Origin of the sequence: Photobacterium pectinilyticum, assembly GCF_024357955.1 — a bacterium.
Classification (GTDB): Bacteria; Pseudomonadota; Gammaproteobacteria; order Enterobacterales; family Vibrionaceae; genus Photobacterium; species Photobacterium pectinilyticum.
Genome location: NZ_JANEYT010000010.1, coordinates 57,672 through 115,342, shown reverse-complemented (window position 1 = coordinate 115,342; position 57,671 = coordinate 57,672). Strand labels below are relative to the sequence as shown.

Annotated in this window: 47 protein-coding genes (1 of these 47 only partly in view); 23 read left to right on the top strand and 24 right to left on the bottom strand. The window is 48.6% G+C overall.

What is annotated here, in order from left to right; all coding sequences use genetic code 11:
* The 10 genes from mltG to yceD all read right to left on the bottom strand — a co-directional run.
* A protein-coding gene (gene mltG / locus NHN17_RS06815) for an endolytic transglycosylase MltG (protein WP_255041434.1) crosses the window boundary here: on the bottom strand, positions 1 to 729 show its 5' portion. It extends 285 nt beyond the left edge of the window; only the first 729 of its 1,014 coding nucleotides appear in the window; it begins with the start codon at positions 727 to 729; its stop codon lies off the left edge, out of view.
* Positions 723 to 1,532, bottom strand: coding sequence for an aminodeoxychorismate lyase (gene pabC / locus NHN17_RS06810; protein ID WP_255041433.1), 810 nt, complete (start codon positions 1,530 to 1,532; stop codon positions 723 to 725). Before pabC ends, mltG begins: the two co-directional genes overlap by 7 nt.
* Positions 1,533 to 1,619: 87 nt before the next feature.
* Entirely contained in the window at positions 1,620 to 2,858 is a 1,239-nt protein-coding gene (gene fabF / locus NHN17_RS06805; protein ID WP_255041432.1) for a beta-ketoacyl-ACP synthase II, read from the bottom strand.
* Between the two features lie 88 nt (positions 2,859 to 2,946).
* A complete protein-coding gene (gene acpP, locus NHN17_RS06800; RefSeq protein WP_016961388.1) occupies positions 2,947 to 3,183 on the bottom strand; it encodes an acyl carrier protein in 237 nt (78 codons plus the stop codon).
* A 157-nt stretch (positions 3,184 to 3,340) separates the two neighbouring features.
* Complete coding sequence (gene fabG, locus NHN17_RS06795; protein ID WP_255041431.1) at positions 3,341 to 4,075, bottom strand: 3-oxoacyl-ACP reductase FabG; 735 nt, start codon at positions 4,073 to 4,075, stop codon at positions 3,341 to 3,343.
* A gap of 25 nt (positions 4,076 to 4,100) precedes the next feature.
* The gene (gene fabD, locus NHN17_RS06790) at positions 4,101 to 5,024 is read right to left on the bottom strand and encodes an ACP S-malonyltransferase (RefSeq protein ID WP_255041430.1); all 924 of its coding nucleotides are present in this window, start codon (positions 5,022 to 5,024) and stop codon (positions 4,101 to 4,103) included.
* 96 nt (positions 5,025 to 5,120) lie between these two features.
* The gene (locus NHN17_RS06785) at positions 5,121 to 6,077 is read right to left on the bottom strand and encodes a beta-ketoacyl-ACP synthase III (protein ID WP_255041429.1); all 957 of its coding nucleotides are present in this window, start codon (positions 6,075 to 6,077) and stop codon (positions 5,121 to 5,123) included.
* Between the two features lie 5 nt (positions 6,078 to 6,082).
* Positions 6,083 to 7,108 (bottom strand): phosphate acyltransferase PlsX, encoded by a 1,026-nt coding sequence (gene plsX / locus NHN17_RS06780; protein WP_255041428.1) that lies wholly within the window; start codon positions 7,106 to 7,108, stop codon positions 6,083 to 6,085.
* A 9-nt stretch (positions 7,109 to 7,117) separates the two neighbouring features.
* Positions 7,118 to 7,288: a 50S ribosomal protein L32 gene (gene rpmF / locus NHN17_RS06775; protein ID WP_006231206.1), complete on the bottom strand. Its 171-nt coding sequence runs from the start codon at positions 7,286 to 7,288 to the stop codon at positions 7,118 to 7,120.
* Between the two features lie 19 nt (positions 7,289 to 7,307).
* The gene (yceD, locus tag NHN17_RS06770) at positions 7,308 to 7,823 is read right to left on the bottom strand and encodes a 23S rRNA accumulation protein YceD (protein ID WP_255041421.1); all 516 of its coding nucleotides are present in this window, start codon (positions 7,821 to 7,823) and stop codon (positions 7,308 to 7,310) included.
* Positions 7,824 to 8,125: 302 nt separating this feature from the next.
* On the opposite strand from yceD, the gene NHN17_RS06765 reads away from it, so the two are divergent.
* On the top strand, positions 8,126 to 8,707 hold the full coding sequence (locus tag NHN17_RS06765) for a Maf family protein (protein ID WP_255041420.1): 582 nt from the start codon (positions 8,126 to 8,128) through the stop codon (positions 8,705 to 8,707).
* Between the two features lie 114 nt (positions 8,708 to 8,821).
* On the opposite strand, the gene rluC is transcribed toward NHN17_RS06765, so the two are convergent.
* Entirely contained in the window at positions 8,822 to 9,775 is a 954-nt protein-coding gene (gene rluC / locus NHN17_RS06760; RefSeq protein ID WP_255041419.1) for a 23S rRNA pseudouridine(955/2504/2580) synthase RluC, read from the bottom strand.
* 438 nt (positions 9,776 to 10,213) lie between these two features.
* Here rluC and rne point away from each other — a divergent pair, with 438 nt between their 5' ends.
* Together rne and NHN17_RS06750 are read left to right on the top strand one after the other, a co-directional pair.
* Positions 10,214 to 13,621 (top strand): ribonuclease E, encoded by a 3,408-nt coding sequence (gene rne, locus NHN17_RS06755; RefSeq protein ID WP_255041418.1) that lies wholly within the window; start codon positions 10,214 to 10,216, stop codon positions 13,619 to 13,621.
* Positions 13,622 to 13,883: 262 nt separating this feature from the next.
* A complete protein-coding gene (locus tag NHN17_RS06750; protein WP_255041417.1) occupies positions 13,884 to 15,440 on the top strand; it encodes a SulP family inorganic anion transporter in 1,557 nt (518 codons plus the stop codon).
* Positions 15,441 to 15,601: 161 nt separating this feature from the next.
* Here NHN17_RS06750 and NHN17_RS06745 read toward each other — a convergent pair whose 3' ends face one another.
* Complete coding sequence (locus NHN17_RS06745; RefSeq protein WP_255041416.1) at positions 15,602 to 16,066, bottom strand: low molecular weight protein-tyrosine-phosphatase; 465 nt, start codon at positions 16,064 to 16,066, stop codon at positions 15,602 to 15,604.
* Positions 16,067 to 16,273: 207 nt separating this feature from the next.
* Here NHN17_RS06745 and NHN17_RS06740 point away from each other — a divergent pair, with 207 nt between their 5' ends.
* The 3 genes from NHN17_RS06740 (at position 16,274) to NHN17_RS06730 (ending at position 18,290) form a co-directional block, all read left to right on the top strand.
* Complete coding sequence (locus NHN17_RS06740; RefSeq protein WP_255041415.1) at positions 16,274 to 17,059, top strand: adenosylcobinamide-GDP ribazoletransferase; 786 nt, start codon at positions 16,274 to 16,276, stop codon at positions 17,057 to 17,059.
* Between the two features lie 17 nt (positions 17,060 to 17,076).
* Positions 17,077 to 17,682: a cob(I)yrinic acid a,c-diamide adenosyltransferase gene (gene cobO / locus NHN17_RS06735; protein WP_255041414.1), complete on the top strand. Its 606-nt coding sequence runs from the start codon at positions 17,077 to 17,079 to the stop codon at positions 17,680 to 17,682.
* A gap of 173 nt (positions 17,683 to 17,855) precedes the next feature.
* The gene (locus NHN17_RS06730) at positions 17,856 to 18,290 is read left to right on the top strand and encodes a phosphate-starvation-inducible protein PsiE (RefSeq protein ID WP_255041413.1); all 435 of its coding nucleotides are present in this window, start codon (positions 17,856 to 17,858) and stop codon (positions 18,288 to 18,290) included.
* Positions 18,291 to 18,861: 571 nt separating this feature from the next.
* Here the strand turns inward: NHN17_RS06730 and NHN17_RS06725 are convergent.
* Positions 18,862 to 19,932: a metal-dependent hydrolase gene (locus NHN17_RS06725; protein ID WP_255041412.1), complete on the bottom strand. Its 1,071-nt coding sequence runs from the start codon at positions 19,930 to 19,932 to the stop codon at positions 18,862 to 18,864.
* A gap of 191 nt (positions 19,933 to 20,123) precedes the next feature.
* Here NHN17_RS06725 and NHN17_RS06720 point away from each other — a divergent pair, with 191 nt between their 5' ends.
* Positions 20,124 to 20,576 (top strand): CBS domain-containing protein, encoded by a 453-nt coding sequence (locus NHN17_RS06720; RefSeq protein WP_255041410.1) that lies wholly within the window; start codon positions 20,124 to 20,126, stop codon positions 20,574 to 20,576.
* 122 nt (positions 20,577 to 20,698) lie between these two features.
* Complete coding sequence (locus NHN17_RS06715; protein ID WP_255041406.1) at positions 20,699 to 21,106, top strand: ester cyclase; 408 nt, start codon at positions 20,699 to 20,701, stop codon at positions 21,104 to 21,106.
* Positions 21,107 to 21,182: 76 nt separating this feature from the next.
* Here the strand turns inward: NHN17_RS06715 and NHN17_RS06710 are convergent, their stop codons facing one another.
* The 3 genes from NHN17_RS06710 to apbC all read right to left on the bottom strand — a co-directional run bounded on the left by NHN17_RS06710 (position 21,183) and on the right by apbC (position 25,478).
* Positions 21,183 to 23,336 (bottom strand): AsmA family protein, encoded by a 2,154-nt coding sequence (locus tag NHN17_RS06710; RefSeq protein WP_255041405.1) that lies wholly within the window; start codon positions 23,334 to 23,336, stop codon positions 21,183 to 21,185.
* A gap of 193 nt (positions 23,337 to 23,529) precedes the next feature.
* Entirely contained in the window at positions 23,530 to 24,174 is a 645-nt protein-coding gene (gene udk, locus NHN17_RS06705) for a uridine kinase (protein ID WP_255041403.1), read from the bottom strand.
* 206 nt (positions 24,175 to 24,380) lie between these two features.
* Positions 24,381 to 25,478 (bottom strand): iron-sulfur cluster carrier protein ApbC, encoded by a 1,098-nt coding sequence (gene apbC / locus NHN17_RS06700; RefSeq protein ID WP_255041401.1) that lies wholly within the window; start codon positions 25,476 to 25,478, stop codon positions 24,381 to 24,383.
* A 169-nt stretch (positions 25,479 to 25,647) separates the two neighbouring features.
* On the opposite strand from apbC, the gene metG reads away from it, so the two are divergent.
* The 10 genes from metG to NHN17_RS06650 all read left to right on the top strand — a co-directional run bounded on the left by metG (position 25,648) and on the right by NHN17_RS06650 (position 39,009).
* On the top strand, positions 25,648 to 27,723 hold the full coding sequence (gene metG, locus NHN17_RS06695) for a methionine--tRNA ligase (RefSeq protein ID WP_255041400.1): 2,076 nt from the start codon (positions 25,648 to 25,650) through the stop codon (positions 27,721 to 27,723).
* Positions 27,724 to 28,507: 784 nt separating this feature from the next.
* Positions 28,508 to 29,881, top strand: coding sequence for a V-type ATP synthase subunit B (locus NHN17_RS06690; protein WP_255041396.1), 1,374 nt, complete (start codon positions 28,508 to 28,510; stop codon positions 29,879 to 29,881).
* A gap of 3 nt (positions 29,882 to 29,884) precedes the next feature.
* Positions 29,885 to 30,508: a V-type ATP synthase subunit D gene (locus tag NHN17_RS06685; protein ID WP_255041395.1), complete on the top strand. Its 624-nt coding sequence runs from the start codon at positions 29,885 to 29,887 to the stop codon at positions 30,506 to 30,508.
* Entirely contained in the window at positions 30,505 to 32,310 is a 1,806-nt protein-coding gene (locus NHN17_RS06680; protein ID WP_255041394.1) for a V-type ATP synthase subunit I, read from the top strand. Before NHN17_RS06685 ends, NHN17_RS06680 begins: the two co-directional genes overlap by 4 nt.
* Before the next feature lie 3 nt (positions 32,311 to 32,313).
* The gene (locus NHN17_RS06675; RefSeq protein ID WP_255041393.1) at positions 32,314 to 32,763 is read left to right on the top strand and encodes an ATP synthase subunit C; all 450 of its coding nucleotides are present in this window, start codon (positions 32,314 to 32,316) and stop codon (positions 32,761 to 32,763) included.
* Positions 32,764 to 32,773: 10 nt separating this feature from the next.
* The gene (locus NHN17_RS06670) at positions 32,774 to 33,457 is read left to right on the top strand and encodes a hypothetical protein (RefSeq protein WP_255041392.1); all 684 of its coding nucleotides are present in this window, start codon (positions 32,774 to 32,776) and stop codon (positions 33,455 to 33,457) included.
* A 47-nt stretch (positions 33,458 to 33,504) separates the two neighbouring features.
* Positions 33,505 to 34,185 carry a DUF2764 family protein gene (locus tag NHN17_RS06665; protein ID WP_255041391.1) on the top strand — a complete coding sequence of 227 codons (681 nt, stop codon included), beginning with the start codon at positions 33,505 to 33,507 and terminating at the stop codon, positions 34,183 to 34,185.
* A 20-nt stretch (positions 34,186 to 34,205) separates the two neighbouring features.
* Positions 34,206 to 36,044: a V-type ATP synthase subunit A gene (locus NHN17_RS06660; RefSeq protein WP_255041390.1), complete on the top strand. Its 1,839-nt coding sequence runs from the start codon at positions 34,206 to 34,208 to the stop codon at positions 36,042 to 36,044.
* Between the two features lie 563 nt (positions 36,045 to 36,607).
* The gene (locus tag NHN17_RS06655; protein ID WP_255041389.1) at positions 36,608 to 37,918 is read left to right on the top strand and encodes a dicarboxylate/amino acid:cation symporter; all 1,311 of its coding nucleotides are present in this window, start codon (positions 36,608 to 36,610) and stop codon (positions 37,916 to 37,918) included.
* A 239-nt stretch (positions 37,919 to 38,157) separates the two neighbouring features.
* Positions 38,158 to 39,009, top strand: a complete 852-nt coding sequence (locus NHN17_RS06650; protein WP_255041388.1) for a hypothetical protein — start codon at positions 38,158 to 38,160, stop codon at positions 39,007 to 39,009.
* 50 nt (positions 39,010 to 39,059) lie between these two features.
* Here NHN17_RS06650 and NHN17_RS06645 read toward each other — a convergent pair whose 3' ends face one another.
* From NHN17_RS06645 to lrp, 6 genes are all read right to left on the bottom strand, one after another.
* The gene (locus NHN17_RS06645; protein WP_255041387.1) at positions 39,060 to 40,433 is read right to left on the bottom strand and encodes a YjiH family protein; all 1,374 of its coding nucleotides are present in this window, start codon (positions 40,431 to 40,433) and stop codon (positions 39,060 to 39,062) included.
* Positions 40,434 to 40,668: 235 nt separating this feature from the next.
* Positions 40,669 to 41,976: a serine--tRNA ligase gene (gene serS / locus NHN17_RS06640; protein ID WP_255041386.1), complete on the bottom strand. Its 1,308-nt coding sequence runs from the start codon at positions 41,974 to 41,976 to the stop codon at positions 40,669 to 40,671.
* Between the two features lie 127 nt (positions 41,977 to 42,103).
* On the bottom strand, positions 42,104 to 43,444 hold the full coding sequence (locus NHN17_RS06635; RefSeq protein ID WP_255041384.1) for a replication-associated recombination protein A: 1,341 nt from the start codon (positions 43,442 to 43,444) through the stop codon (positions 42,104 to 42,106).
* Between the two features lie 109 nt (positions 43,445 to 43,553).
* Positions 43,554 to 44,168 (bottom strand): outer membrane lipoprotein periplasmic chaperone LolA, encoded by a 615-nt coding sequence (gene lolA, locus NHN17_RS06630; protein ID WP_373689545.1) that lies wholly within the window; start codon positions 44,166 to 44,168, stop codon positions 43,554 to 43,556.
* A gap of 83 nt (positions 44,169 to 44,251) precedes the next feature.
* Entirely contained in the window at positions 44,252 to 47,608 is a 3,357-nt protein-coding gene (locus NHN17_RS06625; protein WP_255041381.1) for a DNA translocase FtsK 4TM domain-containing protein, read from the bottom strand.
* A gap of 413 nt (positions 47,609 to 48,021) precedes the next feature.
* Positions 48,022 to 48,516 (bottom strand): leucine-responsive transcriptional regulator Lrp, encoded by a 495-nt coding sequence (gene lrp, locus NHN17_RS06620; protein WP_255041380.1) that lies wholly within the window; start codon positions 48,514 to 48,516, stop codon positions 48,022 to 48,024.
* A 156-nt stretch (positions 48,517 to 48,672) separates the two neighbouring features.
* On the opposite strand from lrp, the gene ald reads away from it, so the two are divergent.
* From ald to cydC, 4 genes are all read left to right on the top strand, one after another.
* A complete protein-coding gene (gene ald, locus NHN17_RS06615) occupies positions 48,673 to 49,794 on the top strand; it encodes an alanine dehydrogenase (protein ID WP_255041379.1) in 1,122 nt (373 codons plus the stop codon).
* 198 nt (positions 49,795 to 49,992) lie between these two features.
* Positions 49,993 to 50,955: a thioredoxin-disulfide reductase gene (trxB, locus tag NHN17_RS06610; RefSeq protein WP_255041378.1), complete on the top strand. Its 963-nt coding sequence runs from the start codon at positions 49,993 to 49,995 to the stop codon at positions 50,953 to 50,955.
* A 79-nt stretch (positions 50,956 to 51,034) separates the two neighbouring features.
* Positions 51,035 to 52,807, top strand: coding sequence for a heme ABC transporter permease/ATP-binding protein CydD (cydD, locus tag NHN17_RS06605; RefSeq protein ID WP_255041377.1), 1,773 nt, complete (start codon positions 51,035 to 51,037; stop codon positions 52,805 to 52,807).
* Positions 52,800 to 54,521: a heme ABC transporter ATP-binding protein/permease CydC gene (gene cydC, locus NHN17_RS06600; RefSeq protein ID WP_255041376.1), complete on the top strand. Its 1,722-nt coding sequence runs from the start codon at positions 52,800 to 52,802 to the stop codon at positions 54,519 to 54,521. Before cydD ends, cydC begins: the two co-directional genes overlap by 8 nt.
* Before the next feature lie 121 nt (positions 54,522 to 54,642).
* On the opposite strand, the gene rimJ is transcribed toward cydC, so the two are convergent.
* Positions 54,643 to 55,224 carry a ribosomal protein S5-alanine N-acetyltransferase gene (gene rimJ / locus NHN17_RS06595; protein WP_255041375.1) on the bottom strand — a complete coding sequence of 194 codons (582 nt, stop codon included), beginning with the start codon at positions 55,222 to 55,224 and terminating at the stop codon, positions 54,643 to 54,645.
* A gap of 168 nt (positions 55,225 to 55,392) precedes the next feature.
* Here rimJ and NHN17_RS06590 point away from each other — a divergent pair, with 168 nt between their 5' ends.
* Positions 55,393 to 55,872 carry a methylated-DNA--[protein]-cysteine S-methyltransferase gene (locus NHN17_RS06590; RefSeq protein WP_255041374.1) on the top strand — a complete coding sequence of 160 codons (480 nt, stop codon included), beginning with the start codon at positions 55,393 to 55,395 and terminating at the stop codon, positions 55,870 to 55,872.
* 104 nt (positions 55,873 to 55,976) lie between these two features.
* On the opposite strand, the gene tyrR is transcribed toward NHN17_RS06590, so the two are convergent.
* Positions 55,977 to 57,512, bottom strand: a complete 1,536-nt coding sequence (gene tyrR, locus NHN17_RS06585; RefSeq protein ID WP_255041373.1) for a transcriptional regulator TyrR — start codon at positions 57,510 to 57,512, stop codon at positions 55,977 to 55,979.
* Positions 57,513 to 57,671 lie beyond the last annotated feature (159 nt).

Below are 57,671 nucleotides of genomic sequence, written 5' to 3'. Positions count from 1 at the left end.
CTGTAAGCGCATACCTTTATGCAGACGGTTCATAAATACCGATGACACCAAGCCGCGTTCGTTATCCACCGCCGTTTCTTTCTCGATGATTGATGCCATAATCAGGGCTTCGTACGGGGTTTTCAGTGGAATTTCAGCATCACGCTCATCCCATGCCGTGCCCAACAGGTTCTGCATGTCACTGTAAGCGCGGCGAAGCAGTTCCAAATCTGACGTACCAGCTGTGTAATGGTAGGTTTCAGGCAGCAGGTAGCCTTCCAGCTTTTCGACATCGGCACCCAGAGCTTGAGCAATTTCCGCTTCGCTCATCCCGTCTGTTGCATGGGTCACGTGCGGGGCTTGTTGGAGCAGTGCCAACCAGTCAACAAAGCGCTCACCTTCAACCAACGTGATGGCAAACTGGTGTTCACGGCCAGAGGCAACCAGCGCCAATACGTCCTTTAGCGTCATCGCCGGGGTCACTTGGTACGTACCCGACTTCAGGTTTGCCAGTTGCGGTTCTAGCCTTGGGATCCATCGCGTCCATGGCGACTCTACTATGATGTCTTGGCTAGCCAACTGATTGAGCAATCCGCGGTATGATGTCCCGGCCCTTACCGTCAATAAGACTTCTTGTTGGTTTTCCACTTGTACATCAAGTGATGACTTCACTTGCTGATACGACCAACCCAGTCCACCGGCAGCCGCCAGGCCCAGCAGGATTACAGCAATCGCCAATTTCTTTAGCACGAATACAACCTCTTGTTCAGCTCATTCAGCAAGGTCTGCTGAGTGAATGTTATTCCATTTATTTCATTTACTGGCACTAACGCCATAAGGGCATTAGTAATAAAGACTTCATCAGCACAAAGCAAGCAATCGAGAGTCGAATTGACAATTTCTAAACAATAATCCAGTTCGGTTACCAACTGAAATATATGCCGCCGCATTACCCCCCTCACACCGGACAATTGTAGGCTTGGAGTGTATAACGTATTCCCCCGGCGCCAAAAGATGTTCGAAGCGATGGACTCCACCACGTTACCGACAACATCCAGTACCACGGCATCCAACCACTGGTGCTGCTCGGCTTCCCGCTTCAGCAGCACTTGCTCAAGGCGATTGAGGTGCTTGTATCCGGCCAGCATCGGTGAATGTGACAAACGTTGCTGGCACACCCCTAAGGTAATACCGTCTTGTTGCCACTGCAGGTAATGTTCGGGCCAAGCAAACTCCGACACTACCACCTGCGTATCGCTGCAACCGGAAGCACTGTACCCCCGGCCACCGCTCCCACGGCTGATCAGTACCTTGAGCCCACCTTTGTCAGGGTAACGAGTAGCAAGCTTACTGACAGTTGTCGCTAATTCATCCCAGTTCGGCTCGGCTATATCCAGTAGCGAGAGCGTTTCTTTTAAACGCTCAAGGTGAAAAGGCCAAAGCCGGATCTCACCACTTTCTACCAGCATAGTCGTAAAACACCCATCGCCGTACTGCATGGCTCTGTCGGTCACTGTTATCTGGTTGTCAGGTTTTCCGTTGATCAGGATCATCTTGCTTCCTGCTCGATATTTTCAAAAGATAGATAAAAAAACGGCCCGGTGCATAACACCGGGCCGCTCAATGATAACAGGTTATCGTTAGATTTTCTTGAACAGCAACGAGCCGTTTGTACCACCGAAACCAAACGAGTTACACAGTGCGTACTCAAGATTTACCTGACGCGCTTCGCCTGGTACGTAGTCCAGATCACAGCCTTCATCAGGGTTTTCTAGGTTAATTGTTGGCGGCACCACTTGATCAATCAGAGTCATCGCCGTGATGATGGCTTCAACAGAACCAGCAGCACCTAATAGGTGGCCAGTCATAGACTTAGTCGAAGATACCATGACGTTATCAGCAGCAGCACCCATCGCACGCTTAATGCCAAGGGTTTCAGCAACGTCACCAGCAGGGGTTGATGTACCGTGTGCATTGATGTAGCCGATTTTATCAGCATTGATACCCGCATCACGGATACATGCTTCCATTGCCAATGCGCCACCAGAGCCGTCAGCGCTTGGTGATGTCATGTGGTAAGCATCGCCACTCATGCCAAAGCCAACAAGCTCAGCATAGATTTTTGCACCACGTGCTTTTGCGTGCTCGTACTCTTCTAGCATCATCATACCGGCACCGTCGCCAAGTACGAAACCGTCACGGTCTTTGTCCCATGGGCGAGATGCGCCCTGAGGATCATCGTTACGGGTAGATAGTGCTTTCGCAGCGGAAAAACCGCCCATGCCTAGAGGTGTTGATGCTTTCTCAGCACCACCTGCTAGCATCGCATCGGCATCACCGTATGCGATCATGCGTGCAGCATGACCAATGTTGTGAAGGCCAGTTGTACACGCTGTAGAGATTGCGATGTTTGGACCACGTAGACCATGCATGATCGACAGGTGGCCAGCAATCATATTGACAATTGTCGATGGAACAAAGAATGGGCTGATTTTGCGCGGACCCTTTTCCATCAAAGATTGATGGTTAGCTTCAATTAAGCCAAGACCACCAATACCAGAACCGATAGCTACGCCCACGCGGGCTGCATTTTCTTCAGTAACTTCAATACCAGAGTCTTTTAACGCTTGTACGCCTGCTGCAATGCCGTATTGGATAAACAAATCCATTTTACGGGCATCTTTCTTCGTCATGTATTCTTCACAGTTGAAGTCTTTGACCATACCAGCAAAACGAGTAGCGAATGCACTAGCATCAAAATGTTCAATAGTGCTGATACCGCTAGTACCGGCTAGAAGTGCTTTCCAAGATGATTCAACAGAATTACCTACCGGTGATAGCATACCCATGCCAGTAACAACTACGCGACGCTTAGACACGATTTATTTCTCCGGGAATTGAGGATAAAACAGATTTCAAAAGAAAAATTCAGGCGGTCATGGTGACCGCCTGGGGGGAGTTCTTTAATTACTCAGAAGCGCCAACAACGTAGTCGATTGCAGCTTGTACTGTAGTAATTTTTTCAGCTTCTTCGTCTGGAATCTCAGTGTCGAATTCTTCTTCAAGAGCCATTACTAGTTCAACTGTATCTAGAGAGTCAGCGCCTAGATCGTCAACGAAAGATGCTTCGTTCTTAACTTCAGCTTCGTCTACACCTAGTTGCTCGATGATGATTTTTTTTACGCGTTCTTCGATGTTGCTCATTAATCTATTTCCTTAAAACAAGAATTCGCTAATGCGATTTGCTGTAGTTTATTCAATACTGCAAAAGTTGCAATACTCAAGATGCTGGTCAAACCACGATTTTCAGTGAAAACAAGTTGAGTTTGACTTGCATCATCAAGTTATGCAACTTTTTTGATTAAATCATGTACATGCCGCCATTGACGTGCAATGTTTCACCGGTCACATAACCAGCATCTTCAGAGGCTAGGAAAGCCACAGCGGCTGCAATTTCACGCGGATCGCCAAGACGGCCAGCCGGAACACCAGACAGTGTCGCGGCGCGCTGATCGTCTGTCAGAGCCTTGGTCATGTCCGTTTCAATGAAGCCCGGAGCCACAGCATTTACTGTAATGCCACGAGAAGCCACTTCACGTGCCATCGACTTGGTAAAGCCAATCAAGCCCGCTTTAGCGGCTGCATAGTTAGTCTGGCCTGCGTTACCCATAGTGCCCACAACCGAGCCAATGCTGATAATACGGCCATGACGTTTTTTCATCATCGCGCGCAATACCGCTTTCGACAAACGGAAGATAGAGGTCAGGTTAGTGTCCATGATGTCCTGCCATTCGTCATCTTTCATACGCATTAGCAAGTTATCACGGGTAATACCTGCGTTGTTAACTAGGATGTCAACATCACCAAATTCTTCTTTGATCTGCTTAAGCACTGCTTCAATAGATTCAGGAGAAGTGACATTCAGCGCAAGGCCCTTACCATTGTCACCCAGATAAGCGCTGATAGCTTCTGCGCCGTTCTCAGAGGTTGCAGTACCGATAACGGTTGCACCACGTTCAACCAGAATCTCGGCAATCGCACGACCGATACCACGGCTCGCACCTGTTACCAGCGCAATTTTTCCTTCCAGGCTCATTGTTAATCCTCTTTGATGAAATTGGTTACTTAGCAGCGTCAAGGCTGGCGGTGTCGTTAACCGCTGCGCTGCTCAGTGAACGATTTATTCGTTTTGTTAGGCCAGTCAATACTTTACCCGGGCCGAACTCAAGCAGAGACTCGATACCTTCAGCAGCCATGCGCTCCACAGACTCGGTCCAGCGTACTGGGCTGTGCAGCTGCTTAACTAGCGCAGCCTTAATTGCCGCAGGATCCGTCTCGGTCGCCACGTCAGCGTTATTGATAACGGATACTACTGGCGCTGAGAAAGTAATGCTCTCGAGCGCTTCTGCCAGCTTATCAGCAGCAGGCTGCATCAGTGCACAGTGTGAAGGCACAGACACAGGCAGCGGCAAAGCACGCTTAGCACCGGCTTCTTTACAAAGTACATTCGCACGTTCGACAGCGTCTTTGTTACCTGCGATAACAACTTGGCCTGGAGAGTTAAAGTTTACCGGTGAGCACACCTGATCTTGCGCGGCTTCTGCACACGCCTTGGCAATAGCGTCGTTGTCCAAACCGATAATGGCAGACATTGCGCCAACACCTGCCGGCACGGCTGCTTGCATTAGCTGACCACGTAGCTCAACCAGCTTAACCGCATCTTTGAAATCAATAACACCCGCACAAACTAGTGCTGAATATTCGCCTAGGCTGTGGCCTGCAACTACTTCAGGCTTTGCACCACCAACTTCTTGCCATACACGCCAAATCGCAACTGAAGACGTCAGAAGTGCAGGCTGAGTGCGGTGAGTTTGGTTCAGGTCTTCAGCTGGGCCGTTTTGTACCAGTGCCCACAGGTCATAACCTAATACGTCAGATGCCTCAGCAAAAGTTTGCTTAACCACATCATACTGCTCAGCCAATTCGGCCAGCATACCTACGGCTTGAGAGCCTTGACCCGGAAATACAATCGCGAACTTAGACATTCGAGAATCCTTATTCTATGTAACTGAAAACTCAGTTTTGCTAAATCGGGCGAGATGGCAACGCCAACCCACCCAAACTAAATATAAAGAAGATGTTTAGAACTTCACCAGCGCCGAACCCCAGGTGAAACCACCACCAAAGGCTTCAAGCAGCAATCTCTGGCCACGCTGAATACGGCCATCACGTACCGCTTCGTCCAGCGCCGTTGGCACGGTTGCCGCCGAGGTATTACCGTGGCGATCAAGGGTAACAACTACCTGATCCATAGACATAGAAAGCTTCTTCGCTGTTGCTTTGATAATGCGCAGGTTTGCTTGATGCGGTACCAGCCAATCAAGCTCTGACTTGTCCATGTTATTGGCGGCTAACGTGTTTTTAACTAAGTTAGACAGTTGGGTTACTGCTACCTTAAACACTTCGTTACCGGCCATGTATAGCCACTTGTCATCGCTGAAGTCCTGACCATGCTCAGGCACACCAAGGCTTAATAGCCCACCAAAGTGGCCATCTGCGTGCAGGTGGGTCGAGATGATACCCGGCTCTTCGCTCACTCCGACAACAACAGCACCAGCAGCATCACCAAACAGGATGATCGTCGAACGATCATTTGGGTCACAACGGTGCGAGAGCGCATCGGCACCAATCACTAGGACGTTTTTCGCCATACCTGTTTTGATATGCTGATCGGCAATACTCAACGCATAGACGAAACCAGAACAAGCTGCAGCAATATCAAACGCCGGACAGCCTTTGATATCCAGCATACCCTGAACCTGACAAGCCGCCGATGGGAACGCGTGGCTCGCACTGGTCGTCGCGACGATGATCAGGTCAATGTCATCTTTCTCAATGCCTGCCATCTCAATAGCATTCAATGAAGCCTGATAACCCATTACCGCGACAGTTTCGTCTTCGGCAGCAATGCGACGCTCTCGAATACCGGTACGAGCGACAATCCACTCGTCATTGGTTTCAACCATATGTTCTAAGTCGGCATTAGAACGAACTTGCTCTGGCAGATAGCTGCCAGTACCTAAAATTTTGCTATACATGAAGACTAATAATGCCTCTCGAGTAAGACTTCTTCCAAACGATCACTGATTTTTGTCGGTATTTGTCGTTTGACCTCGTGTACCGCTTCACCAATCGCATTAGTAAAGGCGGTTGTATCAGCACTTCCGTGGCTTTTCACCACAATACCGCGCAATCCTAACAGACTCGCGCCGTTATACTGGTCGGGGTTCAACTGTTTCAAGCTGTTAAATAGGTCACTAAATAGCCACCTCGCTATCAGCCGTTTCAGTGGATTACCGTAAATAGCACGTTTAATCGCACCAATAAACAGATTTGCCACCCCTTCACTGGTTTTAAGGCTGACATTGCCTACAAAACCATCACAGACAATAACATCGGCTTTACCACTGTAGAGCTGATCCCCTTCGATATAACCGATGTAATTGATATCCGGTGACTCGGTCAGCATCTCAGCGCAGCGCTTGACGAGATCGTTACCTTTGATCTCCTCTTCACCGATATTGAGCAACGCAACCCGAGGTGGCGTCACATGTCCTTGCTCAGCCAGCACCGCCCCCATTACTGCGAACTGGAACAAGGTATCGGCATCACATGACACATTGGCCCCTAAGTCTAGCAGCCAGGTCTTGGTCTCGTTTTGAGTTGGAATAGCAGACACCAGCGCGGGACGATCCACCCCGGGTAATTGCTTGAGGATATAACGAGACAAAGCCATTAAAGCTCCGGTATTACCAGCACTGACACAGGCATTAGCAGTACCTTCGGAAACGGCTTCCAGAGCGGCGCGCATAGATGACCCTTGACTCCGGCGCAAAGCCTGAGAAGGACGGGTATCGTTTGCAATGACGTGATCGCAATGGACAATGCGAAGACGAGGGTGATTCGTTTGATTCAGGAGGGATAGTTCGGTAGTGATCGCACTTTGATCACCAAATAATATGACTTTGAGCTCAGGGAATTGCAACAGTGCCTGCACGGAGGCAGGCACTGTTACTTGAGGACCGAAATCCCCACCCATTGCATCAAGTGCAACGGTTAGACCACTCAAGGCTCAACCTTACTTGTTGATAACCTTGCGGCCACGGTAGAAACCGTCAGCTGTCACGTGGTGACGTAGGTGAGTTTCACCACTTGCAGAATCTACAGACACAGCTGCAGTTGTTAGTGCATCGTGTGAACGACGCATGCCACGTGCTGCACGTGATTTTTTGCTCTTTTGTACGGCCATTAACCCTACTCCTGTTAAATTACTTACTTAGATTTTTCAATACTGCAAACGGATTCGGACGCTCATCAGCAACGGGGATCTCACCAAAAGTCATGTTTCCGCTGGCTTTGCAGTCAGCTTCCTCATGCATAGCGACTTGAGGTAATTCCAGAATCAATTCGTCTTCGACGATTTGAACCAGATTGATCTCACCATTTTCGTCGACATCAGCCGGCTCATAAGCTTCCGGTAAATCGTCTGCTGCCTCTGGTTTGAGGAGCGGACTGTAACAGAACTCAACACGATATTCGTGTTTGAACCCTTCCTGACATCTCTGACAGGTCAGCATCACTTCAACATCTGCGCTACCGCGCATAAATGCGATTCGACGCTGGTCCAAGTCAAATGACAAGGTGACGTTTGCATCACGTGTTACGCTCTGCGTTGATTCGGTCAGACGCTCAAGTAGTTCGGCTTTGATGATGCCATCATAGTCGAGTTTTTTTTGAGCAGCGCGAACCGGGTCAACCGTAAGCGGCAATTTTACCTTTTGCATAGGGCGCGAATATTAGCCTTGTAATCAGTTTGAGTCAAAGGAAATGTGCGTGAATTAACACCATTTAGTCAATTCGTATACTCAGTGTTAGATACAAGCACTGCAGCACTGCCACTTCCACCATTTTGTCTGTTATCTGCCTATCCACCAATAACTTGTATGGCAGTCAATATCAGCTCAAATAACACACAAAAACTGGCGAAAACCCAACCGATAGACCAACTTTACCTATCATTATAACGTAGCCATCGCAAAGTAAGGTGCGTAGACTACCACAACCTAGCATTAACCCGGTAATAGTCATGTGCCAACCTTTACTCTTGGCTTCAACCTCCCCTTTTCGCCAATCACTATTGCAAAAACTCGGCCTTCCTTTTACGACAGCCAAGCCTGAAACCGATGAAACACCACTACCCGGCGAACAAGCGCAACAACTTGTCACTCGCTTAGCCCAGAGCAAAGCCATGGCATGTGCCAGCGAGTACAGCGAGCATCTCATTATTGGCTCCGATCAGGTCTGCGTGATTGATGGCGCGATCATCGGCAAGCCCCATACGGTTGAGAATGCCTGTCGCCAACTAAAAGCAGCCAGCGGTAAAACCACCACCTTTTATACTGGCCTGTGTCTACACAACGCCAAAACAGGCGAGAGCGAGGTGATCTGCGAACCCTTCCATGTCCACTTCCGCCAGCTCACTGATACCGAAATCCGCCATTATGTTGAACGTGAGCAGCCACTCAACTGTGCGGGGAGCTTCATGTGTGAAGGACTGGGTATAGCGCTGTTTGACCGCCTCGAAGGCCGCGATCCTAATACCCTTGTCGGCTTGCCACTGATTGCGCTGCGAGAAATGCTCGCCAAACAAGGTATCAGCGTATTGTAAGCACAGTTTGATAAAGGCAATGTTGTAGCCCCACCATCACCCGAACAAAAAACGGCAGGAAACCCTGCCGTTTTACTGAATTGAACGCGCGTTATAGAAAAGGTTACACCTTTATTATTGCACCTTACTACTGCGTAACTTCTCCACTGCCAGCTGAAGCTTTCGCTCCATCGGCGCACTGATGTCCATCAGCTCTTCGCTTTGCGGGTGGGTGAACTTGATGTTCGCCGCGTGCAGGAACAAACGATTCAAACCTACCTTTTTAGTAAAGGCATCAAAGCGTGGGTCGCCATAGCGATCATCCCATGCAATTGGGTGGCCGGTATATTGGCAGTGCACGCGAATTTGGTGGGTGCGGCCCGTTACCGGGCTGGCCTGCACCAACGTCGCTTGGTCAAGTCGCTCCAGTACCTTGAAGCGAGTATCGCACGGCTTACCATTCGGGTTAACCCGGACGATACTATTCACCTCATTTTTGAGAAGCGGCGCAGTCACTTTCTTGCAGCTCGCCTTCCACTCCCCCATTACCAAGGCAAAGTAGTACTTCTGTACTGTCTTATTACGGAACTGCTCTTGCAGCTTGCGCAACGCGGAGCGTTTTTTTGCCACAAGCAGAATGCCCGACGTATCGCGGTCGATGCGGTGGACCAGCTCGAGGAAGCGTGCATCAGGCCGCAATGCACGCAATGCTTCAATAGCACCGAACTTCAGGCCACTGCCGCCGTGTACTGCCGTACCGGATGGCTTGTTGAGGATCAGCATGTGGTCATCTTCATAGATAATGCACGCTTCAAGCTCTGCCACTTTATCTAACTTGGTGCTGATCGGTGCTTGGTCTTCTTTTTCCGGTATCTTTACCGGAGGAACCCGAACCAGGTCACCGTCCTGCAATTTGTATTCTGGTTTTATACGTTTTTTGTTCACTCGCACTTCGCCTTTACGCAGAATGCGGTAAATCATACTTTTTGGTACATTTTTTAGCCGTGCACGGAGAAAGTTATCGATCCGCTGGCCTGCAAAGTCATCAGATATTTCGATGAAGTGCACTTTTGGTTTATCATCTTTCATGGGTTTCATTCTAACATGCATGCAAAGCAGATTGCCGCAAAAAAGTCACCCTGCTATCATTGGCGTGCACAGGTAGGAAAATTTGCCTACTTTGCCGACAGGGTGAACAGAATAACACCCGATTGATGACTATATATACCGCTCTGATGAAAAACGCAGCATGTGGCGTAAGACGTTTAATTCTTCGGAGTGTTTTTTTAGTGCCCTTTAGCAACGAAAAAATTACTGGTGTGACAGATACCGCCGTAACCATCGGTGAACCAGCTGTGCATTTTCAGATCTAAACATCTTGGTACAGTTGGATGATACGTGTTGCCACATAGCACCCCTGAATTCCAGCCGTGAGGTTGCATTTAAGATCAGACTTGGGGTCCGGCACCACCAGTAAAGACACGTAACTAAGTGCACTAGCACATGAAAAAAAACGAGTACAATATAATGAAAAGAATGTTGATTAACGCAACTCAGAAGGAAGAGTTGCGCGTCGCATTAGTTGATGGGCAGAAGCTGTTCGATCTTGATATCGAAAGCCCTGGCCACGAATCTAAAAAAGCAAATATCTACAAAGGACGCATCACACGCATCGAACCAAGTCTGGAAGCAGCGTTTGTTGACTATGGTGCTGAACGCCACGGTTTTCTCCCTCTTAAAGAAATCGCCCGTGACTATTTCCCTTCTGACTACTCTTACCAAGGCCGACCGAACATTAAGGAAGTGCTGAAAGAAGGTCAGGAAGTAATTGTTCAGGTTGATAAAGAAGAGCGAGGCAACAAAGGCGCCGCCCTTACTACCTTCATCTCTCTAGCAGGTAGCTACCTGGTACTGATGCCGAACAACCCACGTGCAGGCGGTATTTCCCGTCGTATCGAGGGTGAAGAACGTACACAGCTAAAAGCGGCACTTAGCACGCTGGAATTGCCTCAGGGCATGGGCCTGATTGTACGTACTGCCGGTGTTGGTAAATCAGCTGAAGATCTGGAATATGATCTTAACTACCTACTTAGCCACTGGGAGCGTGTAAAAGACGCTGCTGACTCGGCGGCTGCGCCTTTCCTTATCCACCAGGAAAGTAACGTCATCGCCCGAGCTATTCGTGACTACCTTCGCCGTGACATCGGTGAAATCGTTATCGACAGCAAAAAAATCTTTGACCGTGCCCGCGATCATATCCAACAGGTTCGTCCAGACTTCCTGTCACGGGTAAAACTCTACGAAAACAGTGAAACACCACTGTTCAACCATTACCAGATCGAAAACCAGATTGAATCAGCGTTCCAGCGTGAAGTTCGTCTGCCTTCTGGTGGTTCTATTGTTATCGACCCGACTGAAGCACTGACGTCTATTGATATCAACTCTGCCCGTGCAACCAAGGGTGGTGATATCGAAGAAACAGCACTACAGACCAACCTTGAAGCCGCTGACGAAATCGCACGCCAGCTTCGCCTACGTGACCTTGGCGGTCTAGTGGTTATCGATTTCATCGATATGACACCAGTACGCCACCAGCGTGAAGTTGAAAACCGACTACGCGAAGCCGTTCGCATGGACCGTGCACGCGTTCAAATCGGTCGTATTTCTCGCTTTGGTCTATTGGAAATGTCGCGCCAGCGCCTAAGCCCATCACTAGCTGAAGCCAGCCACCATGTGTGTCCTCGCTGTACGGGTACAGGTGTCATTCGTGACAGCGAATCGCTATCACTTTCAATCCTTCGTCTTATTGAAGAAGAAGCGCTGAAAGACAACACCTCTCAGGTGTTGGCAATAGTGCCAGTGGCGATTGCCTCTTACCTGCTCAACGAGAAACGTCGATCTGTACAGTACATTGAGAAATCTCACAATGTACGTGCAATCATCGTACCTAACGCCAGCATGGAAACACCTCATTTCGAAGTGGTCCGTGTCCGTTCTGGTGATGAGCACGATGCGTTGTCTTACAACCTGCCAAGCGCACTAGAAGCACTGCGTGAAGCTGAAGCGGCGGAGTCTTCTGCACCGCAAGAGCGTGTGACGAAGAAACGTGAAGAGCCTGTTCTACAGGGCTTCAGTGCGCCTACGCAAGCACCTACTACCCCGAAAGCTAAGCCTCAGCCAGCGAAGAAAGCAGCTGCGCCGGCTCAAGCTGTCGAGGAAAAGGCAGGTTTCTTCAGCCGTATTTTCTCTGCAATTGCGAACTTCTTCTCAAGCCCTGAGCAGGAAGAGCAACCAAAAGAGAAGAAAGAAGACAACCAGCGTAACCGCCGTGACCGCAAGGACAACCGCCGTAACCAAGACAACCGTCGCGGTGAACGTCAGGAAGGCCGCCGTGGTGATCGCCAGCAAGACAACCGTCGTGGTAGCAAAGATAACCGCCGTGGTCGTCAGGAGCGCCCTGATCGCCAAGAGACTGACAACAACAAGAAAAAGCAGCAGGTTGCTGAACAACGTGAACAACGCCAAGCTCGTCGTCGCAATGAAAAAGCGAAAGACAAGCCTGAGCAAAACGATGAGAAGCCAACCCAGCAGCAGCGTAAAGACAAAGATCAGAAACGCCAGCGTCGTGACCGTGATGATACCCAAGCTCAAAAACCTCGTCGCGAGCGCGATCAGGAAGCCAAAGCTAAAGTAGAAAAACCGGTTGTCGAAGAGCAGCGTCAGGAGCAGGAAAAGACGGCGAAGGTGAAGCAACGTCGCCAACGTCGTGAAATGCGTAAAACAGTACGTATTACCGACAATGCAGAAGTGAAAGCAGTTGAAACAACTCAACCTGCTGTCGCTGAAGTGCCTGTTGCTAAGTCTGAGCTCCAAGAGCTTGGCACCGCCATGGCTCAGGAAGCTAAAGCTGTTACTGATAATGCTGAAGAGAAGAACGGTGAGCAAGAAGGCCAACGCCGTAACCGTCGCTCTCCTCGCCATCTTCGTGCAAGCGGCCAGCGTCGTCGTCGTATCCGTGATACCCGCCCAGAAAAGGGTGAAGAAATGGAGCAGATGGTAACAGAAGCTGTCGGTCACGCTGTTGAAGAAGTTACCGAAACCCTGAACGATATCGAAAATGTTGTTTCTATCGTCGAGAAGCCTAAAGCCGTTGTCCGCCTGAAGAGCGGTGTCGCATCGCCTGAAATGGCAATGGGCAAAGTATGGCCTTCTGCAACGAAACCAGCCGTTGCCTCTCTTGAAGCGCCGGTAGCAGATGTTGTTAAAGCAACTGAGGCACCAGCTGTTGTTGCTGAGCAAACAACCGCTGAAACCGCTGCAGTACTGGGTGGTGTTGCTATGCCAGAGCTAGCGATGGGCAAAGCCTTCCCGCTACGTGCAGATGTTGCAGAGGAAACAGCTGAGCAAGCACCTGTTGTTGATACACCAGCTGTTGAAGAGACAGTCGTTGAAACACCAGTTGCTGAAGAGCCAAAGGTAGAAGCACCTGTTGCTGCTGAACCTGCAGAGCCACAATCTGCAGAATCAGACGTAGCCGCCGCTATCGCTGCCGCTCAAGCTGCAATGCTGGGAATGCAGACTCAACAACCGGTTGAGGTTAAAGCGACTGAAGCAGCACCTGCTGCAGCGGTTACTGAGCCTGAGGTTCAGGTAGCAGAAGCTGAAACCAAAGCGCCAGAAGTTGTTGTAACTCATGCGGAAACGGTTGTTTCTAACGTTGAATCAACAGCTCAGGTTTGTGCAACGTCTCCGAAGGGGCTACATGCAACAGCTGCGATGGCTAAAGCACCAGCTCCAGTAGAAGCCGCAGAACCGATTATGGTTGCTATTGCACCACTTCGTGACGAACGCTTTGCTGCTCGCCAGGCCGGTAGCCAAACGGCAACCAATCACGCGACAGCGGGTGCTAAATCAACAATGCCAAACGCTGAATAAGTTAACGCTTGCAACCTAACAAAAAGCCACGCACATAATTGCATGGCTTTTTTTTTGCCATTAATATTGCTTTGCAACCGCTGCAATTTTCACTCACAACATTACCAGCATCAAACTTTCTTACACTAAGTAACAGGAAAGACGAACAACTCAGCTTGAAAATTGAACCTAGTCACACTTTTCTGTAGGATAAGCGACTTTGTAGTGCCTTAGTCGCCTAGCGGCTCCAATCAACGACCATAGTCAGAACAAACCTATAAGCATGTTTGAATTCCCACAATTTTCGAGACAATCCGTCAAGAATGACGTTCTTTCGGGGCTAACTGTTGCCCTTGCCCTAATACCTGAAGCGGTTGCCTTTGCCTTCGTAGCAGGCGTTGATCCAATGGTTGGCTTGTACGCAGCCTTCATCGTCGGCTTGATCACGGCCGTGCTTGGAGGGCGTCCGGGAATGATTTCTGGCGCTACCGGCGCCATGGCTGTTGTTATGGTCAGCCTTGTGGCCGAACACGGTATCCAATACCTCTTTGCTGCCGTCATGCTTGCCGGTGTTTTACAAATCCTTGCCGGTGTGTTCAAGCTCGGTAAGTTTATTCGCATGGTACCGCACCCGGTAATGATTGGCTTTGTTAACGGCTTAGCTATCGTTATTTTCCTGGCACAACTTGGTCAATTTAAAGTACCAGATGCTTCAGGTGCTCTGCAGTGGATGCAAGGCTCTCAGCTTTACATCATGCTGGGACTAGTTGGCCTGACCATGTTTATTATCCACTTCCTGCCAAAGCTGACCAAAGCAGTACCCTCTTCACTGGTGGCGATCATCACAGTAACGGTACTGGTACACGGTCTTGGCCTAGATACCCGTACCGTCATTGATTTCGTTCGCACCATGAGTGGTGATGGCAACGCAACACTAGCAGGCTCGCTACCAACCTTCGCGATTCCTGAAGTAGGTTTCAACATGGATACCCTGCGTATCATCCTGCCATACTCTTTGATTCTGGCAGCGGTTGGCCTGATTGAGTCTCTACTAACACTGACTGTGATTGATGAAATGACGGGTACCCGTGGTCAAGGTAACCGCGAATGTGTGGGCCAAGGTGTGGCAAACGTCACCTGCTCTGTGTTCGGCGCTATGGGTGGCTGTGCGATGATTGGCCAATCGATGATTAACATTAATTCAGGTGGCCGTGGACGCCTATCCGGTATCACCGGTGCTGTCGGCCTGCTGTTGTTCATTCTGTTCGGCTCGTCACTGATTGAAGTCATCCCGCTAGCAGCTCTGGTTGGCGTAATGTTCATGGTCGTGATCGGCACCTTTGAGTGGGCTAGCTTCAAAATGGCACGCAAAGTACCAAAACACGATTTCTTTGCCATCATTTTGGTTACTGGTGTTACGGTCGCATTCGACCTTGCCTTGGCAGTTATTGTCGGTGTGATTTACTCAGCACTCGTCTTTGCCTGGAAACACGCTAAGCACATCTATGCGTCTAGTTACCTCGATAACAACGGCTCAAAGGTATACGCACTTGACGGCCCACTCTTCTTCGGCTCAGTAGCAAACTTCCTAGAACTGTTTGATGCCAAGAACGATCCAGCAGATGTGATCATTGATTTTGCCAAATCACGCGTTGCTGACCACTCAGCAATTGAAGCTATTGATACCATCGCTGAACGTTACGCATCCCAAGGCAAGACCCTGCATATCCGCCACTTGAGCCCGGAATGTCGATCTCTGCTTAAGAAAGCGGGTAACTTGGTTGAGGTTAACATGATGGAAGACCCAACCTACAAGGTCGCGACCGATACCCTAGGTTAATCTGCTGTATTAACCACGTGCTCAGTTAGCATTAGAAATAAAAGCGCCCGCATCTATTTAAAATAGATGCGGGCGTTTTTTAGTCAAAGTGACCGCATTTATAATACCAATCTGGATAAGTCGTTGATCAAGTATTTTCCAGTGCAAGACTGATCAAATATTTATGTAGGTTGGTATAACCTATCAAGTAACTCCTCAGAAGCTTCCTCGACCAAATCGAGTACATAGTCAAAGCCACGTTTACCGCCATAATAAGGGTCAGGGATCTCCTCGACATCAGGACGGCCATACTCAAGAAAGAGTGCCAGTTTACGCTGCAAATGGGTTGGGCAAGCACGTTTCAAATCGCGTAGATTATCGTTATCTGCCGCCAAAATCAGATCAAAGGCTTCGAAGTCCCCTTGGGTAACCTGTCTGGCACGGATCCCGTCAAAGCAGTATCCGCGCGCCTCAGCGGCGGCTCGGGCACGGTGATCAGGCTGTTCGCCTTGATGAAAACCAATAGTACCAGCAGAATCGACGTCAATATCCAGCCCACGCTCGGCCACTTTAGCCCGAAGAACGGCTTCAGCCGTTGGTGAACGACAGATATTGCCCATGCATACCACTAAAATCCGTTGTGTCATCGTCACTCCTTTATCAAGGCTTGTATTACTGAATTTGCTCTAAGCGTAACACTTCTCGATCATTTTAAAATCGTCCATATCCGTGTTGGCACGCCTTATCTCCACCTCAGTATTGCCGTCCTTGGCCAGCCTCATCGATAACTGGTATCTTCTGTCTGATTGAAGTAACGTATTCGTTTTCAGACTCTTACAGCAAGGCTGCATACCATGAAGGTGCATTACCAGGCATTTAAACAGCAGGTGCAGATATTCCTAATCGCACTCGCCTTCTTTACCCGTATTCCCATCCCTGCCGATACACCCTATTCTCCAGAGTTATTAAACAAAGCAAACCGCTATTTTGCCTTAGTTGGCTTGGTTGTCGGGTTGGCAAGTGCGATAAGTTTCTGGCTGTCACAACTGGTATTACCGGTTTCTGTCGCTGTGATCATTGCTATGGCGGTAAGCCTGCTGCTGACTGGTGCTTTTCATGAAGATGGCTTGGCCGATGTGTTCGATGGTTTTGGTGGCGGGTGGCAACCTGAGCAAAAACTCGAGATCATGAAAGACTCCCGACTAGGTACTTATGGGGCCTCAGCACTGTTTGTGGTACTGGCAATCAAATGGTCCAGCCTAACAGCCTTGGCTGATATATCGCCGGCGTTGACCACGTTAGCACTGTTGTGCCTGCATGGTTTGAGCCGTGCCGCTGCTGCCAGCCTCATATTCAGCTACCCATACGTTCGCCTCGATGAGCAAAGCAAAGTCAAACCACTGGCTAATCAGCAAAGCCAACAAGATTTGTGGGTTTTAATTATCACCAGTTTCTTTATATTACTGTTATTACCACTGCCAATGGCACTTTTACTCGCAGCAGCCCAGCTACTGATTCGTTATGTCTGTGGCCGCTGGTTTACCCAACAATTGGGGGGCTATACTGGAGATTGCCTTGGTGCATGTCAGCAACTTGCTGAAGTAACCGGCTATCTAGTCATATTGGCAATGGTAGCCTAACAATAATAAGGATCATCATGGTAGATCAAACCCAGAAAGACAGCCGCTACAAAGCACGTCAGCAAAAAGTAAAAGATGAAATTGATGCGCGTGTCGCTTCAGCCCAAGAAGAAAAAGGGCTCTTTCTGATCATTACCGGCAATGGCAAGGGAAAATCTACTTCAGGTTTTGGCACCATTGCCCGCGCTGTCGGCCATGGCCAGAAATGTGGTGTCGGCCAGTTTATCAAAGGGACATGGGACTGCGGTGAACGTGCCCTGCTCGAGCAGCACGATGTCGATTTTGCCGTTATGGCCACCGGCTTTACTTGGGAAACCCAAAATAAAGAAGCGGATACAGAAGCTGCCCAAGCAACGTGGGCGGAGTGTAAAAAAATGTTGGGAAATGATAGCTATGATGTCATTCTTCTTGATGAGCTGACTTATATGGTGACCTATGGCTATGTTGAGCTTGACGAGGTTATTGAAGCTATCACTAATCGTCCGAAGACCCAATCAGTTATCGTGACTGGCCGTGGTGCACATCGGGAACTTATTGAAATAGCTGATACTGTCTCCGAAGTTCGCAACGTGAAACATGCATTTGAATGTGGAGTCAAAGCCCGCAGGGGGGTTGATTGGTAAGCCGCCAATAAACAATGCTTCCCCAGGGTAGCCACTCGAATTGCAGCAGTGGCTACTTTTCAATCTCGACCTTTGTCACATTTTTTACTTGACCCTTGGTGGGAAAAAGCCAATATTTGGCTCATAACAGGTCTTTGATGAAAGATCGATTACAAGTCTTACAAGGGACACAAATGCCTTCACATTTACCAAAGAAATTCAGTGCTATTTTCCTAAAACTGTTTCATCTTCTCGAAGCTATCTTGCTGGTAGCTATCACCTTGGCAACCTTGGCAGCCATGATCAATGAATTCATTGTCATCTATACCAACCGCCAAATAGCACTAACTGATATCTTGCTCATGTTCATTTACCTTGAAGTGCTGGCCATGGTTCAGCAGTTTGTCACCAACGGTAAGATCCCGGTTCGCTACCCAATCTACATTGCTATTATGGCAATAGCCCGCTATATCACCCTCGGCATGAAAGAGCTCGACGGCGCCTACATAGTCTGGCTATCCGTTGCCGCCTTTATCTTGGCGGCATCAACCTTGCTTATCCGTGTTGGTCACCATTACTGGCCATACGAAGATGCGAAAGAGCCCGGCTATCGTAATTCGCACGACTAAATAGGCTCGGTAAAAGGTAAAAAGGGAGTGATATTCACTTCCTTTTTTTAAATACCGATATTATTCTTGATGTGATTGAGGCTTCTTGGATTTTCCCAGCTTATTCTTATAGTAAGCCTCTGCTTTTTTGACGATCTTAGTGTGCATTTTTGCCCTAAGTGACTCAACGTCTGTCGCCGTCAAAACCCGCTTTAAACTGTTAATTGCTACTTCTCTCATTCTCTAGGTTATATCAACCATCAAAACCGTTAATCTTCAACCAATAAAGGCACTTTTTAATAATTATATACTCAATTAAATGCTTGGTTGAATGTTTTTTATCCGAATTTACATAAATTTAATTATTCAAACGTAAGTTATACCAACCTGGATAAGTAGTTGATCAAGTATTTGCACTGGAAAAATCGTTGTTATCAAGGCAGACATTGCAGTAACTAGTGGCTCTAATTACAAAATATCTAACGCAGAGAACAGCGATTTTAACTTGCAATACTGATCAAATATTTTTGTAGGTTGGTATAAATATATAAAAACCAGCGACCTTAGTCACTGGCTTAGCTCTCAGTAAAGGCTAACAGGGGAAGACTGGTCGCAGTAACCCTGATCGGCTTACCAGCGGTACAGCTTGCTGCGGGCATTCAGAAATATGGCATAAGTTAGCATCAATATCTTGACTGCCTAGCAAGCGAAGCCATAGGTTCGGGATCTGAGCCAATCTCGCCCTCGGGCTTTCAACTCGTACAGGCTCGATAGCTACCCACTCGTTACTCTTTTCTGCTAGGGCAAATTGGAAAGCGAGCTGCTCCCCCATTCCCAGACGCAGATCAGATACAACTAATTCAGATTGACGCTGATCATAGCGGATAAACCCGCCAGTGAAATGCTCAAGCATCCGTTGGTGCTCGGAAACGACCCCTTTAGGCCATGTGCCTAGCGGTTTATCTAAAAAATCAATTTCAACATCAGCGTCAAGTATCGATGACAGGCCTTCGAGGTAGCTATGCTCACCTTTGACCACGACTCGCCATAGTAAAGTGTTCAACGGGGTCGGAGTAATAAACGTTGGCTGCCCCGCGAAAGGCGTGCCTGCCAACTGCTGTTCAACCCGACTTTCAATCGTATTCATTGCGACGAGTGACCAGACAATATACAGCGATGAAACAGCCAAGCCAGCACTACAAAGTTTTGCCATCCGGTCACGCCATATCACGCTTGCCAATACAGCTAACAGTAATGGCACGGTATAGAGCGGATCGATGATGAATAAGCTCGGAGTTGCAATTGGAGTATTAATTGGCCAAAACAGCTGGGTACCGTAGGCGGTAAAAGAGTCAAGCAGCGGGTGGGTCACCAAACAAACTGCCACCAATAGCCAAAGATGACCGAGACTAAAACGGGTTGGCCGCATCTTTTGCCAGCCCCAACTTAGTAGCAACGAGAACGGGATGAGAACAAACAACGAATGGCTAAAACCACGATGCTTCACCATATCCGATACAGGATCACCATAGCTGATTATGACATCAAGATCCGGCAGCGTGCCCAAAGCGGCACCTGCCAACAAAATCTTCGGGGAACACCTTCTACCAGCCACCGCACCGGCGACCGCTGCACCCAGTGCCGCTTGTGTTACTGAATCCACAACTATTCCTTCTTCATTTTTGAAGTTGCTACCTTAACAGAGCTAATATTCGACACGCAATTTATTACTATTATGTTTTTTTATTGAAACATCTCTGATAAAAAACTGGGGATGGCTCGCAGATCAGCTGCGCAATATTCGCTACGGTAAATCAGGCAACACCCATCAACTTTGAATAAAAGGAAGATGCAATGCCAACAAAAGTCTCTGAATACATGACCCGCAAAGTCATCACAATCTCACCTGACACTGGCCTAAGAGAAGCCTTCTTCTTGATGCGCGATGAAAATATCCGTCACTTACCCGTTGTAAATGATGAAGGAGCGCTCGTCGGTATCGTGAGTGACAGAGAATTACGCCGCCCGGGCTGGGTTGATGAATCCCCAGAGATCGGTCATGAATATCACCTAACGGATGAATGGCATATCAACGATGTCATGATCCGAGATATTGTGCATGTACGAACCTACGACACCCTCACCAAAGCCATCGGAACAGTATTGGATTTCCAGGTTGGCGCCGCACCGGTGCTGGATAAAACGGGACAATTGGTCGGGATGCTGTCGGCCATCGATCTGCTAAAAGCCTTCCAGGATATTCTGGAGAGCCAGAAATCCTCAAAAAAGAAGAAGCAGTTAGCTTAAACTAAATAATCATAGCCCTACCCAACTGTAGGGCTACTGATAAACATTTAACCCTGCCTAACAAAGCCTACTCAGATATATCGTCTATCTTTACCTATGAACTCCTTCATGAGTATATAGCGATGACCTTAGCAATTACCAAGTACGAGCAAGTATGGATTGATGGGCTAAACAGAGGTGATGTCTCAGGCGCTGATGAAGCCTTCGCTGCCAACAGTGTTATTCACATGGCGGGTGCGCCAAGCCCCAGCCTATCAGTAACAGAATTCAAAGAGTTGGTCAGTGGATTATTACGAGCTTTTCCAGATTTGCACCTGACCGTTGATGATCAGATTGTATCTGGTGACAAAGTAGCAACGCGCTGGACAGCCACTGGGACGCATACCGGCTCGCTTGGCGATATAAGTCCATCCGGTGAAAAAGTGCAGTTTGAAGGGCTAATTCTAGACCATGTTGTTGATGGCCAGGTTATTGAGCGGTGGGAGCAATGGGATCAAATGGGCATGCTTCAGCAACTAGGAGCAGTATAACTTGCCATAAAATGAAAGAAGGAGAGCTATTGCCCTCCTTCTTACTTAGTAACATTGTCACTTGCGACATTAAGTGTTAATTAAACAGGCCCTTCAGCAGCTTATCCGCTGCCTTCTTGATATCGTCGTCCTTGGCCTTATCACCTAGCAACTTCTCTAGCCCACGTTCAACTTCGCGCTGCGCCTTCTGCTCAAGCTCATTGTTCTGCTTAAGCAACTGGGCAATATTGAGCGAGAATGTCGGCTCACTCCAGTTGCCTTTAACATCAATAGGCACGGTGAGATCAGCAACCTCATCAATCTCTTTCCCCCCCTGCCCTTTACTGGTGGCAACAACGGAAGTGTTTACCGAAAAATCAATCGTTTCATTAACCAAGCTGGTCGAGCCGTCACCATTGATACGGATCAGTGGTGAGTCGATATCAAGGTTGCTGGTTGAAGCAACACCATTACCCAGTTTGATGGTTGCAGTCATCGCCGAGAAGTCCGTTTTCTTCTCTTCCTTAACGTATTCTGCTTTCTGGCCTTTAAGCGTCGCACGGGCTTCACGGATCATTTCTGGAATATTGACGCCGTAAATTGCCCCGTCGGCAAAACGGATATCGATTGTACCGGTAATATTCTCGCGGATACGCTTCTCAGCCAGGCCGGTACCCGATACATTAACAGTGATATCGCCACTCCCTGCCAGGGTATCATTTTGCGCTACATCCACCAGCAAAGGTTGAACTTGTACGCCTTTGATCTTCTTGGTTACACGGTAGGTTGGCAGCTTACCGTTAGCATCGATTTTGGCTGTGGTATGAATTGTACCTTGATAAAGCTTGGCATCAAGACCGCTCAGATCAAACACACCATTTTTCACCGTCATCGCCAGCGTCACATCACTCATATGAGCATTAGCGGCTTTGAACTGGCCAACAGCAAGTTTACCGGCCAGATCGAGTGTTTTCAGCACACTCAGATCAGGCTCTTGGTCTGTTTCCTTCTCACTCGCCGCACCCGTATTCGCTCCGGCAGTGCCAGCTTGGTTCGAATCGTCACCTTGCTTAGATGAGGCACTCTCATTCCCTGTACCAAGGAAAGCATCGACATCTATATTGTCAGACGACAAATCAAAGCGGATCACCGGAGTATCAGCCGATTGGAAAGAGGCATTACCTTTCAAAGCCAGCTCATCAATGGCGGCTTTCAGCGTCGTTAATTCAGCCAACCCTTTCTCCAGGTTGTATTTAGCATCAGCTTCTAGGCCAACCTTCATTTCAGGCCGTGGCAAACTGGCCCCTTTAAGATCGGCATTAAGCTTGGCACCTTTCAAGCTAATAAGCTTGATCGCATCATCGACCATCAACTGCGTAGAGCCTTTAGTACTGAAACTCAGATCTGGTATTTCACCGTCAATAGCGAACTCAATCGTTGACCAATCACCCAGCTTAAAGCTATCAAGCGAAATCGTCGCATTGCGGATATCATTAACCGCATCTTTGGCACTTGCTTTTAACGACAGCGCTTTAATCTCGGCACCATCTAGCTTCTCGGCAATCAGTAGCTCCGTTTGTCCTTCAGCACTGAAGCCCAATTCTGCGGCACTACCTGCGATATTAAACTGGGCTGCCGTCCATTCTCCTGGGGCAAATTGATCCAAAGTGAAATCAAGTCGATCGACTTCCGTTTGGCTGCCCGCTTTATCATCAATGATAAGCGCACTGGCATTGCTGATTTCAACCCCCGCCAAGCTGATCTGCCAAGCTTGCTGTTCAGCTGCCGGTGCCGGTTCGCTTACAGATGGCGGCTCTGCCGGTGTTCCTGTTGACTCTGCAGCAGGCTCGGTAGCTTCTTGACCCGATAAACCATCAAGGTTACTGACACCATTTTCGAGAGTTTGAATAAAGACTCGCCCGCCCAGCAAACTGACATTGCCAATTTCTAGCTGCTGGGAAAATAGCGGCATCACCGAAACTGACAGTTCAGCTTGATCGAACTGGGCCAAATTCGGCTCGGCAAATCCTTGCGGGTTTTTGAATTCTGTCTTGCCAATATCAAATCCGATACTCGGAAAAAAGCGCCAGCTAATGTCGCCTTCAATCACGAGGTCACGTCCAGTCGCTTTTTTTACCTGCTCGGCAATCATCGGCTTAAACTGATTCGGATCAACCAGTGCCACCAAGGCAGCAATACCGACAACGGCAATCACCACAACAGCGAGCAAAGCCATTATTATTTTTTTCATTACATCCCCATCTTTTCATCCATGCTCATCAAACGAGCCTAGCGCCAAAGTTACCTGATCCCATTGTGGCATATAGCCCAACGACTTCAAGTGATTGAAGTCTATACCCAACCTACAGCCGCTATGTTTTTTCCAGGTAAAAAAATAGGCAGCGTAATGCTGCCTATTGCTAATCAAGTATCAGAACGAACTATTAAGCACGTAGCAACTTGGCAATGTGTGCTTTCAGTACGTCAATCGCGATACGGTTCTTACCGCCACGAGGAACAATAATGTCTGCGTATTGCTTCGATGGTTCGATGAACTGCATGAACATCGGACGTACCGTCTTTTGGTACTGCGCAAGCACAGATTCCATCGTACGGTCGCGCTCAGCAACATCGCGTTGTAGACGGCGAAGCAAACAGATATCAAGCGGTGTGTCCATGAAGACACTTGCATGCATAATGTCACGCAGGCGTGGGTCAGTCAGCAGCAGAATACCTTCCAGGATGATCACCTTTTTAGGTGTCAACGACGTGGTTTCAGTCATACGCGTATGTTCGCTGTAGCTGTACTGAGGAACTTCCACCGCTTCACCGCGGATCAACTGCTCAAGGTGATCACAAAGTAGATCGTGATCCAAGGCATTTGGGTGGTCGTAGTTGGTCTTTACCCTTTCATCCATGCTTAGGTGGCTTTGATCGTTGTAATAGCAATCTTCCGTAATAACACCGATCTGATGATCGCCTACTTTTTCTTTTAGCTCTTTATAAACTGTGCTGGCAATCAGACTTTTACCGGATGCAGAGGCACCTGCAATACCGATAATAACGCATTGGTGAGAGTGTTCAGACATATCAGAAAGCACCTGTAAAACAACGTGGCGTAGTGGACAAACCGTAATAAACAGACCATCACCCATCACTCACTGTGTCGGGAAATGGCTTAAATAGGCATAAATAAACCGCATGATTATAGGCAGATGTAAGGGCAGATGCCAGAAAAAAAGCGGCATCTGCCACGTTTGCTCAGAAACTCTGCAGCTTTGACAAAAGCAATGGTTTACATTGTACGAATTGTGATCTGCTCGGCTACTGGCGTACCTTGCCAATACAAACGGCTGGCAACAGAGCCGGCCAACTGAATGTAAGCCTGAGCCTGCTCTGAATCAGGTGACGCAGCTACTGTAGGCTTACCATTATCGATATCTTCACGGATTTTGATATGCAAAGGCAATTGTGCCAGCAGCGGTACGGCATATTCCTGTGCCATGCGTTCAGCACCACCGGTACCGAAGATCGGCTCATGATGACCACAATGACTACAAATGTGGTAACTCATGTTCTCAACCACACCTAACACCGGCACATCAACCTTGTTAAACATACTGACACCCTTTATTGCATCAGCCAACGCCAAGTCTTGCGGGGTGGTCACCACTACCGCACCCGTCACCGGAATTTGTTGGGCCAATGTCAATTGGATATCACCGGTACCCGGTGGCATATCAATCACCAAGTAATCCAAATCCGGCCACCAGGTCTCGGCGATGATTTGAGACAAGGCTTTCGACGCCATTGGACCACGCCAGATGGTCGCGCTGTCAGCAGGCACCAAATACCCCACCGAGTTGGTATACAAGCCACAAGACTCAATCGGCATCATCATCTTGCCATCCGATGACTGAGGCTTCTCATCAACCGTACCCAGCATCATCGGCACTGATGGGCCGTAAATATCGGCATCCAATAAACCGACTTTGGCACCTTGGGCCTGCAGACCCAGAGCCAGATTCACTGAAGTGGTCGATTTACCCACCCCGCCTTTGGCAGAGCTGACTACGATAATGTTCTTCACACCATTTAACGGCGGCTTGTCACCAGAAGCCAATGGCGCGATACGACACCCAATATCAAATTTGATGTCGCTGGCGATATGGTGGTGGTGGAGCTGTTGCTGGCTGATGATCCACTGCTCTAAAAGTTCAGCCACTTGGTTAGCAGCAAACGGAAAAGTCACTGAAATTTTACCGTCAGCCGACACCGATACGACATTCGTCGTCTCGGCCCATTCGTCATGCAACCAAGGATGCTCAAACTGGTTCAACCAACGGCAAATATCTGCCACGCTTTCAAAACGGGTTACTGAGTCACTGCTCATGATCTTTTAGCGCTCCACATTTATTGTTTCTTTACATCCTAACACCTATGCCTATTTAGCGCTCCATTTTACCGTGATTTACAGCAGATCCTCCTAGGCAAGGTGCTATCCATCAGGTAGTATTTACAGCTACGTTTTTTATTACCCATCATGAGCGAAATAAGACATTATGGCTGCAAATCCAAGAAAAATTCTGGTGACCTGCGCCCTACCGTACGCTAACGGTTCTATCCACTTGGGCCACATGCTTGAGCATGTGCAAGCGGATATTTGGGTGCGCTATCAGCGCCTTCGCGGCAACGAAGTTCATTTCATCTGTGCAGACGATGCACACGGTACTCCAATCATGCTTAAGGCCCAGCAGATGGGTATGGATCCTGAGCAGATGATTGCCGAAGTGAGCAAAGAGCACCAGGCTGACTTTGCTGGCTTCGATATCAGCTTCGACAACTACCACAGCACACACTCAGAAGAGAACCGTGAGCTGGCGTCGTTCGTCTACACCCAGTTGAAAGACAATGGCTACATCACCAACCGTACGATTTCCCAGCTGTTTGACCCTGAGAAAGAAATGTTCCTGCCGGACCGTTTCGTAAAAGGTACTTGTCCTAAATGTAAGTCTGAAGATCAGTACGGCGACAACTGTGACAACTGTGGTGAAACCTACAGCCCGACAGAGTTGATCAATCCGAAATCTGCGGTTTCTGGTGCAACACCGGTTATGAAGGACTCTGAGCACTTCTTCTTCGACCTGCCTCAGTTCGAAGACATGCTGAAAGCGTGGACTAAGTCTGGTGCCCTTCAGGATGAAACGGCCAACAAGATGCAGGAATGGTTCGAGTCTGGCCTGCAGCAGTGGGACATCTCACGTGACGCGCCTTACTTCGGCTTTGAGATCCCTGGCGAGACTGGTAAATACTTCTATGTATGGCTAGACGCACCTATTGGTTACATGGGCTCATTCAAGAACCTATGTGACAAGCGTGACGATCTAGACTTCGATGAGTTCTGGAACAAAGACAGCTCAACCGAGCTTTACCACTTCATCGGTAAAGACATCGTATACTTCCACAGCCTATTCTGGCCAGCCATGCTGGAAGGTGCAGGTTTCCGTAAACCTGATAACGTATTCGTCCACGGCTACGTAACAGTAAACGGCGCGAAGATGTCTAAGTCTAAAGGTACCTTCATCAAAGCAGGTACTTACCTAGAGCACCTAGACCCTGAATGCCTACGCTACTACTACGCAGCGAAGCTAAACAGCCGTATCGATGACTTGGATCTTAACCTTGAAGACTTCACCCAGCGCGTAAACAGCGATGTGGTGAACAAGATTGTTAACCTCGCATCTCGTAACGCTGGCTTCATCGCTAAGCGCTTCGAAGGCAAGCTGTCTGACAATTTCGCTGAGCCTGAGCTATACGCCGAGTTCGTTGCTGCAGCAGATCGTATCGCCGAGCTATACGAAACCCGTGAATTTAGCCGTGCTATTCGTGAAATCACAGCCCTGGCTGACAAAGCGAACCAGTACGTTGACGAAAAAGCCCCTTGGGTTGTCGCTAAGCAGGAAGGTAAAGATCAGGAACTACAGGAAATCTGCTCTGTCGGTATCAACCTGTTCCGCGTTCTGATGGCTTACCTGAAGCCGGTTATGCCTCAGCTTGCTGAACGTACAGAGGGCTTCCTAAACGAAACCCTGACTTGGGAAGGTATTGCCCAGCCACTGACTGGTCACGAAGTGACTAAGTTCAAGGCGCTATTCAACCGTATCGATGCTAAAAAAGTTGAAGCTATGGTTGAATCTTCAAAAGCGGATGCAGCAGCAGAAGCGGCAGCAAAAGAGAAAGCTGAAGCAGAAGCAGAAGCAGAAGCAGAAGCAGCAAAGACTGAAACCGAACTAAGCAAAGAGCCAATTGCAGACGAAATCGAATTCGATGATTTTGCTAAAGTTGACCTGCGTATTGCTAAGATCGTTTCGTGTGAAGCTGTACCTAAGGCTAACAAACTGCTGAAACTTGAGCTTGACCTAGGCGGTGAAACTCGCCAGGTATTTGCAGGTATCAAATCGGCTTACAGCCCAGAAGATCTGATTGGCAAGCACACCGTAATGGTGGCCAACCTGAAGCCGCGCAAGATGAAGTTCGGCATGTCTGAAGGTATGGTGCTGGCAGCGGGCCCTGGTGGACAAGATCTCTGGATCCTTGAACCACACGAAGGTGCACAGCCAGGCATGCGCGTAATGTAATACGCCAGCCTTGGTGGAAACCAAAAACGAAACCAGCTCAATTGAGCTGGTTTTTTTATTCGCTGACGGGCTCTCTACTCCTTATACCAATCTGGATAAGTAGTTATCTATAGATTGCACAGGAAAAATTGTTGTTATCAAGGCGGAGGTTGCAGTAACTAGTGGCTCTAATTACAAAACCTCTAACGCAGCTAACAGCGATTTTAACCAGCAAGATTGATCAAATACTTATGTAGGTTGGTATTAATCACTTCTCAAAGCAATTATCAAACACTGCACTAATAAACTCACGCCACCTTGTTCAAAAAACCGCCAGATACATGGTTTCATTTACATCCATTTCATTTACTTTTTTTACATGTGTTAAAGGGCACAATATTGACGATAACTTATTTTTCAATTTTTAAGTTTGCCGGACAACTCGCAGAAATAAAATAAACTCAATATCGCACCTTTCTGCGCTTTAATGTAGAAACAATTAAAAATCAACCAATTAACAATTAAAACCATATCATCAACTAATTATTTCTACGATTATACCAACGATAAATCCGATGCATGAATTCGATTTTCCCGATGTGATGGAAATCATTTGTTACAATCAGAAACCAACTGAAACAACACATTAGTACCAAATAGACTACATCCGCATAACCTTAGGAATTGTGCTTTGAATGAATCCTTGTCTTGAATAGGCAAGCTGTTCAAAAGCGGGTCGAAAATGAGCAGGGCTAACCCTCATCATTTAAACACTCATCCCTCAGGCAGTTATCAAGGTATTGTGATGCCACAGAGTCTATTACGTTATACCAACATACTCAGCATTGTTGGTGATTTGATCAGGGTCGAAGTACCCAACCTCTCCTCAAACAATTCGAAGGCCAAATACGGCGATCTTGCGATGATTGAGCAAAACGGTGAAAACTACTCGCTTGCTCAAATCATCAAAATCGACAACGAAGAAGTGTCCCTTCAAGTCTTTGCTGGCTGTAAAGGTTTATCAACCAATGCCGCCGTTTGCTTTCTTGACCAGCCGATGCAGGTCACTTATTCGCCCAATATCCTTGGCCGTATCTTTGACGGTGCTGGACAACCAATTGACCACGGCCCAGAGCTAGAAACCGATCCCAAGGTCGAAATAGATGGCCCTTCGGTTAACCCGGTTCGTAGAACACTTGCTTCACGCATGGTGCGTACCAATGTCCCGATGATCGATGTATTCAACACTTTGGTTGAATCACAGAAGATCCCAATCTTCTCGGTTGCCGGTGAGCCGTACAACAAATTCCTTGCCCGTATAGCTATTCAAGCCGAAGCTGATGTGGTGGTCTTTGCGGGAATGGGTCTCATTTATGATGACTACCATTTCTTCAAAACCCAATTTGAGGAAGCGGGCGTATCATCGCGTACCGTGATGTTTGTCAACCAAGCCTCGGATCCTACCGTTGAGCGTTTGCTGGCTCCGGACATGGCACTATCTGTTGCCGAGCACTTCGCCGTCGATGAAAGTAAGAAAGTATTGGTACTGCTGACCGACATGACCTCCTACGCCGATGCGATGAAGGAAATTGGTGTCGCAATGGACAAGATACCAGCCAACCGCGGCTACATGGGGGATCTGTACTCGCAACTTGCCAAGCGATACGAAAAAGCCTGTGATTACAAAGGGGCAGGCTCAGTCACCTTACTCGCTGTTACGACCATGCCGGGCAATGATGTTACCCACCCAGTACCGGATAACACTGGCTATATCACCGAAGGTCAGTTCTACCTTCACGAAGGTGTACTTGACCCATTCGGCTCCCTGTCACGTCTAAAGCAAATGGTGGTAGGTAAAGAAACCCGTGAAGATCATAGCGCCATCATGAGTGTAATGATCCGTTTCTACTCCGATTCTGTGGAAGCCCAGCAGAAACAAGCAATGGCATTTGAACTGTCGGAGTACGACAAGAAAACCTTGAAATTTGGCAAGTACTTCAAAGACAACTTCATGACACTGGATGTTGATATGAGCTTGGAAGATGCTTTGGACTTCAGCTGGAAGATCCTTGCTGAGTGTTTTGACCCAGAAGAAACCCTGATCAAAGACAGCTTACTGGAAATGTACTGGCCTTTCCCAGAGCAGTTGGATCTGGAAGCAGAAACTACAGAGGGGTAATTCATGGCAAAGGTAGCACTTAACAAAAGCTCGCTGAACAAGCAAAAGCGGAGTTTAAAAACCTACAACCGCTACCTGCCTGCGTTGGAACTGAAACGTCAACAACTGATGCTGGAGCGAAATAAAGCCGAGCAGGCCTTGGAGCAAGCCAAGCAGCGTGTCGTAGAATTACGTGCACTGGTTGAGGAAGCCATTCCCATGCTTGCTTGCAAAGAAATTAACGTCAATAACCTGGTCAAGGTGACAGACGTTAAGCTTGCCACCCAGAATATTGTTGGCTGCCGGGTCCCGATCGTCGAATCAGTCGATGTCGAACTGACCCCATACAGTTATCTCGCGCGCCCACACTGGGTCGATAGTGTGGTACGTCAACTGAAAGAAATGGTTCGCCTGCGTATTGAACTGGCCGTGTACCAGCAACGCTACGAATTAATCAGTGAAGCCACGCGAATTACAAGCCAGCGCGTAAACCTGTTCTCGAAGGTCCTGATCCCTGATACCCAAGAAAGTATCAAGCGGATTGGTATCTATCTATCGGATCAAGAGCGTGCTGCGGTAATGAACGCCAAACTATCGAAACAAAAAGTGTTGGCGCAACAAGATAAAACGCAGGGAGGCCAATCATGAGTATCAAACAGTTAAAACGCTTAACGCTCGGTGGCCAAGCCTCTCGCCGAGACGAAATCCTGATGGCGCTGCAGGCTTTGGGCTGCATGCACCTTATTCCGTTAAGTCAGAGCGATGGCGACAGCAACCATGCTATCGCCATGCAGCAACCCACTGATGCCAGCGAAGCGTTGGCATGGTTGAGTCGTGTCGAGCGCAGGCGCCGTCCGGTCAGGGACAAGGATCTGGTTGATGTCGATGAATTGGTTGCGCAAATTCTCGAGAACAAACGGCATATCCGCCAGCAGCAAGACAAACGTGACTTGCTCAAGGAACGCCTGCAACTGTTACGCCCATGGGGGGAATTCGAACTACCAGATATATGTACAATCAACAACTTGCGATTCTGGTTTTACCTATTGCCACTGAAAAAACTCACCGCGATGTCAGCCGTAGACCTACCTTGGCAAGAGGTACACCGTGATCAGAAAAACGCTTACGTGGTGATTGTGTCTGAGTCTGAACCCGACCCGGCCTTGCTACCTGTTGATCGTTCGCACATCGGGGGGAATAGCCTTTCTCTCGTTGAAGAGCACCTTGAGATTGCCGAGCAGCATCTAGAGGACTTACTGGCAGAGCGCGAAGCATTAACCCGCTGGATCTACCCGCTGAGCCAATCACTGGCTGCCAGTCAGGATCACGCTGAATTACTATTGGCCTCGTCAGGGGTGCAAGATGAAGGTGAATTCTTCCTGATCCAAGGTTGGATGCCTGCCGATACCCAAGATGCAGTTATCGAACTGGCCAACGTTTATGGCTCCGCGGTGCTGTTTGAAGATCCCAAAGCCGATGACCAACCACCTACCCTACTGGAAAACTCCGAGTTAACCGGTGGTGGCGCAGAGGCGATGGGCTTTTTCCAAACCCCTAACTATCGCGCCTGGGATCCGGGCAACCTGGTGTTCTATTCGTTCTCATTGTTCTTCGCCATGATCATGAATGATGCCATGTACAGCGCCATTCTCGGCCTGATCATCTTGTTCTTCCGTGACAAGTTCGATGCCTCTGAAGAAGGCAAACGACTGAAGAATATGGGCCTATTCATGTCTGGATTGGGGATTTTCTGGGGTGTACTCGCTGGCAGCTACTTTGGTATGTCACCAAGTGAAGGCAGTTTCTGGGGATTTTTCAACATCATAGACATGAACGATTATGGCGCCATGATGAGACTTTCAGTCTTTATCGGTGTTATGCACCTGATCATTGCCAACACGATGACCGCCTACATCAACCGCTCACAAAAACGGGCCTTTGCACCACTTGGCTGGGCGGCCCTGATGTTCGGTGGCATGTTGCTCTGGTTTGGCGTTACCGGTGCCATCTGGAGCTGGTTCGGTAAAGGTTTGGGCGGATTACTGATGCTAGGTGGTGCCGGTCTTGTTTGTGTTTACAGCAGTGACCGCCCCATCAACAGCCGCAAAGATCTGGCCCTTCGCGTTCTCGACGGTGCCAAGGCGATTTACAACATCACCAGTGCCTTCGGTGACATCTTAAGCTACATGCGCTTGTTTGCACTGGGCTTATCCGGTGCTTCGCTGGCAATGACATTTAACTCACTAGCAGGTCAAGTTGTTGAAGCACAACCCGTTTCAGGGGTGCTTTTTGCCGGCCTGATCTTACTGCTTGGCCATATCCTGAACTTCGCGCTCTGTGTCATGAGCGGCGTGGTACACGGTATGCGCTTGAATGTAATTGAATTTGTTAACTGGGGTCTATCCGACGAAGGATACCCATTCAGAGCTTTTCGGAAGAAAGAGGATTAAAACATGGAACAATTTGTTATTGCACTTGGTTGGTTAGGCGCATTCGCCCCTGTTGCTCTAGGTGCTATCGGTTCAGCGATCGGCTGTTCGGTAGCCGGTCAGGCCGCATGTGGCGCCATGTTAGATGTCGAGTCTGGCTATGGTAAATACATTGGCCTATCAGCGATGCCTTCCTCACAGGTTATCTACGGTATCGTAATCATGTTCTCCCTGTCAGCGATTGGTGTTAACGCTGAGACAGCAGGCGGCTTATTCGGTGTCGGTCTGATGACAGGTTTCGCTTTGCTTTTCTCAGCTGTTTATCAGGGACAAGCGGTTTCAGCCGCAATTAACGCGTCAAAAAACAAGCCTGAAGTATTCGGCCTGTCTATTGCTCCAGCAGCAATTGTTGAAGGGTTCTCAGTCTTTGCTTTCGTCTTTGCGCTAGTGATGGGTGCCAACATCGGTGCATAAGGAACAGACCATGCCAGTAGAAAATCAAAATACAACACCTGTTTCGACAGGGATCAAGCAACTGGTCGACACCCTACGCCAAGAAGGTGTGGAGGCCGGAAAAAAAGCAGCAGATCAAATCATTGCCGAGGCGCGTGAAGAAGCATCGACAATTGTCGCCGAAGCGCGCGACAAGGCAGGCCTTATTCTGGGCAATGCGCGTAAAGAAGCGGACTTCATCTCAACTGCGGGAAAACAAGCCTTTGAAATGGCAAATCGTAATGCCATTTTGGAGCTAAAAGCTTTCCTACAAGATGAGTTTTCCAAGCAGATCCAAGCGACAGTTGGTACCCAGTTGACAGATGAAAAGCTGTTGCAGCAGATGATCCTTGAAGTTGCAGGTCGCAATGCCGTCAATTCCGATGAACCGGTTGAGGTTATCTTGCCAACCCGAGTAGTGGGTGTAAATGATCTCAGTGCCAACCCTGAAGAGCTCAAGGAAGGGACATTGATCCACTTTGCTGTGGCGCAAGCCGCTGAAATGCTTCGCGAAGGTGTCACTTTCAATGTCAGCGAAGATAACAAAAATGCCGTTGTGTTCCGCCTGAAAGACAAAGATATCGAAGTGGCACTGTCGGATGAAACCGTCACTCAGATGATGCTTAACCACCTCCAACCACGTTTCCGCGCGTTGTTGGAAGGTATCGTCAAATAAGTGCAAGAGGCAGGTTTGCCCTGTCTCTGCTTTAACAAGGAACGTATATGTCTGATAAAGCATATCATGGCTTGTTGACGTCACTGCCGCATATCGACTCTCTGTTTGACAGTAAAATCACGCCGATTTCACGTTACCAGCTAGAGCGACGGCTAAGCGCCTTGTCATTTGATGAACGCAAGCATCTCAACATGATTGAGCAAATCATGCACTGGGATCGCACCAACAATGATGCCGATGATGCCGAGCTGATCAAGTTTGCCACTTGGGTACGAAGCGAAGTAAAGAGCCAAGTACTTCGGGAGCTCATTGATTGGCGTTTGGATATGCGAAGTGTGGTTGCAGCACTTCGACGCAAAAAAGCCGGTGAAAAAGCACCAGCCGGAGCACGCTGGAGTTTCGGCACCCGTTACGAATTTATCCGCCGCAACTGGAGTGCACCCTACTTCAATCTGCATTTCACCTTTCCGTGGCTACCAGATGTTGCTCGTTACATGGAGCACGACCAGAGCCTCGACGTTGAAAAGGCCCTGCTCGAAGCCGTTTGGGAGCAGCTTGACCGCATCAGTACCAAAGAGCGCTTTAGCTTTGAAGCCGTGGTGATTTACCTATTGCGCTGGAATCTGGTTTCTCGCTGGACAACTTACAACAGTGAGATAGCCATCGAGCGATTCGACCAACTCGTAGAAAGTGCACTGGGTGAATTTGCCAGTGAGCTACCGCATTAATTTTGACAACAGGTTGTTCAATGAGCACGGAATTAATCAATAAAACGCCGACTGCCCACGTTACGGCAGTCATTGGCGACACACTGACCATCCGCCTTAACGTTGGCGATAACGGCCAGTTAATAAAAAACGAAGTGGTATATGTACTGCCTAGCCGTAAGCAAACCGATGGCCTTGATGAACTGTTAATGGCCGAAGTATTGCGCGTGCGAGGCGACTCTGCCGATATTCAAGTTTACGAAGATACCCGTGGTGTTGCTGTGGGTGACAGTATTATCCAGACCGGAGAAATGCTGAGTGTGGATTTAGGGCCGGGGATCTTGGCCCAAATATATGATGGGTTGCAGAACCCGCTCGAGCGTCTGGCCCAAATCCATGGCAAATTCCTCAAACGCGGTGTTCAGGTTGATGCCCTAGATAAAGCCGACACCTGGGCCTTCAATGCCGTCGCCAAAAAAGGCGACAAACTCCGCGCCGGCCAATCACTGGGGACCGTTCAGGAAGGCCGCTTTACCCACCAGATTATGGTGCCCTTCTATATTAAAGGGGAGGTCGAAGTAACCTGGATCCAAGAAGGTAGCTTTACCATTGATACGGTTATAGCCCACATCACCGACAACCGTGGTAAAGAGCACAACCTAACCATGGTACAGAAATGGCCGGTGCGTCAATCTATTGCCAACACCTTGACTAAAAATGGTGGAAAAACTCAACGTAAATTCCCTAACGAGCCACTGGTTACCACCACTCGAACCATTGATACCTTCTTCCCTATTGCCCGTGGAGGAACCGGTTGTGTGCCAGGACCATTTGGATCGGGGAAAACCGTCCTTCAGCACGGGATTTCCCGCCACTGTGATGCAGATATCGTTATCGTGGTGGCCTGTGGTGAGCGCGCCGGGGAAGTAGTAGAAACCATCGAGGAATTCCCTCACCTACCCGATCCTAAGCACGGCGGCACCCTGATTGATCGCACCGTGATCATCTGTAATACCTCATCCATGCCGGTTGCTGCCCGTGAAGCCTCTATTTATACCGGTCTTACTCTGGGTGAGTATTACCGCCAAATGGGCTATAACGTGCTGTTGCTGGCTGACTCCACGTCCCGCTGGGCGCAAGCGATGCGCGAAACATCCAACCGATTGGAAGAGATCCCCGGTGAAGAAGGGTTCCCGGCTTATATGGACTCGGCTATCAAAGGGGTCTACGAACGTTGTGGTGTCGTCGATAACGAAAACGGCACTGATGGCTCGCTGACTATGATTGGCTCGGTTTCCCCGGCTGGCGGTAACTTCGAAGAGCCGGTAACCCAGTCGACACTGGGTACAGTCAAGACCTTCCTAGGCCTATCCTATGAACGTGCCTATAAACGCTTCTATCCGGCTATCGATCCCCTAATTTCTTGGTCTCGCTATCTTGATCAGCTTGAAGGTTGGTATGCAGATAAACTTGGCCCCGAGTGGGTACCGACGGTTAAAGAGATGAAAGCACTACTCTCTACCGGAGACAGCATTGGTCAAATGATGCAGGTAACGGGTGAGGAAGGTATCTCGTTGGAGGACTACGTGGTTTATCAGAAAGCCTTGTTTCTCGATATGGTTTATCTGCAGCAAGATGCCTTTGATGAGGTCGACGCATCATGCAGCTTCGAACGCCAGCAGTTTATCTTCGGCAAAGTCGTTAATGTCATCCGAACCCATTACGACTTCACTGACAAAGCGGAAGCACGTAAGTACTTTACATCCATGACTCGTTACTTCCGAAACTTCCATTACGCAAAAGACAATACCGCGGAATACCACGACTATATATCCCGTATTGATATGCTGTTGGAAGATACAGTCAGCACGGCAGTATAATCATTAAAAACAAAAAGTTAAGTATGGCAGCCAGCATATTTGTAAGCAAGCAGTGCTGGTTTGCTATACCGACTATCTCGTGACAATAAAATAATTTCGGTATAAAAATACAAATTCGCCCAGCATGCAGATACATCACACCAACTAACACGCCGTATGACAGAATCAATCACCATATGATCACTCTAAAGCAGATGGTTTAACTTAAATTTCACACCGTATGCTTTACACGCATCTAACACTACGAAATCCTACCAAAGTGAATGTTAATAGGAGCTTTTTCTACCCTTTAAAAGCAGAGCTAAACTCGCTCAAACCTCAGCATCGTTTCGGTCAAAACGATTTATCAGCACAAAAAACGCTCAAAAAACAGCCCGTGCGTTAAAATTCAGTTAATAAACATGTTTTCAGAATATCATTCTGCCCGAAAAAGTGTGATCTAAAACAGATCTTTGATTATTGAACAGCATTTTACTTCGCTTTAACACGTGAAGTGCTGTTAACCTGCTCCGCGCTCTGATGAAAGATTTACAGAGTGAATAAATATAAGGAGTGTTTTATTCATGCAAGCACAAAAGAAAAAAATGTCCCTGACCGGCCGCATCGTACTCGGCATGGTAATGGGCATCCTGACAGGTTTCGCTATTCGATCACTTTTTGCTGAAACTTCATTTGTATACGAATACATAGTGAATGGCCTGTTTAATGTCGGTGGCTCAATTTTTATTGCTAGCTTACAAATGCTAGTTGTACCGCTTGTCTTTGTTTCGCTGGTATGTGGTACAAGTACGCTAAAAGATATCAGTACGCTGGGTCGTTTAGGTGGTAAGACACTTGCTTTCTATATTACAACCACAGCAATAGCCATCACACTTGCACTGGTCATGGGTAATGTCTTCCAGCCAGGTGCGGGGGCTGACCTAGCAGCAGCTTCTAACTTTGCATCTAAAGAAGCACCATCTCTGGGTCAAGTTATCATCAACATGTTCCCAACCAACCCAATCAACTCAATGGCGCAAGGGAACACATTGCAAATTATCGTCTTTGCAATCTTGTTTGGTATTGCGATCAGTGCCGCGGGTAAACCGGGTGAACGCATTGCAAGTGTGTTTGCTGATTTAAACGACGTCATCATGAAGCTGGTTGCTTTGCTGATGAACATTGCCCCATTCGGTGTGTTCTTCTTAATGGCGCGATTGTTCACCGGTCTTGGCCTTGATGCAATCTTTAACCTATTTGGTTATTTCTTGGTTCTATCTTGTACTCTATTGCTGCATGGCTTTGTGGTATACGGCACACTATTCAAAGTGTTTACAGGTTTGAGCCCTAAGATCTTCCTGAAGAAAATGGAAGATGCAATCATGTTCGCTTTCTCAACCGCTTCTTCAAATGCGACCATTCCTGTAACGATGGAAACGGCAACCAAACGTCTTGGTGTTAAAAACCGTATTGCATCATTCACCGTACCACTTGGCGCAACCATCAATATGGATGGTACTGCGATCATGCAAGGTGTGGCGACTGCCTTTATTGCACAGGCTTTCAATATTGACCTTACCATGGGTGATTACTTGATGGTCATCGCAACAGCAACTCTGGCTTCTGTAGGTACAGCAGGTGTACCAGGCGTTGGCCTAATCATGCTTGCAATGGTTCTAAATCAAGTTGGCTTACCGGTTGAAGGTATCGCAATTATCATGGGTGTTGACCGCCTGCTTGATATGATCCGTACTGCAGTCAATATTACCGGCGACAGCTGTGTAACCTGTATTGTAGCTAAAACGGAAGGCGAACTAGATGAAGAGTGCTTCAACGACCCGCACGCGGGCGAAAAAGAAGAAGAGGTCCACCTGCACCCTATCTCTAACTCGTAGTCACGCGATGACAATAAGATAGCTTTCCTCTATATCAAAAGCTCCCATCGGGAGCTTTTTTGCACCATAACGTATCAGCCCTGCACCATTTTCGCACTCGCCAGAACGACCGAATCATCATCAAGATATAAATAAATGAATAATATAGATTAATTATTTATTTCATTTGCTCCACAATGGAATAATGTTTGCAGCATTACTCATCATAATCAAACTTATGCGATTGGAAGGGAGACTGTATGCTTTATTTTATTCTTACCCTCTGTCTTATTGGCATAGTGCTAGGCGTTATCACTATCCGCTCCCAACAACAACGAGATATGTTGCAAAGACGCTTCAACCAAATCATTGGTCTACGTCAGTTAATTCACCTGCTGCGCTTCCATCGACGCCAATCTCATCAGGCATTGAAAAAAACACCACAAATCACTCAAAACCTGAGTGAGTCCATTGCTATTAAGACCTTAACCCACAGCCTGATCAACCAAGCGGAAACCTCCAATAAACCGATGTATCGCATTCTCAATAAACAGCTCGATACGATTTTGGATGAATGGCCCAAGTATTCCGTTCAGCGTAATCAATCCACGCACGGAAAAGCGATTCGTCATGTGCTGTACCTCATTGACGATACCCTAACCCAATGTTTGATCACTTCAGAAAAAGAAGAGCTATTCAAACACTACCAAGGCACTTGGCCCATCATGCTCAATGCCATCGACAGCTTGAGCCGTTTCCGTTATGCCATTGAAAACTACAAGTTGGGCAGCGACGTAATGGCTAGGGAGCTAGGACTTCATATACAAATTCTCAAGCGCAGAATGGCACAGTTACATTTACCTAATGAACCTTCAGTGCCGCCATTGATCATCGAAAATCTTTTTAGCCATTATGAAAGCATCGATTTGAATGCTCATGACAAGGAGTTGGTTAAATACCAACTCTACCAATTCTCTTTGGAAACCTCAGATACCCTATTTCACCTGTTTGATTTGGTGCTCGCCCATATTGGTAATGAATTATCGATTAAACTGCCAGAACTGACGGTAAGGGAAGACAAGAAGGTGGTTCAAATAATTGCCCGGTCTTGAGGCCGGGCAATTGAAGGGGATAAGGAGCAGTGTTTAGAGCTTAGTATTGATTAGAAAATCAAATGGGCTATCGCGACGATAAGTGGCAATGTCACCAGCGTACGCAGAATGAATATAGCCGCCAACTCTAGGAAGTTAATTGGCACCTTACTGCTGAGGATCACAGAGCCGGTTTCAGACATAAAGATAAGCTGGGTAACAGACAGTGCAGCGACAACAAATTTGGTTAATTCAGCATCGATGCTTGATGCTGCAATGATTGACGGTACATACATATCAGTAAAACCCACCAGCATCGTTTGTGCTGCGGCCTGCGCCTCTGCAACATTCAGTAACTCAAGCAGCGGGACAAAGGGGGCGCCCAGTAGGGAGAATAGCGGAGTGGTTTCTGCGACCACCAGACCTAAAGTACCGATTGCCATCACAACAGGAAGAACACCAATCACCATATCTAGTGCGTTATGAACACCTTCTTTAGCCACCGAACCGAGGCTTTTTACTTTATCAGCACGCTGCAGGGCCATGTCCATGCCGAAGCTCATTGCCGACTGACCTTCCGGTACTAATTCGTCATCACGATTTGGAGCGGTTCCATCTATGTAGAGGTCTTTTTTGTAACACAGAGGTGGCAGAAACTGAATCACCATGGCAGCGACCACACCAGACAAACAAATCGCCGCATAGAAAGGGACAAAATAGTTCTGTAGGCCAACCTGGGTCAATACCACCAGCGAGAACGAGATACCAACCGGTGAGAACATGGTAGCAACCACTGCCGCTTCACGGGCAGTGTATTTTTTCTGTTCGTACTGCTTGCTGGTCAAAATCACGCCGACAGTGCCATCACCCAGCCAAGATGATATACAGTCAATCGCTGCACGCCCCGGCAGCCTAAATACCGGACGCATGAACTTGCTAAGTAACGTACCCAATAGCTCAAGCAGCCCGAAGTTTAACAACAGAGGCAGCAGCAATCCGGCAAAGATAAAAGTCACGAACAACGACGGTAGCAAATCATGCAGTACCAGCCCGCCGGTATTACCATTCCAGAACATTTCTGGGCCGACTTGATACAAGGCAATCAATGTAAAAGCAGCACCTAGGCTACGAATAACTAACCAAGTTGGGCTCAATACAAAAAGGCGAGTTAGCAACGGAGATTGAGTCACAAAAGTAGGCTTTGCCACACTGGCCAATATTGAAAGAACAGCAGACAAACAGATAACCGCCGTTACCGTAGGTAGAATAGCATCACCCAGCAAAGCTTTGAAACCTTTGGCCATCAGGGCTAATGGAAACGTAAAGTCACCGTTGACGGTAAGCGGAGCTAAAAAAAAGAACAACCCCAGTATCGAGGGAATGGCGAACATCAGCACGTTCCGGCTGGTTTTGTAGTTGCTTTGGGCTAAAAGGGTATCTGTCATTCTACTGCTTCCTGAATGATTAAATTTTCAATAAAAATGCATAACTCATCAATAACGCGATTATATCGAATATCAATGACGACACAAGCGCAAACTGACAAAATAATCATATTTATCGCATAAAAAACCACTCAATATCTTCAATGGCAGCTATTTCTGTTGAAAACCATTGATGATAGCTATAAAAAAACCCAGCCAATTGGCTGGGTTTTGTAGTTTGCAACAGCGGTATAAATTAACCGATGTGTGTAGCGTTGTTCATGTACTTGCGAAGAGCTTCAGGAATACGGATACGACCGTCTGCTTCCTGATTGTTCTCAAGGATAGCAACCATAGTACGACCAACCGCTAGGCCAGAACCGTTCAGAGTATGAACTAGCTCAGGCTTCTTCTCACCTTTACGGCGGAAGCGCGCTTGCATACGGCGAGCCTGGAAGTCACCACAGTTAGAACAAGAAGAGATCTCACGGTAAGTTTCTTGTGCAGGAACCCATACTTCTAGATCGTAGGTCTTCACAGCGCCGAAGCCCATGTCGCCTGTACATAGGATCACCTTACGGTATGGCAGCTCAAGTAGCTGAAGTACTTTCTCGGCGTGGCCCGTTAGCTCTTCTAGCGCGTCCATTGAATCTTCTGGACGAGTGACCTGTACAAGCTCAACTTTATCAAACTGGTGCATACGGATCAGGCCGCGAGTATCACGACCGTAAGAACCGGCTTCTGAACGGAAACAAGGCGTGTGCGCTGTCATTTTAACAGGCAGATCCGCTTCATCAGAGATAGTATCACGCAGCATGTTGGTTACAGGAACCTCTGCTGTCGGGATCAAAGAGAGAGTACGAGGCTCTTCATCATTCACTTTCTCAGTCAGTGGCTGAGTGTGGAACAAATCAGCACCGAACTTAGGCAGCTGACCAGTACCGAATAGGCTGTCAGAGTTTACTAGGTAAGGAACATACATCTCTGTGTAGCCGTGCTCGTCAGTGTGAAGGTTCAGCATGAACTGAGCAATCGCACGGTGTAGGCGAGCAAACTGGCCTTTCATCACGATGAAACGTGCACCAGACAATTTAACAGCACTTGCGAAATCAAGGCCGTCAGCCATTTCGCCTAGGTCAACGTGGTCTTTAACTTCAAAGTCATAAGACTGTGGTTGGCCCCAACGAGAGATTTCAACGTTTTCGTTTTCATCTTTACCTGCAGGAACAGAGTCGTCTGGCAGGTTAGGGATCGTTTGTACAATGGCATCTAGCTCAGCCTGAAGCACTGCAAGTGCTTTTTTCGCGTCATCCAGCTCAGAGCCAAGGTTACCAACTTCAGCCAGGATACGCTCAGCTTCTTCGTGATCGCCCTTCGCTTTCGCTTGGCCAATGGACTTCGATCGGGAGTTACGCAATGCCTGAAGCTCTTCAGTTTTCACCTGAAGTGACTTACGTTTTTCTTCTAGGGAACGTAGTAGTTCTACATCAAGAGTATAACCACGGCGCGCTAATTTTTCGGCTGTTGCGTCCAGCTCAGTTCGAAGTAATTTAGAATCTAGCATGCTAATCCTGTGCTCAAATGGCTCTAAAGTGCACATTATTTAGCCAAATTGATGGCCAAATAATTTTTAATTCATAAGGCGTTAGGCAACCTAACGCGGATCCCTCAACAATACCCAAAAAGCCCTATTATTGATAGCGCTTTGAAGTGCTTTTTGCATCTAAAGAAGCAAGATAATCTAACTTTTCGGAAATTTTGGTCTCTAAGCCCCGATTTGTCGGCTGATAATAGCGAGTACCCGCCAACTCCTGCGGAAAATAGCTCTCGCCTGCAGCATAGGCGCCCGGCTCGTCATGGGCATAACGATACTCCTGACCATATCCCATCTCTTTCATCAGTTTGGTCGGCGCGTTACGCAAATGGTGCGGCACTTCATAGTCAGGATAGTTAGCAGCATCTAACTTGGCTTGTTTAAATGCGGTATACACCGCATTACTTTTCGGTGCACAAGCCAAATATACAATCGCCTGGGCTATTGCGCGTTCGCCCTCATAGGCCCCGACCCGGGTAAAACAATCCCAGGCCGATACGGCTACCTGCATTGCACGTGGATCAGCATTGCCAATATCTTCCGAGGCTATTGCCAGCAGACGGCGGGCAACATACAAGGGATCGCACCCGGCCTGCAGCATACGTGCAAACCAGTACAGACCGCCATCCGGGCTCGATCCACGAATCGACTTGTGCACGGCAGAGATCATGTCGTACCACAGATCACCCTTGTTATCGAAACGAGCGATCTTCTCACCCGCCACCTCGGCCAGCAAGGCAAGAGTGATCAGCTTGTTGCCCTGCTTATCCTCATCTGCCATATCAATCAACTGCTCAAGGTAATTTAGTGACATCCGGGCATCACCCCCAACCAATTCGGCAAGGCGTTCTTTCACTTCATCGACAAAGACCAGATTGCTCTCCGACACGCCACGTTCCTTGTCTACTAGGGCTTGCTCGATGACTTCAAGGATGTCTTCGTTCTCCAGAGACTTAAGCTTGTAGACCCGGGCGCGTGACAACAATGCGTTATTTAGTTCAAAAGATGGATTTTCAGTCGTTGCGCCAATAAAGGTCACAGTGCCGTCTTCGATATGAGGCAAAAAGGCATCCTGCTGGCTTTTGTTAAAGCGATGGACCTCATCCACAAACAAAATGGTACGGCGGCCGGCCATCTTATTATCACGGGCTTTATCGATAGCTGCACGGATATCTTTAACACCCGATGTTACAGCCGATACACGTTCAACTTCAGCATTGGCATAATGGGCGGCCACCTCTGCCAGCGTGGTTTTACCTGTACCCGGCGGTCCCCACAAAATCATCGAATGCAGGTGTCCGGCCTCCAACGCACGCCTTAGGGGCTTGCCTTGGGCCAGAATATGTTTCTGACCAATGTATTCCTGCACGGTTCGTGGGCGCATTCTGGCTGCCAACGGACGGAAGTCCGATGAAAAATCCAGGCTGAAATTACTCAAAATCACCGCTCCTTAAACAAAATTAGGTGGTACTGCCGTACCACCTAAATCAATCTGGTTCACTGTTTGCTATCGCCTCGGGACATAAACCTGGGCGATTCGCTCTAGCTTAATTACGCTGGTCATCCAGCTCAACCCCTTTCGGCGGGGTAAAGGAGAACAGGCTCGAGGCTGGTGTTTGCTTCTGGAACTTCGTCAGTTTGAAATTACTGCGCTGACCATCTTGTTCAACCACAGAGAAACTACGCACCACACCCGACTGGGCCACGGTTACAACAAACTGCCCCATAGAGGACGCACCACTTTTCGGGGTCAGGGTAAAAGTGTCAGCCGTTTGCGACACATTGTAATTAGCCCAGTCTGAAGCGCTATTGCGGGTCAGCAGTACGAATGGCGTTTGATCCGTCGCGTCATTAAGCCACATCGCGGTTACTTGCTCGATAAACGGGCTGTAATACCACAGTGTCTTGCCATCAGAGATCAAAATATTCTCGTCTGGCGTTTCCGTATTCCAACGGAACAGGTTTGGTCGTTTGATGGATACATCACCAGTGCCTTCCACCAGCAAGCTTCCCTCTGGGCTTACAACGGTTTGGGTAAAGTCAGCACTAAAAGCATTCACTTTGCCCAAACGACTACTCAGTTCCTGCTGTGGATTCGCCAGTGCTTGACCCGCCAACAACAACGGGCTGGCAACCAACATACTCAAAAGCACTTTTTTAATCATTCTGTTAAACCTTTTCAGATGCCTGCTATTTGATCGTAGCAGGCATGGTAATTACGGGTTGTCTTGTGTTTTATCAACGGTTAATCACGAGGGGCTGGCGGTGGTGCCAAAACCTCACGATTACCGTTATGGCCTGGTGCACTAACGATGCCATGCGCCTCAAGCTGTTCGACAATGCGGGCAGCACGGTTGTAGCCAATCTTAAACCGACGTTGGACACCAGAAACTGAACCACGACGTGACTCTGAAACAAATGCAGCCACTTCATCAAACAGCTGATCGAGATCATCCTCTCCAGCGACCGGGGTCTCTCCCGGTAGCAGGCCTTCACTTCCTTGGTCAGCTTCCAAGATCCCCTCGATATACTGTGGTTTACCACGAGCTTTCCAGTCATTCACCACGTTGTGGACATCTTCATCCGAGGCAAACGCACCGTGGACACGGACGGGATGGTTACTCCCAGCTGGCAAGTACAGCATGTCACCCATACCCAGCAACGACTCAGCGCCACCTTGATCGAGAATGGTTCGGGAGTCAGTTTTGGTCGATACGGTAAAGGCCATACGGCTCGGGATATTAGCCTTGATAAGACCGGTGATCACATCCACCGATGGACGCTGTGTCGCCAGCACCAAGTGGATTCCTGCCGCGCGCGCCTTCTGCGCAAGGCGGGCAATCAACTCTTCAACCTTCTTACCCACCACCATCATCAAGTCAGCAAACTCGTCGACAATAACAACAATGCTTGGCATTTTGTCCAATAACGGCGGGTACTCGTCCATACTATCGCCTGGCTTCCAGAGTGGGTCATGAATAGGATGCCCCGCTGCAGCGGCTTCTTCCAGTTTGGCATTGTAACCAGCCAGGTTACGTACACCGCATGCCGCCATTAGCTTGTACCGGCGTTCCATCTCACCCACACACCAGCGCAAGGCATTGCTGGCGTCTTTCATGTCTGTGACCACTTCGGTCAATAAATGCGGAATACCCTCATAAATCGACAATTCCAGCATTTTCGGGTCAATCATAATGAAGCGACAATCTTCCGGCTTGCACTTATACAGCAAGCTCAAGATCATGACGTTCACCCCGACCGACTTACCCGACCCCGTTGTACCGGCTACCAGCAAGTGTGGCATCTTACACAGGTCCGCCACCACGGCTTCACCAGCGATGTCGTAACCTAATACAATCGGCAGCGCTCCTTTCTTGTGCTGGAAGTTATCACTGTCGACGACTTCAGACATATACACCGTTTCGCGGTTCACATTCGGCAGTTCAAGACCTATGTATGGCTTACCCGGGATCACTTCAACCACACGAACGGCAGATGCTGACAAGGCGCGCGCCAAGTCTTTGGCAAGACCGGAAATACGGCTCACTTTCACACCCGGCGCAAGATCGAGCTCATAACGGGTAATAACTGGGCCAGGGTATACCCCAACGACCTTGGCTTTGATCTTATAATCGGCGAGTTTCGATTCAACCAGCATAGCGGTCTGCTTTAGCTCTTCCTCGGTCGTCGATTGAACGTTTTGTTTCGGCGGGGCCAATAGATCGATGGTTGGCATCGGCGACGTTGGTTTTGGCAAATCCGCTTCCCGCTTCATCAAGAACGGATTATCCAAACCTGCAGCTTGGGCTTGGGCTTTCTGGGCGTCGCGGATCTTCTTGAGGAAGGCTTCTTCATCATTCAAGTCTTGATCGCTGCTGTTTTCGATGTGGTCCTCGCTATCGACAGGGGCCATTTCACGCTCAGCCCGTTCCAGCTCAGACATACCATCCTGAACACCAATTTCAATATCATGAGCTAACTCGATATCGTTTGGCTCAATGCTATCAACCGGTACTTCTTGTCTGCTTTCTACCATACCCGTCACCTCCTGTTGAACTGGTTCATACATACCAGTTTGAGCAACATGAGGTTTTGTTGTAACAGGCTCAACGTGAACCGGTGATGAATTATCCTCTGCCACGTCAGGAATGAACTCATCATTGTTAAATGACATGCTCGCAGAGGGCGTTGCTTCGCCCTGCCGTTGTACATGTTCAGCTTGTGCGACTGACGACATCGTCGTAACGTCAGCAACCGTATCGACTGCTGGTTCAAACGCAGGAGCTGCAACAGGGGCTCGTTCAGTAGCCGTATGCTCTGTATCCATCACCGCGGAAGAGGCCGTACTAGACGAAACATCACCTTCTTGCGGTGCTAATTTACCTTCATCGATATATACAGAAAAGTTCTCATCGATATCCAGCTGCCTTTCAAGCTCGGCGATTGACATCCCCTTGGCTTGCTGGGTCGAATTCACCTCAACAACCTCTTCAGCACTCGATGTGGCTGTACTTTCTGGTGTCGTACTTTCTGTTGTCGGGGTGTCCGACACACTAGACAAAACAGGTTCAACCGATGTAGCCACCGATACTGGCTGTATCGGCTCAGCCATCGCCACATTAGCGACGGTTTCAGCGTTAGCCTCCGCATTGGCAGCAACAGCAGTTGCCGCAGCGGCTGTGGCAACCACGCTGTTAGCATGAACTCGAGCCTGACGTTGACGCTCAGGCATTACAATTTTCGGTTCGTTGGTATTCAACAGCGGATCGGCAGCATGCTGAGCTGACTGTTCAAAACTTGGCTCCTTACGGGCAAAGCGATTTCTTTCCTCAACCTGCGGTGGCGTTGTACGGCTACTCGAAGCCAGCAAAACATCGTCCGCATCAGGCTCTGATTCCGTTTGTTGCATCGCCAGTTGGCGGCCGAATTCAGTCTGATGCTCATCCGGGATATCAGCCGCAAAAGGAGTCAGCGTCTCTGATTTATCTGAGCGTACTTTGTTAAGTAGCCATGCCATAGAGCCGAGTACCGTCTCCCCAATGATATCGACAATGGTCAACCAAGAGATACCAGTAAACAGGGTAAAGCCCACCGCCCAAGCAAACATCAGGATCAGCGTCGCGCCCAGTAAATTGAACATTGGCAGCGCCATATTTGACACCACATCGCCAATCACACCGCCAGAGGAGAAATACCAGATATCATCAAAATTAAGATCAGCTAGCCCGCAGCTGGCGACAAAAATGCACAACAAACCAAGCAGGCGGGTACCATATATCATGTAATCCAACTTGAGAGGCTGTTGCCGCCTGCGGAACAATATCCAAGCTGCGAGGATGATCACTGCAGGAAGTGGGTAGGCAAGCGAACCAAATACAAACAACAAGGTATCGGCAACCAAAGCGCCGAAGGCCCCTGCTTTATTTTGCACTGGCCCTTCCCAAGCTGTTTGGGACCAGGAGGGATCGGCAGGATCAAAACTTAACAGCGCAACCATGATGAAAATCGCCGACAAGATGCCGATGATAAGAAAGCTTTCCAGTAAGCGCTGTCCCCCGGAAAGACGCATTTTAGGCTGCTTCTTGCCCTTTACTTTCCTCAAAAAAACACTCCGATGTAACAAATTGCTTAATGCCCAACCCATTCTGCCTGCGGACAGATGCGTTGAATCTTTTTAACTATCAGAACAAGGACATCCCTGCTCGGTGTTATTATTATACCAATAGCTGATAGCGTGTCAGGCGCCAGTAAAAATAGGGCCTGATGACCTAACGCATATCTTATACTAAATAGCGTCAGTTTTTGCCATTTTGAAAAGGTGAATATAGGAAGAGACAACGAAGTTTTCACAGGAAGTGTTGAAAATACAAGCACCTTGCGTTAGCAGTGGCTAACAAAGTGTTGCGTGGTCATTGTTTACTTTTCATTTATCAGACCACAGAAACAAATCAAGCGGCTGAACGCCGCTTGATTGATATACCCAAAAACCTTAGGTATAGACCTCAACAGTGAAGCTTAACGAGTTTTGATCACAAGGTTGTTGGTCTGCTTCACTTCTTCCATCACCACATAAGTGCGGGTGTCGTTCACACCAGGAAGACGCAGTAGAGTTTCACCTAACAGCTTACGGTAAGCTGACATGTCTGCCACACGGGTTTTCAGCAAATAGTCGAAATCACCGGATACCAAATGGCATTCCTGAATATCTTCCAGTTCCTGTACCGACGCATTAAACAGCTCAAACACATCTGGCGCACCACGGTTTAGCGTGATCTCTACAAAAACTAACAGAGAGGCATCAAGATACTGCGGGTTTAGAAGCGCGGTATAGCCACTGATGTAGCCCTGACGCTCTAGACGGCGTACACGCTCAAGACATGGTGTTGGAGACAAGCCAACACGCTTGGATAACTCTACATTTGAAATACGACCATCTTTTTGAAGCTCATTCAAAATGTTGCGGTCAATACGATCCAATTCCTTGGATGGTTTCTTCTTGGTATCTACCATTTTTTATTCCACCTTCTTACTTCCTTGCAAAAAAATATACTACAGATTTCTATTTTTTAGAATCAAATACTGTGTTAGTCAAACTATACTGCCATTAGATCTGCATTTACATCCTTGTCAATAGCCAATCATACTGGATGCCAAGGGAGGAGCAGCATGATTATTGGAGTTCCAAAAGAAATCAAAAACCACGAATACCGTGTTGGCCTCGTTACCAGCAGTGTCCGTGAGCTCACATCACTCGGTCATCAAGTCTTGGTCGAAACCCTGGCCGGAGTCGGGATCGGGCTGTCAGACGTAGACTATGAAAACGCTGGCGCTACAATTATTTCTAACGCTAAAGAAGTTTTTACCAGATCAGAGATGATTGTCAAAGTAAAAGAGCCTCAAGCAGAAGAAAGAGCCATGCTGAATAAAGGGCAGATTTTATTCACGTATCTCCATCTTGCACCAGATTTTCCGCAAACAAAAGACCTGATTGATAGCAAAGCTGTCTGTATTGCTTACGAAACCGTCACCGATTCCTCAGGAAAATTACCGCTGCTAGCCCCTATGTCTGAGGTGGCGGGCAGAATGTCTATCCAAGCAGGAGCCCAAACACTAGAGAATTCTAACGGTGGCCGTGGATTGCTGCTCAGTGGCGTTCCAGGCGTCGAGCCAGCCAACGTGTTGATTTTAGGGGGCGGGGTTGTCGGCTCCAATGCCGCGCGCATGGCGGTGGGGATGCGTGCTAATGTCACCCTTCTTGACCGTAATCTCGATACCCTCAGAGCACTCGATTGCGAGTTCAAAGGAGCGGTAAATCTCACCTACTCAACCACTGAGACCATCGACCGATTGGTGCCTGAAGCCGACATTATCATTGGTGCGGTGCTGATCCCCGGGGCTGCAGCACCTAAGCTGATCACCGCTGATCACGTCAAGAAAATGAAGGCCGGATCGGCACTAGTAGACGTCGCTATTGATCAAGGAGGTTGCTTTGAAACCTCTCACCCGACCACCCATACAGACCCCACCTATATCGTCGATGGTGTGGTGCATTATTGTGTAGCCAATATGCCTGGAGCCGTCGCAAGAACGTCTACTTTTGCGCTAAATAATGCAACGCTACCCTATGTAATAAAGCTCGCGAACCTCGGTTACAAAAAAGCCCTGCTCGCTGATCCCGGATTCCTTGCTGGCATGAATGTGATATATGGTAAAGTTACTTGTAAAGAAGTTGCCGACAGTTTTGACTTGCATTTCACTGATCCGACTGTCGCTATCAGCATGCACTGACCTTGAATAGTTATAACTAATAATTATAGATTATGCGAAAATAATCTAAAACAACTTATCCCTGCTGCCGGGTATTAAACTCGGCAGCCTGATTTTACAGGGAAAAAACCACGCTACAATCCCCTCTTTCCATAGCGCCTCAATTTACCTACAATCACTCATCATAAGATCAAAAACCTCATTCAGCCTGGAGAAGTAATGAGTAACGTAAGACATTGTAAACTGCTCATCCTTGGTTCTGGTCCTGCTGGCTATACTGCCGCAGTGTATGCTGCTCGTGCCAATCTTAACCCAGTCATGATTACGGGCATGCAGCAAGGTGGTCAGCTTACCACCACCACAGAAGTTGAAAACTGGCCAGGTGACGCCGAAGGTCTAACAGGCCCAGGGCTGATGGATCGCATGAAAGAACACGCAGAGCGATTCGAAACAGAAATCATTTTTGATCATATTAGTGAAACTGATTTTAGTCAGCGTCCTTTCCGTCTTAAAGGCGACAGTGGCGAGTACACCTGTGACGCATTGATTATCTCAACGGGTGCATCAGCCAAATACCTCGGCATGGAATCAGAAGAAGCCTTCAAGGGTCGAGGGGTTTCAGCTTGTGCTACCTGTGACGGTTTCTTCTACCGTAACCAAAAGGTTGCCGTTGTGGGTGGTGGTAATACCGCTGTCGAGGAAGCTCTTTACTTATCTAACATCGCTTCGGAAGTTCACCTTATCCACCGCCGTGATACGTTCCGTTCAGAGAAAATCCTGATCAAACGACTGATGGACAAGGTCGAGAACGGCAACATCATCCTACACACCGACCGTGTGCTGGATGAAGTATTGGGTGACGAGATGGGCGTAACAGCTGTCCGTATCAAAGATACCCAGTCAGAAGCGACTGAAACCCTTGAGGTGATGGGTGCCTTCATTGCTATCGGCCACCAGCCAAATACGGCTATTTTTGAAGGCCAGTTAGCAATGAACAACGGTTACATCAAAGTACAGTCAGGTACTGAGGGGAACGCAACCCAAACCAGCGTAGAAGGTATCTTTGCCGCTGGTGATGTAATGGACCACACTTACCGTCAAGCCATCACATCAGCCGGTACTGGCTGTATGGCTGCACTTGATGCAGAGCGTTACCTCGACGCGTTAGAAGAACAAAAATAATACTCTCGGCCACCGCTCAAGGTGGCCTTTTTAGCCTTCACCTTTAAGCCTGCTCTTCTGAGCAGCGCAAGAATTTAATATGGATAAACAATTACAACGCGATTTAACCAAATGGTTGAAATCACAGAGTAAGCTGGCAAAGCGCTGGCTCATGCTCAGTGTCGGCCTGGGGTTCTTGTCGGGGTTGCTACTCGTTGGCCAAGCAGCTTTGCTTGCCCATATCCTGCACCAACTCATTATTGAACACACAGATAAATACCAGCTCGTTTCAAGCTTCGGTGGGCTGTTTGCCATTGTCGGTCTCAGGGCTGCCTGCAGCTGGGGGCGCGAGATCTACGGCTACCGCTGCGGCGAACAGATCCGGCTGCATATCCGGCAGTTGATCCTGCTACGCCTGCAACAATTGGGTCCCGCCTATATCAAAGGCAAACCTGCCGGCGTCTGGGCCAGCTTGGTACTTGAGCAGGTAGAAGAGATGCAAGACTTCTTCTCCCGCTACATTCCGCAGATGTCGATCGCAGTATTGGTTCCTATGGTGATTTTATTTGCAGTCTTCCCGCTCAACTGGGCAGCAGGCCTGATTTTCCTCATCACCGCACCGCTAGTGCCAATGTTCATGGCTCTGGTTGGTTTGGGGGCTGCTGATGCCAACCGCCGAAACTTCAAAGCACTGCAACGCCTGTCCGGTCACTTCTATGACCGATTACAAGGCTTATCGACCCTGCGCTTATTCAATCGCGCTGAAGCTGAAGCCGAAAACTTACATGCTGCATCCCATGTCCTGCGTAAGCGGACCATGGAAGTATTGAGAATGGCTTTCCTGTCATCGGCTGTGCTGGAATTTTTCTCGGCACTCTCAGTCGCCATTACCGCAGTATACTTTGGCTTCTCGTTTATCGGTGAACTCAACTTTGGTCACTACGGCGTGCCTATCAGCCTGTTTACCGGTCTGTTCATTTTGGTACTGGCGCCGGAGTTCTACCAACCACTGCGTGATCTGGGCACTTTCTACCATGCCAAAGCACAGGCTATCGGTGCAGCAGAGTCAATTGTTGAATTTCTTAACAGCGATGCTGATGGCATGAGCCAAGGGCAAACGAACCTGGAATCACCAGAGACCATTTCGATTACAGCCGATCAACTGGAAGTACTGAGCCCGCAAAGCCAAGTACTGGCAGGCCCGCTGAGCTTTACCATCCATCCGCACGAGCAGGTTGCACTTGTCGGCCCAAGCGGCGCTGGCAAAACCAGCCTGCTCAATGCCTTGTTGGGCTTCCTACCCTACCGCGGTAGCTTGAAAATCAACGGAACCGAGCTCAAAGAACTCGATCACAGCCAGTGGCGACAGGCCATAAGCTGGGTCGGCCAAAACCCACTACTGTTACACGGTACCGTCCGCGACAACATTACGCTGGGTAACCCATTGGCCACCGAAGAACACATCAAGCAGGTCTCTCAACAAGCCAATGCTGATGAGTTCATCCAGCGCCTAGAGAAAGGTTACCACCATCAGGTCGGTGATCGCTCTGGTGGCCTGTCTGTCGGCCAAGCCCAGCGTATTGCCGTGGCTCGGGCCATGCTGCAAAGCGGTGCCTTCTGGATATTGGATGAACCAACGGCAAGCCTAGACGCCAACAGCGAACACTTAGTCTTGGAAAGCCTGAAAAATGCAGTGAGCGGTCAAACCACTCTGATGGTGAGCCACCGTCTCGATCAACTGGCCGCAATGGACCGCGTTCTGGTGATGGAAAACGGTAAACTGGTCCAAAATGGTTCTTTCGAACACATCCGCCAGCAAGGTCTGCTTGCAGACATGCTAGCCCACACTGACAAGAGGGATCTCGATGCGTGATTTAATCCCTTACCTCAAACTCTATCGTAAACACTGGTTCGGCATGACACTTGGCATGTTGCTTGGCCTAGGCACTCTTTTGGCTGCCATGAGCCTGTTGACCCTATCGGGCTGGTTTATTACGGCCTCAGCCGTTGCAGGCCTCACCATTGCCCGTGAAACCTTCAACTACATGCTACCGGGTGCGGGTGTACGAGGCTTCTCTATTGCCCGTACGGCGGGCCGCTGGGGCGAGCGAGTGGTCAGCCACAACGCAACCTTCAAACTGCTGGCTGACTTGCGTTTGTTCTTTTTCCGAAAGCTGACTCCGTTGATCCCGGGTCGACAGACCAACCTACGCGATGCTGACTTGCTCAACCGCTTGGTCGCCGATGTCGATGCGATGGACCACGTCTACCTGCGCTTGGTTAATCCATTACTTATCGGTGTCATTGGGTTACTGGCTATCACAGGCTTCCTTGCTTGGTTTGATGTCACTATAGGCCTGACCCTTGGTGCCATTTTACTCAGCCTGATGCTGATCTTGCCGGTTATCTTCTACCGTCTAGGTAAATCCAACGGTGAAACCCTGACGATGGCCAAAGCCAATTATCGGGTGAAAATGCTGGACTGGATCCAGGGCAATGCCGAGTTGCTATTGTTTAATGCCGAGGAGCGTTACTATCAGGCCGCCCTTAATGAGCAACAAGCGTTATTAGATGCACAACGGAAAATGGCCAACCTTACCGGCCTTGCCAATGCGATCCTGATGGCGGCAACGGGCTGGACACTGGTACTGATCACCTGGATAGCAGCTGATGGCATTGCCGGACAAGCACCAGACCCGTTTGTAGCCATGGTCGCCTTTGCCACCATGGCCAGCTTCGAGCTAATGATGCCCGTGGCTGGCGCGTTCCAGTACTTGGGGCAGACCCTGACATCTGCCCGTCGACTTAATGAGATCATTGAAGCGACCCCAGATACACCGTTTGATCCTAACGGCCATACCGCAGAGGTTGAGGGTGCGCTGGATCTCCAGAATATCAGCTACACCTATTACGGCAGTGACGAACCAGTACTGAAAAATATCTCATTGACCATAGGCAAAGGCGAGAAAGTCGCACTGCTAGGTCGAACTGGTTGCGGTAAATCGACCCTGTTGCAGCTGATCACCCGCAACTGGGATCCGCAGCAGGGGCAAATCACCCTCGATGAAGTACCGCTGCCCCAATGGCAAGAAGCGCCGCTGCGCCAAGCAATTACTGTTGTTAGCCAGCGTGTTGATGTTTTCAACGGTTCGCTGCGCGAGAACCTGCTGCTTGCCAAACCGCAAGGAACTGACGAAGAGTTCTGCAACGTGCTTACCAACGTTGGCCTAGACGCTTTGCTGGAAGGTAAAGGGCTGGATACATGGCTTGGTGAAGGCGGACGTCAGATCTCTGGTGGTGAACGTCGCCGTATCGGTATCGCCCGTGCCCTGCTGCACGACGCACCAATCCTACTTATGGATGAACCGACCGAAGGCCTTGACCGCCGTACTGAGCAGCAGATCATAGCTTTGCTATTGGAACACGCCAAAGACAAGACCGTGCTGTTCATTACCCACCGATTGGTTGGTTTGGAGCACATGGATCATATCTGTTTGATGGATGAAGGTGAAATTATCGAGCAAGGCAAGCACCACGCACTGCTGAACCAAAATGGTCGATACACCGAGCTTTGGCAACGTATCTAATACCAATCTGGATAAGTAGTTGATCAAGTATTTATCTCGGTTGGTATAATGCCACACGGAATAATCCATAACGAAAACGGGAGCCACATGGCTCCCGTTTTTTTATTTGAAAATATTGGTACTACAGCGGCATCGTCCAATTATTATTGATACAGGCCGTCAAGATATGATCTTCCCACTTACCGTTAATCAGCAGGTAGTCTTTCGCTTTGCCTTCAAATTCAAAACCGCATTTTTTCAAGACTGCCTCACTCTTCGCATTACGGGGCATATACGCGGCCATAATACGGTGGAAGCCTTGATCTTCGAACATCCAGCAATTGGCGGCAGCCAGTGCCCTACTCATCAACCCTTGCCCTTGGCAGTCCTGCTCCAATGAATATCCGACATGGCAAGCATGGAAAGGGTGACGGACAAGATTGCTGTAATTCACCACACCACAAATCTCATCGCTGCCTTTTTGCTGGATAACAAAGTAGTAAGCCATTTTGTGCTTATGCAATTGCATAAGCTGTTCCAGCCGTCGCTGCCAACCTGTTTCGGTAAAAAAGGCTTCTTCACGCAACGGCTCCCAGGGCTGTAGGAAAACCCGGTTTCGCTGATAATAGGCAGTAATAGCCGCAACATCTTTAGGAGTAACAAGCCTAACCGTCGCATCACCTATATCGATTGATGTTGTTCGGCTGATAATCGAATGAAACAACAGCACCTTATCCTTATGCCTTACACTATGTTGAAACGTTAGCACAGCCCGTGGATGATGAATACACCTTCGCTATAAACTTATTTCATGACAAAGAATTGGCCGTATGTTTGAACTATCATTGTGATAGCCGCGCCGCGTTTGACGCTAACCAACACAGTGAAGATTATGTATTACGACCACCTTGATACGGAATTGGGCAAAATATATTTATTGGCAGACGAGCAAGGACTACGGCAACTGACCATTGCCAGTGGCGGATTTGCCCCAGACAGCCACTGGGATCACGACCCGGACTTCATGGCGCCTTACATCACCCAGCTCGCTGAGTATCTCGATGGAAAAAGAAAGCAGTTTACCCTCCCCCTAGCTCCTCCCGGCTCAGAGTTCCAGCAACAAGTATGGCAAGCCATTTGTGAAATCCCCTATAACAGCCATCGCTCATACCAACAAATCGCCACACAGATTGAACATTCCACCGCTCTTCTCGCTATCGGTATGGCCAAGAACGTCAACCCAATCCCTATTATCATCCCTTGCCACCGCGTCGCCTCCGAAATCGAGGCCCAGCAAAGCTGTCGCTACGGGCAAGGACTGATCTGCCAGCTCAGAGAACTCGAACAAGGTAAGCTGACGTTGTTGAAGTAAGCAGGCTATCGCCTATAACCGCTCTTGCCAAGGGCTGTAGAAACAAAACGCCCGATGATGTTCATCGGGCGTTTGAATAAACGATTATAACTGGATAGATCAGCTTAATGCTTACCGATCCCGTATTCACGTAACTTGTTAGCGACTGCGGTATGTGAAACCCCCAGCCTTTTCGCCAGTTTGCGTGTCGACGGATAGCTGCGGTACAAGCTATTCAAGATACCCGACTCATAGCGCTTCATAATTTCGTCAAGCGAGCCATCAAGGATCTCCTCGCTAAGCACTGTCGCTGACTCGTTTTCTGGCAACTGGATATCATCGACTTTGATTTCCGTCCCTTCGAGTTGGGTCATGGCCCGGAACAGTACATTGCGCAGCTGGCGAATATTACCCGGCCATGCATATTGGCTAAGATATTGGGCAACTTCGGCAGAAATCGCTGGCTTCTGCTGTTGCAGCTCTTGAGCAAACTGACTCAGGAACAAATCGGCCAACGGAACAATATCCGCTGTTCTTTCACGCAGCGGCGGGACGGTCAAAGCCAATACATTCAAGCGATAGTACAAGTCTTCCCTAAATTTCCCGGTCGCGACAAGTTCAGGCAGCTTCTTCTGGGTCGAACAAATAACACGGACATCCACCTTCATCTCCTGCTCTTCACCAACACGACGGAACGTCCCATCCTGTAGGAAACGCAACAGTTTGATTTGCAGGTGCTCTGACATCTCGCCGACTTCATACAAGAAGGCAATACCGCCATCGGCTTGTTCGAAAATACCTTTCTTGCCCGGCTCGGTCGCAGTTGCCGCCATACCGAACAACTCCGTTTCGGCAGCGTTGTCTGGCATAGACATGCAATTGACCAGCAGGAACGGGTTATCACGACGCAGTGAGCGTTGATGACAAGCCCTTGCCAGCATCTCTTTACCAGTCCCCGTTTCACCCTGGATCAATAATGGTGCATCCAGCATAGCCAGCTTCTTCGACTGCGATACCAGCTGCTTGAAACGGGATGATTGGCCGACAAGATGCTCGAATCCATTGTCACCACTAAGCTGGCGCATCGCCAATGGCATCTTGGCTTCCGAGAGGGATTTGAGCAGGATAACCGCACTGGCCAGTACCTGTTCTTCCGTTTCGTCGGTCACATAGACCGGCATGATTTCCATCATGTAGTCGAGGCCTGACTGCACCACCAGCTCGCTCCGGCGGCTGGCATTATCATTTTCAAGCCAGTTATGGATATTAAAGCCGACGAAAGTTTGGATATGTTCGCCGACAATCTCCTCACGGGGTTTGCCAAGCAAGACTTCTGCTGCGTCATTGGCAAGATCGATTTTGCCCTGCAAGCTAATAGAAAAAAACGGATCGGGTAAGGCTTCCAGTAACGCTTTAAGCTCTTTGTGTTCACGTTCGCTTGGCATGAACTGGATCTTTCTAACATCAGTCACCCCATCCAACTGGCGGATCTGTGACATCAACTGGCTAAACTGCTCAAATTCAACTTCGGGGCAATTTAAATAAATGATCCCAACCCGGTCAATTTCAATGCCCCGTAAGTCAATCTGCCGGCTCGCAAGGATATCCAGCAGCTCTCGGGTCATGCCAAGTCGGTCTTCACAAAAGACTTGTAGCCTCATATTAATTATCTTCCAAGGTGTCAGGAATTGTTGACACAAGAAGTTTGCGCCTTCCCTGTAATGGAGTCAAGTCATTGGCGTTCGTAGCTGAGAGGTTGCGCACTATCAATCCATTACCGAATCAATATCGGCCTAATGAATAAAAAAATCGAAGAGGGA

Coding starts and splice junctions, on each gene's coding strand:
- fabG (WP_255041431.1), bottom strand. CDS start 4,075: ATGAGCCTGGAAGGAAAAATTGCGCTGGTAACAGGTGCGAGCCGTGGT.
- NHN17_RS06675 (WP_255041393.1), top strand. CDS start 32,314: ATGGAACAATTTGTTATTGCACTTGGTTGGTTAGGCGCATTCGCCCCT.
- NHN17_RS06730 (WP_255041413.1), top strand. CDS start 17,856: ATGCCTTCACATTTACCAAAGAAATTCAGTGCTATTTTCCTAAAACTG.
- serS (WP_255041386.1), bottom strand. CDS start 41,976: ATGCTAGATTCTAAATTACTTCGAACTGAGCTGGACGCAACAGCCGAA.
- NHN17_RS06715 (WP_255041406.1), top strand. CDS start 20,699: ATGACCTTAGCAATTACCAAGTACGAGCAAGTATGGATTGATGGGCTA.
- ald (WP_255041379.1), top strand. CDS start 48,673: ATGATTATTGGAGTTCCAAAAGAAATCAAAAACCACGAATACCGTGTT.
- lrp (WP_255041380.1), bottom strand. CDS start 48,516: ATGGTAGATACCAAGAAGAAACCATCCAAGGAATTGGATCGTATTGAC.
- NHN17_RS06590 (WP_255041374.1), top strand. CDS start 55,393: ATGTATTACGACCACCTTGATACGGAATTGGGCAAAATATATTTATTG.
- cydC (WP_255041376.1), top strand. CDS start 52,800: ATGCGTGATTTAATCCCTTACCTCAAACTCTATCGTAAACACTGGTTC.
- NHN17_RS06765 (WP_255041420.1), top strand. CDS start 8,126: ATGTGCCAACCTTTACTCTTGGCTTCAACCTCCCCTTTTCGCCAATCA.
- apbC (WP_255041401.1), bottom strand. CDS start 25,478: ATGAGCAGTGACTCAGTAACCCGTTTTGAAAGCGTGGCAGATATTTGC.
- NHN17_RS06660 (WP_255041390.1), top strand. CDS start 34,206: ATGAGCACGGAATTAATCAATAAAACGCCGACTGCCCACGTTACGGCA.
- rpmF (WP_006231206.1), bottom strand. CDS start 7,288: ATGGCCGTACAAAAGAGCAAAAAATCACGTGCAGCACGTGGCATGCGT.
- cobO (WP_255041414.1), top strand. CDS start 17,077: ATGGTAGATCAAACCCAGAAAGACAGCCGCTACAAAGCACGTCAGCAA.
- fabD (WP_255041430.1), bottom strand. CDS start 5,024: ATGTCTAAGTTCGCGATTGTATTTCCGGGTCAAGGCTCTCAAGCCGTA.
- NHN17_RS06650 (WP_255041388.1), top strand. CDS start 38,158: ATGCTTTATTTTATTCTTACCCTCTGTCTTATTGGCATAGTGCTAGGC.
- NHN17_RS06710 (WP_255041405.1), bottom strand. CDS start 23,336: ATGAAAAAAATAATAATGGCTTTGCTCGCTGTTGTGGTGATTGCCGTT.
- NHN17_RS06740 (WP_255041415.1), top strand. CDS start 16,274: ATGAAGGTGCATTACCAGGCATTTAAACAGCAGGTGCAGATATTCCTA.
- NHN17_RS06690 (WP_255041396.1), top strand. CDS start 28,508: ATGCCACAGAGTCTATTACGTTATACCAACATACTCAGCATTGTTGGT.
- tyrR (WP_255041373.1), bottom strand. CDS start 57,512: ATGAGGCTACAAGTCTTTTGTGAAGACCGACTTGGCATGACCCGAGAG.
- NHN17_RS06655 (WP_255041389.1), top strand. CDS start 36,608: ATGCAAGCACAAAAGAAAAAAATGTCCCTGACCGGCCGCATCGTACTC.
- NHN17_RS06680 (WP_255041394.1), top strand. CDS start 30,505: ATGAGTATCAAACAGTTAAAACGCTTAACGCTCGGTGGCCAAGCCTCT.
- acpP (WP_016961388.1), bottom strand. CDS start 3,183: ATGAGCAACATCGAAGAACGCGTAAAAAAAATCATCATCGAGCAACTA.
- NHN17_RS06685 (WP_255041395.1), top strand. CDS start 29,885: ATGGCAAAGGTAGCACTTAACAAAAGCTCGCTGAACAAGCAAAAGCGG.
- trxB (WP_255041378.1), top strand. CDS start 49,993: ATGAGTAACGTAAGACATTGTAAACTGCTCATCCTTGGTTCTGGTCCT.
- cydD (WP_255041377.1), top strand. CDS start 51,035: ATGGATAAACAATTACAACGCGATTTAACCAAATGGTTGAAATCACAG.
- rne (WP_255041418.1), top strand. CDS start 10,214: ATGAAAAGAATGTTGATTAACGCAACTCAGAAGGAAGAGTTGCGCGTC.
- NHN17_RS06670 (WP_255041392.1), top strand. CDS start 32,774: ATGCCAGTAGAAAATCAAAATACAACACCTGTTTCGACAGGGATCAAG.
- NHN17_RS06785 (WP_255041429.1), bottom strand. CDS start 6,077: ATGTATAGCAAAATTTTAGGTACTGGCAGCTATCTGCCAGAGCAAGTT.
- NHN17_RS06745 (WP_255041416.1), bottom strand. CDS start 16,066: ATGACACAACGGATTTTAGTGGTATGCATGGGCAATATCTGTCGTTCA.
- pabC (WP_255041433.1), bottom strand. CDS start 1,532: ATGATCCTGATCAACGGAAAACCTGACAACCAGATAACAGTGACCGAC.
- yceD (WP_255041421.1), bottom strand. CDS start 7,823: ATGCAAAAGGTAAAATTGCCGCTTACGGTTGACCCGGTTCGCGCTGCT.
- rluC (WP_255041419.1), bottom strand. CDS start 9,775: ATGAAAGATGATAAACCAAAAGTGCACTTCATCGAAATATCTGATGAC.
- udk (WP_255041403.1), bottom strand. CDS start 24,174: ATGTCTGAACACTCTCACCAATGCGTTATTATCGGTATTGCAGGTGCC.
- NHN17_RS06720 (WP_255041410.1), top strand. CDS start 20,124: ATGCCAACAAAAGTCTCTGAATACATGACCCGCAAAGTCATCACAATC.
- NHN17_RS06750 (WP_255041417.1), top strand. CDS start 13,884: ATGTTTGAATTCCCACAATTTTCGAGACAATCCGTCAAGAATGACGTT.
- metG (WP_255041400.1), top strand. CDS start 25,648: ATGGCTGCAAATCCAAGAAAAATTCTGGTGACCTGCGCCCTACCGTAC.
- NHN17_RS06665 (WP_255041391.1), top strand. CDS start 33,505: ATGTCTGATAAAGCATATCATGGCTTGTTGACGTCACTGCCGCATATC.
- NHN17_RS06645 (WP_255041387.1), bottom strand. CDS start 40,433: ATGACAGATACCCTTTTAGCCCAAAGCAACTACAAAACCAGCCGGAAC.